Here is a 56,043-nt window from a genome sequence, read left to right as displayed (position 1 = left end):
CTCAGCCCCATCCTGGTCAACCCGGAAGGCTGGTACCAGATCCTCTTCAACGGGGCCGCGCTGCTCCTCCTCGGCACGTACGCCGAGCGGGTGTACGGCCGGGCCCGCTGGTTGCTGCTCTACCTGGGAGGCGCCCTGGCCGGGGAGGTCTACAGCTACGCCGTCGGCGACTACAGCGCCGGCTCGTCCGTCGCCATCGCCGGCCTGCTCGGCGGACTGGCCGTCTGGGTGGTGCGCGGCCACTCCGGGCTGCCCCGTAGGCCCAGGATCGCCGCCGCCGCACTCCTGGCCGGCGCGGTCGTGCTCGCCCTCATCGGAGACGAGCACGGTGCCCCCATCCTCACCGGCGCCCTGATCGCCCTGGTCCTCCCCGCCCGTGCGGTAGGGGAGAACACCGCCCACGCCCGATGAGCGTCCGGCTCGCCACGACCGCCGCGGAGGTCGCGATGCGCCTCGACCGGGGTGGGCTGGGGACCGTCGTGAACGCGGCCCGGAGCCGACGTGCTCGATCAGCCGATCGGCGGCGCGAGGTACTCCAGCGCGTAACCGTCTCCGGAGGCGGTCACGCGGGCGATGCCGGGAGAGTCGAGATGGGCGCCGGCCACGAAGTGGTTCGGCTGGGTCAGCCGTTCGAGAAGGGCCGCTCGCGCGGAGCGGGCCTGGGACTGGTCACCGTCGAGCTCCCAGGTCACGTTCGGCTGCTCGAACTGGAGCGTGGGAACGTGAACGGTGTCGCCCCAGACGAGAAGGTGGCCGGTGCCACTCCTGACGTCGTAGACGGTGTGACCGGGCGTGTGGCCCGGCGTCGGGATCGCGGTGACCCAGCCGTTGATCGCGACCTTCTCCGACACGGGTACGACCCGGTCGCGGATCGGCTCAAGCCGCCCGGTGAACACCGAGGTGTCACCCGCGCCGATCCACACCCGCTCAAGTTTGGCGAACGCCTCCGAACCGTCCGGCGCGATCAGGCCGCTCACGTGGTCCTCGTGATTGTGGGTGATGGCCACGTCGGTGACGTGCGCGCGGTCGATTCCCGCCTCGTCGAGCGCGTCGTGGATAAACCCCATTCCCGGGACGTGCCAGACGTTGGACGCGCCGGTGTCGACGAGAACCGACCGCGTGCCGTCGGTGACGAAGAAGGCGTTGACCGACAGCCGCAGGTTGTCGTCGATCAGCGGGACGGCGGCAGGAAGCTCGTCGAGAGCGCACCCGTCCTCGTCGCGGAGCCGTGTCGGCGGCATGTCGATGTACCCGTCTCGCAACGAGGTCACCTGCAGGTCGCCGAATTCAAACGTGGCATAACGCAGGCCACTTGAGATCAAACGCATGGAATCTCCATCGTGCTGAGCGCGCATCGCGCATCTTCAATAGAAGACAATATCTCCTTTAGAAGAAAGCATACACTGTGGGCGTCGAGATACCCCCATCGATCGAGGAGCACGGTGGTCGAGCAAGACGGAAACGGTGACGACCTGGCCGGAGCGTTCGGCGGTAACGTGCGGCGGCGCCGCGAGGAGGCGGGCCTGACGCTTGAGCAGCTGTCCGCGCAGTCATCGGTCAGCCGGGCGATGCTGTCCAAGGTCGAACGCGGCGAGAAGAGCCCGACGATCGGCGTCGCGTCCAGGATCGCCCACGCGCTCGACGCGTCACTCTCGGACCTGATCGGCGCGCCGGCCGCCGCCGCGCCCGGCGTGGCCATTGTCATGCGCAAGAACGATCGTCCCGTCTTCCGTGACCCGGAGACCGGCTTCGAGCGGCACATGGTGTCAGCGGCCCCGGGTGCGGGAGGAGCCGAGATGGTCGTCCACTATCTCCCCGCGCAGGTCTCCACCGGGCTGCTGCCCGCGTATCCGCCGGGTACGGAGAAACAACTCGTGGTGCTCAAGGGCACCCTCACCGTCGCGATCGGCGGGATCAGCGAGACCCTGAACACCGGCGACTCCCTGTTCCTCCAGGCCGACGCGGACCACGGCTTCGCCAACCGAACGAACGCTCCCTGCGAGTACATCATGGTCATCTCGCGCAGAACCTGACCGGCCGCAGCGTACGGGCCTGGGCAGACGGCGCCACACGCCACCTGCCGTAGCTGTACGAGAACCGCGCGTGTTCGGGTCAACGGCGGATGAGGCCGAGGTCGGTGGCCACGGCGACAGCGGCGGTACGGGAGTCGACGCCGAGTTTGGCGTAGATACGGGCCAGGTGGGATTTGACGGTGCCCTCGGTCAGGTGGAGGCGTGTGCCGACGGCCTGGTTGGACAGGCCGTCGGCGACCAGGGCGAGGACTTCGGTTTCGCGCCGGGTCAGGGTGGTGCCGGGGGCACGCAGGCGGTTCATCAACCGGTCGGCGACGGTGGGCGCGAGTGTGGTGCGTCCGGCGGCTGCGGTGTGCACGGCGGCGGCCAGATCTTCGGGCGGGGCGTCTTTGAGGAGGTAGCCGGTGGCGCCGGCTTCGATGGCGGGCAGGGTGTCGGCGTCGGAGTCGTAGGTGGTGACGATCAGCACGCGGGGGGCTCCCGGGCGGGCGGTGATCCGGGCGGTGGCTTCGGCGCCGCCCATGCCCTTGCCGAACTGCAGGTCCATCAGGACGACGTCGATGTCGCCTTCGGCGGCGCGGGTGACGGCGTCCTCGGCGGTGGCGGCTTCGGCGACGATGACGAGGCCGGGCTCGGTTTCCAGCACGGCGCGCAGCCCGGCCCGTACAACAGGGTGGTCGTCGGCCACGAGCAGGCGGATGGGAGTGTCGTCGGTCACGGGCGGGCCTCGGGCTCGGTGTCGGCTGGTGGGGTGAGAGGCAGTTGGGCGGCCAGGGCGGTGCCGTGGCCGGGGGCGGATTCGACGGTGAGAGTGCCGCCGAGGGCCTGGACGCGGGCGCGCATGGCGGCCAGTCCGAAGCCGCCGGTCTCGGGATCGGGGGCGGGCAGGCGGGCGGGGTCGAAGCCGCGTCCGTCGTCGGCGACGTCGAGGGCGACGTGGTCACCCAGATAGCCGAGGGTGACCTCGGCGGTGGTGGCCTCGGCGTGCTGCACGACGTTGGCCAGGGCGGACTGGGCGATTCGCAGCAGCGCGACCTCGTGCGCGGTGGTGAGCGGGGCGGGATCGCCGGTGAGGCGGAACCGCGCGGTGAGCCGATGCCGGGCGGACGCGGTGGCGCACAGGCGTTCCAGGGCACCGGCCAAGGTGGTGCCCTCCAGCGTGGGCGGAGTGAGGGCGGCCACGAAACGGCGGGCCTCGGCGAGGTTGTCGACGGCGGCCTGCCTGGCCTGGCCGACGTGGCGGGCCGCGTTCTGCGGTGCCTGGGGCAGTGCGCGCTCGGCGGCCCGTAGCAACAGCTGGATGCTGGACAGGCCCTGGGCGAGGGTGTCGTGGATCTCGCGGGCCAGACGTTCGCGTTCGGCGAGCACACCGGCGGTGTGCTGGACCCGGGCCAGGTCGGCGCGGGTGGCGGTGAGTTCCTCGATCAGCCTGCGGCGGCGCTCGCTCTCCCGGTACAGGGCCTGATAACCCCGTACTCCCGCGACGGTGACGGCGGCGCCGAGCGCGGGGCCGATGGCCATGGCAGGACTGAAGGAGTGCTGGTGGGCGGAGAATCCGGCGATGGCCGCCACCGCGGTGGCGGCCACCGTGACCGGTCCGGCGCGGCGAGGCAGGAGATGAAGCTGGAGGAAGTACAGCGGGAAGGCCACCCACACGGCGTCGGGAGACAAGGCCAGCAGCACCAGCCATACGGTGCCCACGACCGCGAGCCACCAGGCGGCACCCCGCCACGTGCGCCGGACGCGCGGCGCAAGCGCACCGGCGGCGTACACCAGGCCGCACGCCCCCGCCGTCGCGGCGATCCATCCGGCATGGGGATGGTCGCCGGCCAGTGCCCGGCCGGCGGTCAGGACGAGCAGGCCGATGATCAGCAGGTGCAGGCACCAGGCCAGGGTCCGGGTGGTGAGGGTCAGAGCGGAGGCGGTGGCGTTCACAGTGTCCTCCAGCCTATGGAGGCAGGCCCGTGGAGGCCTCCATCGAAAGTTAGAACCCGCGTGCCGTCCTTCGGCCCGTGAAGTTCCCCCCTGCGCCAGACGCGTGTGTGGGACGCCGGCGGCGACGGTTGAGGCGTACCCCGCTTCCACCACCGGAAAGGACAGGCCAAGGCCGTGTTCGTCGCCTGGAGAGACCTGAAGTTCGCCAAGGGGCGCTTCGCCCTGATGGGAACCGTCATCGTGTTGATCACCCTGCTGGTCGGGCTGTTGTCCGGGTTGACGGCCGGTCTGGGTCAGCAGAACATCTCCGCGATCACGGAACTGCCCGCAGACAAGATCGCGTTCCAGGCTCCCGGCGACGGCCAGAACCTGTCGTACTCCAACTCCACCGTCACCGAGCAGCAGTGGCTGCAGTGGTCCACAGCACCCGGCGTCGAAAACGCCGAACCGCTGGGGATCACCACGACCAAGGCCGCCGCCGGAGACAAGAGCACCGCCGTCTCCGCCTTCGGCGTCAAGCCCGGTTCCCGCCTCGCCCCGGTCGGTGACAAGATCAGCGACAGTGCGGTGGTACTGTCCGTCGCGGCCGCCGACGACCTCGGCGTGCAGACCGGCGGCTCCCTCACCCTGGCAGGTCAGCGGCTGACAGTGGCCGCCGTCGAGGGCGATGCCTCCTTCAGTCACACCCCGGTCGTCTGGACCAGCCTGGATGTCTGGCGCAAGACCGTGCCGCCCACCGGTGGTGGGCAGGGCCCGACCGCCACCGTCATCGCCCTGACCACCGCCTCCGAAGCCGACACGGCGACCACCGACCAGCGGATCGGTACCCGGACGGTCTCCATCCAGGACTCCCGGTCCGCGATCGGCTCCTACACCTCGGAGAACGGCTCCCTGCAGCTGATGCGCGGCTTCCTGTTCGTCATCTCCGCCCTCGTCATCGGCGCTTTCTTCACCGTGTGGACCATCCAGCGCAGCGGCGACGTCGCCGTCCTCAAGGCACTGGGCGCCTCCACCGCCAACCTGCTCAAGGACGCTCTCGGCCAGGCCGTCGTCCTGCTCACCGGAGGCACCCTGCTCGGCACCGGCATCGCCGTCGCACTCGGCGCCCTCGTGTCCGGCTCCGCTGTGCCGTTCCTCCTCACCCCCGCCACCGTCCTGATCCCGGCCGCCGTGATCATCCTCCTCGGCGCGCTCGGCGCCGCCCTGTCCATCCGCCGTATCACCTCCGTGGACCCGCTGACCGCCCTGGGGAGCGCCCGATGAGCCTGAACCTGACCGACATCACCCTCACCTACCCCGACGGCGAGACCCGCCTGACCGCTCTCGACCAGGTCAGCCTGGAGGTTCCCCAGGGCAGCCTGACCGCCGTGGTGGGCCCTTCCGGCTCCGGCAAGTCCAGCCTTCTCGCGGTCGCCGCCACCCTGATCACCCCCGACACCGGCACCGTCACCGTCGACGGCCAGAACACCACCGGCCTCACCCGCGGCGAGTTGACCGAACTGCGCCGCCACAAGATCGGCATCGTCTTCCAGCAGCCCAACCTGCTGCCCTCCCTGACCGCTGCCGAACAACTCCAGGTCATGGCCCAGATCGACGGCCGTAAACCCCGCACTGCACGCGACCGCGCAATGGAACTCCTCGACGCCGTCGGCCTCGCCGACCAGGCGGGCCGCCGCCCCCACCAGCTCTCCGGCGGCCAGCGCCAGCGCGTCAACATCGCCCGCGCCCTGATGAACGACCCCACCGTCCTCCTGGTCGACGAACCCACCAGCGCCCTCGACCACGAACGCGGCGCTGCGGTCCTCGACCTGATCGCCCGCCTCACCCGCCGGCAGGCCACCGCCACCGTCCTGGTCACCCACGACCGCACCCACCTCACCGACGCCGACCAGATCGCCGAAGTCCACGACGGACGTCTGCGCCTTCCGGCACCGACGCTCTGAAACCGGCAGCGGCGCGCCGGGCGAGCGGACGGGATGAGGAGGCGATCACGGTGTGGAAGGCGCAGGTGCGGCCGGCCGTGGGACCACCGCGGCGAACCTGGATCATCTGGTGCGTGCGATCAAGCGCGGGTTGAAGAAGATCCAGTACCGGCCGCATCTGATCGGCGGCTGCCTGGCCGGGACCGGTCCGGTTCTCAAGCCCTCGTAACTCCACGAACTAAAGAGCAACGGCCGGGCGCCTTCGCTGGTCGCCCTCGACGTGGGTGAGGAAGAAGTCCCGGATGTCCTGCGCCAGGAGCTCCGGCACCTCCATCGCGGCGAAGTGGCCGCCGCGCTCGAACTCCGACCAGTGCCTGATGTCGTACAACCTCTCGGCCAGCGGCCGTACCGACTGCGTGATGTCGTGGGCGAACACCGCCACACCGACCGGCACCGGGCACGGCTCGGTCCGCCGTGGAGTCTCGCGGTGCAGCCGCGCCGAGGAGGCCGCGGTGGCGGTCAGCCAGTACAGGGAGATGTCGGTGAGCATCCGCTCGTCACTGATCGTCGAGCGGGGGTCGGTCCACTGCGCGAAGCGTTCGGCGATCCAGGCCAGCTGGCCGACGGGCGAGTCGGTCAGCGCGTAACCGATGGTCTGCGGAGTGGCGGCCTGCAGTGCCTGGTACGGCGGGCGGCTGGCCATCAGCTGCCGGACCTTGTCCAGCCGGGCCTCGTCCGTCTTCGACAGTTCGACGTCGGCGTCCGGGTCCGGCCGGGTGGGCAGATAGTTGACGTGCACCCCGGCGACCCGATCGGGTGCCACCGCGCCGAGTGCCAGGGAGATGCCCGAACCGAAGTCGCCACCCTGCGCGCCGTAGCGCTCGTAGCCGAGACGGCGCATCAGTTCGGCCCAGGCCTGTGCGACGTGGACGATGTCCCAGCCGCGCCGGTGGGTCGGCCCGGAGAAGCCGTAGCCCGGGATGGACGGGATCACCAGGTGGAAGTCGCGCGACAGCGGCTCGATCACGTCGAGGAACTCCAGGAACGAGCCGGGCCAGCCATGGGTGAGGATCAGCGCGAGCGCGTCCGGATTCGCCGAGCGCACATGGACGAAGTGGATGTTCTGGCCGTCGATCTCGGTGGTGAAGTGCGGAAGCTCGTTGAGCCTGGCCTCATGCGCACGCCAGTCGTACCCGGTGCGCCAGTACTCGGCGAGTTCCTTCAGCCGAGTCAGCGGGAAGCCGTAGTCCCACCCGGCGTCGGCGACCTCGTTGGGCCAGCGGGTTCGGGAGAGACGGTCGGTCAGGTCGTCGAGGTCGGCCTGGGGGATGTCGATGCGGAACGGCTTGATCACGGTCCTCACTCCGGGAGGTTCAAACGTTAGTGACACTAACAAAGGTAGACTGTTAGTGCCACTAACGCAAGAAGCGGAGGAATCCCGTGGGCACGATCCCCGAACCGACCCCGGCCCGGCTGCGCGCCATCCCCAGCCGCCTGCTCGCCGGAACCGCGATCGTCGCCGACCGGCTCGTCGGTGAACGCCTGTCCGCGGAAGGTGCTCACAAATGGCACTTCGCCGTACTGGTCACGCTCGCCGAGGCCGGCTCCGCCAGCCAGGCCGAGCTCAGCCGCCGCACCGGCATCTACCGCAGTGACATGGTCGCCGTCCTCAACGAGCTGGCGGGCGCCGAATACGTCCGCCGCGAACCCGACCCCGTCGACCGCCGCCGCAACGTCATCACCCTCACCCCCGTCGGCCGCCGCCGCCTGGAGCACCTCGACGCGCTCATCGCCGACGCCCAGCGCGAACTCCTCGCCCCCCTCACCCCCGGCCAGCAGGAGGAGCTCACTCGACTGCTCACCGTCCTCGTCGAACACCACCGCCCCCCGCACCCCCGCCCGCACGACGCGCGATAGCCCATCGCCCGCCTCCGGAGTCTCCGCGAGGTGACCCGATCGGGGTCCGTCCCGGAGTTCCCCGACCACGGCGGGCCGATCCATCGCCCCGGGGTGACGTTGTCAACGGGAGTCATGTGTCTCGACAAGGTCAGTCAGATGACACGGATTCGAGGGGTGATCCGTCAACCGGATCTCTGTTATCAACGAACCATCAGATAGTTGGACAACGGTAGTAAAGGGGAACTATCCATGTCACAGCGCACGAAGTCCATCAAGCTGAGGCTTCTCGGCGCCGTCGGCGCCGCGGTCATGCTGGCGCCTGTGCTGGCGACCGGTTCGGCCCAGGCCTCCACCGATACCGCTCGCCAGGCGTTACTGGTCACCGGCATCCACGTCTACTCCTCCACGGGCTTCTCCGGCCCGGACGCCTGGCTCAACGGAGACCCCGGTCAGTGCTACTACGTCGGCGCCGGCTGGAACGACAACATCCGTTCCGCCCGTACCGAGAGCAGCCGCCTGGTGGAGCTGTGGGACAACTACGACTGCACCGGTGGAGCGATCGTCGTCGACAGCAGCGGCTACAACTCGATCGGCAGCTGGGTCAGCGCCTACCGCATCCGCTAGTTCGGTGACGCTGGACGCGAGCGGTGAAGGCGACTCTGTTCCGGCCGCGGGCGCGCGGAAGGAGCGGTACGGAAACCAGCGGTAGAGCCTGCCGCCCGTGAGAACACGGAGGCCGCACCCGACAGGACATCCGTCTCTGCCGGGTGCGGCCATGCCGTGGCGCGGTCACGGGCCGGAGAGACTTCTCCGCCCGTCCTCACACCGTCCCGCTCGAACGCGGTCCCGCGGCTCAGTCCTCCAGCTCGTCCAGCAAAGAGGCCAGCAGGTCCTCCTCCGGTCGCACGATCCGCTCCGCGATCTCGCGCAGGGTCAGTTTCTCCAGAAAGAGCGTGACAGGGACGTCGAGGTCGAAGTCGTCGCGCATGCGGCCGACGAGGAAGACGGCCGTGAGCGAGTCGCCGCCGGCGGCAAGATAGGTCCTGTCCAGGTCCTCGGTCCTGGTCAGCCCGAGCGTGGCCGACAGCAGTCCGATCACCGCGTCCTGCAGGTGACCGGTGTTCGCCAGGGCGGGCACCGAGACGGGCACCGAGGCTAGCGCGGACAGGGAGAAGGCTCCGTAGGAGACCCCGGAGAAGGCGCGGGTGCGAATGGCCGGCCGGCTCCCGGCCCACTCCTCGACCGCCACGTGCACGTTGGTTCCGCCGATGCCGACGGAGGTGATCCCGGCCCTCCGGGTCCCCCGCGAGGACGTCCAGGGAGAGGCGGCGGTGACCAGGTCGAAGGGGGAGGCCTGGAGGCGGAGGTCGGGGTGCGGGCGGGTGACGTTGGCCGAGGGCACCAGGGTCCGGTTCTCCAGCATGAGCACTGTCTTGATCAGGCCCGCGACTCCGGCGGCGGCGTCCAGGTGGCCGAGGTTGGACTTGACCGAGCCGATCAGACAGTGGTCGGCCTCGGCGAAGGCGGTGGAGGCGGCGGCGATCTCGATGCGGTCGCCCAGTTCGGTGGCGGTGCCATGGGTCTCCAGGTAGTGCGCCTGCGCGGGGTCGAGTCCCGCGGCCGCCCACGCCTCGACGATGGCGGCGGCCTGCCGGTCGACGCTGGGCGCGGTGAAGCCGACCTTGGCCGAGCCGTCGTTGGTGATCGCGGAGCCACGGATGACCGCGCGGATCGGGTCGCCGTCGGCCGCGGCGTCTTCTAGCCGCCTGAGCACCACCAGGCCGACGCCGTTGCCGGGGACCGTGCCGGCCGCCTTCTCGTCGAACGGGCGGCACCGGCCGTCGGGGGAGAAGACGCCACCGGGCCGGTAGAGGTAGCCGCGCCTGCGGACGGAGTCGATCGAGACGCCCCCGGCGAGCGCGGTGTCGCATTCACCCAGCAACAGTGCCTGCGCGGCCAGGTGGACCGCGGTCAGCGAGGTGGAGCAGGCCGTCTGCACGGTGAGGCTGGGGCCGTCCAGTCCCAGGCGGTAGGAGATCCATCCGGCCAGGAACTCGCGGTCGGTCAGGACACGCAGGTGCATGGCGCCGTACCGCGCGGCCAGACCGGGGTCGGCGTGGGCGGCGATCATGTGCTCACTCAGTCCGCCGCCCACATAGACGCCGGTACGCCGGGGTGGTCTGCGCGGGTCGTGACCGGCGTCCTCCAGCGCGTTCCACGCCGTCTGCAGCAGCTGGCGGTGCTGGGGGTCGAGAGCGACCGCCTCGGCGGGATTGAAGCCGAACAGTTCCGCTTCGAACCGGTCGGCGCCGACGAGGTAACCCTTCGACGGCACGTAGGCCGGGTCGCGCAGTTCCTCCTCGCCGACTCCGGCGTCGCGAAGCTCCTTCTCGCTGAAGTCGGTGATCAAACAGACCCCGTCGCGTAGGTTGGCCCAGAAGGCGGCGAGGTCGCAGGCACCTGGGAAACGGCCGCTCATTCCGATGACGGCCACGGCCGCATCAGTCACGATCTCCTCCTTGTTCTGGCCGCCAGGCGCGCCCGCCTGTCCGCGCCGTGTCGCCGGTCCTGGTCGTGGTGGGGTCGCGTGACGCCGTCGAGCCGGGCCGCGAGGGTGGCGACGGTGGGATGCCGGAACAGTTCGACCAGGGCCAGCTCGTCGTGGCCTTGGTCGTGCAGGGCCGCCAGGACGGTCAGCAGCCGGATCGAGGTGCCGCCCACGTCGAAGAAGTTGTCGTGTGTTCCGATGTGTTCCACGCCCAGTACCCGCCTCCAGATTCCGGCGATCAGTTCCTCGGTCGCGCCGGACGGGGTGTGATGGGGTTCGGTGGGACCGCGGTGTACGGCGAGCGGCTCCGGCAGCCTGGTCCGGTCCGCCTTGCCGGAGCGGTTGACCGGCAGCTCGTCCAGGAGTGTGACGGTGTCGGGCATCATGTAGCCGGGCAGGTGTTCGGCCAGCCAGGACCGTAGGGCGGCGGGGTCGGCTCCCGGGGCGACGGCGTAGGCGGCCAGCCGTCGCCCGTCGTCCTCGCCGACGACGCGGGCGGCGGCGACGGAGACCAGCGGGTGTGTCGCGAGCAGGCTCTCGATCTCGCCCAGTTCGATGCGGAATCCTCGGATCTTGACCTGGGTGTCGGTCCGGCCCAGATACGACAGCACCCCGTCGGCGTCGTAACGGCCCAGATCCCCGGTCCGGTACATGCGTGAGCCGGGTGGGCCGTACGGGGCTGCGACGAATCGCTCGGCCGTCAGTCCCGGCCGTTCGGCGTAGCCTCGGGCGAGCCCGGCTCCGGCCACGTAGATCTCCCCGGTCACTCCTACCGGGACCGGGCGTAGCCGTTCGTCCAGCACGTAGACGCGAACCCCGGCGACCGGACGGCCGAGCACCACCGGTTCGCCGGGTTCCAGATCGGCGAGGGTCGAATAGACGGTGGTCTCGCTCGGTCCGTAGGCGTTCACGATCCGCCGGTGCGGTGCCCACCAGCGTCTGACCAGTTCCGGCGGGACCGTCTCGCCACCGACGGCCAGGGTTCGCAGGTCCGGCAGTTCGTGCGGGGACATGGACATCGCGGCCGCGGGGGGCAGGAACGCGTAGGTGATGCGCGAGTCCTGGAGGCGTGCGAGCAGGTCTTCACCGAGACGTTCGTATTCGTGGGGGATGTGCAGTTCGGCGCCCGCCGTCCAGGTGAAGAGGAGGTCGGAGACCGCCACGTCGAAGCCGAAGTTGACGTACTGCAGGACCCTGTCGTCACGGGTGACGGGGAACTGCCCACGTACGGCCGTCACCAGGTTGAGCAGAGCGCCGTGCTCCACGGCCACTCCTTTGGGGGCGCCGGTGGAGCCGGAGGTGAACAGGACATATGCGAGGTTGCCCGGCTTCGGCGGGCCCGGGGGCGGCTCCAGCGGGCCGAGTTCGTCGAGTACCGGCACGTCCAGTTGACGGGCGAGCGCACGGGTGCCGTCGCCGGTGACGAGCAGGTGGACACGGGTACCGGAGACCATGGCGGCCAGGCGGGCGGGTGGGTGACCGGGGTCGAGCGGGACGTAGGCGCCGCCGGCTCTCAGTACGGCCAGCGCGGAGACGGCCATCTCCAGGGATCTCGGCAGGAGCAGGCCCACGGGGACCTCCGGTCCCACCCCCGCCCCGCGCAGCCGGGCGGCCAGGTCGTCCGCCCGTCGCAGGAGCTCGCGATAGGTCAGGGTGGCCTCGCCGTACGTCACCGCGACGGAATCGGGCCGCTCCGCGGCTGTCGCGGCGATGAGATCCGGCACGAGCGGGGACGAGGGGGCCGGGGGGCCGGCCGGAAAGCGGGTCGCCAGCGCGAACTGCTCGGCGTTGAGCATGCCGATCCGGCTGATCGGCAGGTCGGGGCGCTCCAGCAGTCCTTCGAGCATCACCCGCAGACTCCGGGCCCAGTGTCCGACGGTCGCCGCGTCGAACAGGTCGCTTCGGTAGACGACATGCCCGAGAAGTTCCCCGTCCCACCGTTCGACGTAGAGCAGCAGGTCGAACTTGGCTTCGTCCAGTATCAGTTCGATGCGTTCCACCCGTGTGCCGGGCAGCCGCAGGGTCAGTGAGGTGTCGCCGTAGTAGGAGAACATCACCTGGACCAGCGGGTCGTGGCTGAGCTGTCGTTCGGGCACCACCGCTTCGACGACGGCTTCCAGGGGCGCGTCGTGGTGCAGGCGGCCGTCGAGCAGGCGGTCGTGCAGCCGATCGACCAGCTCCCCGAAGGTGGGGTCGCCGGTGAGGTCGGCCCGGACGGCCAGGGTGTTGGTCAGCAGGCCCACCACGCCCTGGACCGAAGGGTGGTCGCGGCCGGAGACAGGTACGCCGATCACCAGGTCCCGCTGGCCGGTGACGCGGCCGAGGAAGGCGGCGAAGGCGGCGAAGAGCACGGTGAAGGAGGTGGTTCCCCGGTCGCGGGCAAGCTTGGCGAGGCGGTGCGGTGTGTCGGGAGGCAGGGGGAGTCGTTCGACGCCACCGGCGGTGCCCTGTACCGGCGGGCGGGGCCGGTCGGTCGGCAGGGCCAGGGTGTGCGGTGCGCCGGACAGGCTGTCGGCCCAGTAGGCGACCGCCTCCTCGGCGGGGTGTTCACGGCGCCAGGCGGCGTAGCCGGGGTACTGCAGCTCCAGGGGTTCCAGTTCGGCTCCGCCGTAGGCCGTGGCCAGCTCGTCCAGGAGGATCTGCAGGGACCAGCCGTCGCAGATCAGGTGGTGAGCGACAAACAGAACGCGGTGCAGGTCCGCCGAGACGGTGTGGACCGCGCACCGCAGCAGCGGTCCTCGCTCCACGTCGAAGGGCCGGGCGGCCTCCGCTCTCAGGTCGAGCCGCGCCACGCCGGTGAAGGCGAGTTCGGCGGAGTCGCAGACCACCTGGACGTACTCGCCGTCGCGGACGCGGAAGACCGTCCGCAACGACTCGTGTCTGGCGACCAGCGTCTCCAGCGCCCGGCGGAAGGCTTCGACGTCGAAGGGGCCGTGGACGGCGAAGGCGACCGGCACGTTGTACTGGGCCGTGCCCGGGTGCATGCGATCCAGCACCAGCAGCCTGGCCTGGGTGGGGGAGACGGGGAATTCGTAACGCATCGCGACTCCCGTGGGTTGGGGGCGAGGGCTGTGGTGACCGTCGCCACAGCCCGCGGCGCCCGCATGCTCTGCTCGGCGAACCGTGGGGTGACGGCGTTGTTCCACTCCGCCGGGAGGAGGCGAGTTCACCTACTCGGCCCCGTCCGCCAGCTGTTCGAAGGCATGCACGAGGCGTCCCATGATCAGCGCGGCCTCGGTGCGGGTGCGGCAGTCGGGCCGGTAGGCCAGCCGTATGTACAGCCGGTCAGCCGGATCGATCATGACGGCCAGCGGGTAGTGCGAGGAGTCCCAGACCTCGGCCAGCCGCAGGCGCCCGGGACGGTCCAGGCCGTCGCGGGGATAGTTCTCGAAGCCCAGCGCGGTGTCGAACAGGTCGCGATGCCCGGCCAGCCGTTGCAGGTCGGCCAGGCGCACGTACTGGTGGGCGGCCAGCCGGGCGTGCTCGTCCTGCAGGCGGGCCAGGAGGTTGTCGCCGAGCCTGACCCGTACCGGCAGCGCGTTGATGAACAGGCCGATCATCGACTCGATTCCGGGGATCTCGGGCGGGCGGCCGGAGACGATGGTGCCGAAGACGACGTCGTCCTGACCGGTCATCTGGGCGAGGACCATGGCCCAGGCGGCCTGGGCGAGGATGTAGAGCGTGACGTCGACCGCGCGGGCCCGCTCGCGCAGCCTCCTGCTCAGCTCTTCGGTGAGTTCGAGGTCGAGCGTGTGCGGGATCACGCTGTCGAGGGCGTCCGGATGCAGGCGGGTGGGACCGGGCAGCCCCGCCAGGACCGGTTCCCAGGCGGCCGTGGCCTTGTCCGGCTCCTGGGCGCGGAGCCAGGCCAGGTAGTCGCGGAACTGGGGGGCGGGCGGCAGCGTCTCGCCCTCGTACAGCGCGATGAGCTCGCGGGCCAGAAGGGGCTTCGACCAGCCGTCGATCAGGAGGTGGTGGACCGTCAGCAGCAGTTCCGAGCCGACCAGCGCGGCGCGGAGCAGCGGTGGCCTGGTGACGTCGAAGGGCCTGATCCGGTCGGCCGCCATCACCTCCTCCATCGTCTGTCCGTCCACCTCGACGAAGGGGACGGACACGTGTTCCGGCACCAGTTGCACCGGCCTGCGCAGCCCCGCCTTGTACCGGAAACAGGCGCGCAGGCCGGCGTGCCGTTCCACCAGGGTGTCGACCGCCCGCCGCAGTGCCGCCACGTCCACCGGCCCGTCGATCCGGAACCGGCCCTGCATCATGTAGACGTCCGGCCCGGACTCGACCAGGAGCGCACGGTAGAGCATGCCCTCCTGGGTGGGGGAGAGGGGCAGGATGTCCGACAGCCTGGACCCCACCACCGCCTCCAGAGCGTCGACCTGTTCCTGCGAGAGCTCGACCAGCGGGAAGTCCGAGCTGGTCGAGCCGCCCCCCTGTTCCCGGGCGAGCACGCCGAGCGCTTCGAACCACAGGTCGGCCAGGGTCTCGGCCTCCTCTGCCGACATGCCGGCGTAGGACCAGACGGCCACCAGGTGGGGTCCGTCGGCGATCACGTCGAGTTCCACGGCGTAGGTCGTCGGCACGTCGGTCGTGCCGACCGGTTCCAGGTCGCCGCCGGAGAAGCGCCCGAGGTAGTTGAAGCGCAGGTCGGGCCCGGGCGAGGCGGCCAGCCGCGGTGCGGTGTCCGGGTTGAGATAACGCAACATGCCGTAGCCGAGCCCGCCGCCGGGAACCGCCCGCAGCTGCTCCTTGACCTGCTTCAGCGTGACGCCGGCCGCGCCGTCCCAGAACCCTTCCGCGGCCTCCAGCCGGACCGGGTACTGCGCGGTGAACCAGCCGACGGTCGCCGAGAGGTCCACGTCGCCGGTCGGCTCCTCGCGTCCGTGGCCCTCCAGTTCGACCAGCAGGGCGTTGCCGTGGCCGCGCCACCTGGCCGCCGCGGCGGTCAGCGCGGCCAGCAGCACGTGGTCCGGCCCGCAGCGGTAGGCGGTGGGCAGCCGGGTGAGCACCGCCTCAGTGATCTCGGGCGCGAGGGTCCTGGTCAGGGTGGTACGGCTGCCGCCGCTCGTCCTGCCGGGCACCAGCCTGGCCTCCTCGCCCGTGTCCATCCCGGTCCAGAAGGACAGCTCGGCCAGGCGCGCCGGGCTTACCGCCTGCTCGTGCAGCAGCGTGGACCAGCGTTGCACGGAGGTCCCGCGCGGAGGAGGCATATCGGCGCCCGACAGCAACACCGCCATCTCGGCGGCCAGGATGCGCAAGGACACGCCGTCGGCGGCCAGGCGGTGCACGGTGAGGAGAAGCTTGCCCGCCTCCTTCTGCCAGACGGCCTGGAGCATCCTGCCCTTCTCGGGATCCAGGGCGGCCCCGCCGAGCCCCACCGGCTCGGCGGTCGCCGGGACCTCAAGCTCCCAGTGCTCGCCGGAGTGACGGACGAGCCGCGTCCGCAGGCTCGCGTGCCGTTCGGTCAAGATCTGGAGCGCTCGACCGATGCGCTCGGCGTCGGCGTCGTCGGGCACCGGCAGCAGGGCTGACAGCGCGAAGGCGTGCAGCAGGCCGTGGTGCTCACGCCACCGGTGCATGATCGGGGTGAGGGGGAAGCGCCCGACCGGCGAGTCGGTCGCCACCTCGCTCGTGGCTCCGGCGAGCGCGGCGAGCCTGGCCGGGGTCCGTGCGACGAAGACGTCCTTCGGGGTGAGGACGATCGCCTCCTCCCTGGCCCGGGAGACGAGCTGGAGGGCCGCGATGCTGTCGCCGCCCAGGGCGAAGAAGCTGTCCTGCGCTCCGACGTCGTCGACCTTGAGGAACTCGGCGAACAGCTCGCAGAGCCGGGTCTCCACGGCGCCGGCGGGGGCACGGGTCCCGGCCCGGCGCGGCGGCGCGGGCAGGGCGGCCCGGTGGAGCTTGCCGCTGCGGGTCAGGGGCAGGCTCGCCAGCTCGACGAAGGCGCCGGGCACCATCTGGACCGGCAGCCGGGCCGCCGCGTGGGCGATGAGCGCGTCCTGGTCGAGCTCGCCGTGCGGCACCACGTAGGCGATCAGGCGTCCGTCCCGCAGGGCCACGGCGGCGCCGCTCACCGAGGGGTGGGCGGACAGGACCGCCTCGATCTCGCCCGGCTCGACGCGTACACCGGACACCTTCATCTGGTCGTCGGTGCGGCTGAGGAAGTCCAGTTGCCCGTCGGGCCGCCGACGTGCGAGGTCCCCGGTCCGGTACATGCGCGCGCCGGGCTCGAACGGGCAGGCCACGAAACGCTCGGCGGTCAGCCCGGGCCGGTTGAGATAGCCGCGCGCCAGGAGGTCCCCGGTCAGGTAGAGCTCGCCGGGCACGCCCACGGGTACCGGGCGCAGCCGGGCGTCCAGCACGTAGGCCCCGACGTTGTCCATGGGCAGGCCGATCGGCGGGAGCCCCTGGGGCTGCTCCGTGCTCAGGGTCGCCAGGACCGTGCCCTCGGTCGGCCCGTAGGTGTTGTGGAAGCGGCGCCTGCTGTTCGCCCAGGCCCGCACCAGTTCGGCGGAGCAGACCTCGCCGATGGTGGCGATCACGCGCAGCGCCGGATACTCGCCCGGCGGCACACTGGCCAGGATCGTCGGTGAGATGAAGGTGCCGGTGATCTCGCGCTCCACGAGCACCTCCGCCAGCTCCCTGCCCGTCAGGGGACCGGGCCTGGTGACGACGAGTGTGCCGCCGGAGCCGAAGGCCATGCACAGCTCGCCGACCAGGACGTCGAAGGTCGGGGCGCTCAGCTGCAGTATCCGGCTGGAGGCGTCGATCCGGAGCTGCTCGACCAGGGAGACGGTCAGCGTCGCGTGCCCGGTGTGCGAGGCCACGACGCCCTTGGGGGTGCCGGTGGATCCGGAGGTGTAGTAGACGTGCGCGGCCTGCAGCGGTTCGAAGGCCCGCGGGAGCGGGGCCCGGCCGGAGTCGCCGGGCGACAACCGCGAGACACCCGTCTCCGGTAAGGGCGTCGCCGGGTCGGCCACGACGGCCACCGGCGCGGCGTCCCGCAGGATGAACACGATCCGGTCCTGCGGGTATTCGGGGTCGACGGGCAGGAAGGCGGCTCCGGCGCGCTGGACCGCGAGGATGCCCACCACCAGCTCCACCGACCGGCCGAGGACGAGTGCGACGATCCGCTCCGGACCGGCGCCGCACTCGCGCAGCGCCCCGGCCAGGCGGTCGGCCCGCGCGATCAGCTCGGCGTAGGTCACCGCCTCCTGCTCCGACTCGACCGCCACGGCGTCCGGTGAGAGGGCCGCCTGCCGTACCGCCAGATCCGCCGGCGAGGTGGCGGGCAGCTCCCGGGGGACGGCGGCGCCGGGCGTCTCTCCGGACAGCAGCGCCGCGTGGGAGATCGGCGTGTCGGGGGAGCGCACCAGGTCGGCCAGCAGGACGGTGAAACCGTCGGCCCAGGCGCGGACCGCCTCGGGGTCGTAGAGGTCGGTGCGGACCTCCAGCGCCCCCGCGAGGCCGTCCTCGGTGTCGCGCACGATCCCCATCACGTCGTGCTCGCCGCCGGTCTGCACGCGCTCCGGCTCGGCGATCTCCTGCAACATCCGCACGCTCTCCTGGCGGGTCAGGTGCATGAAGACCCATTGGAACAGCGGCGAGCGCCCGACAACCCGCTCGGGGCGGATCGCGCTGACGATCCGCCCCACGGGTACGTCGGCGTTGTCGAGCAGGCGCGGGAAGTCGGCGGTGAAGCGGCTCAGCAGGTCGGCGAAGGTCGTCTCCGGCTCGAAGTGCCAGCGGGTGGGAACCTCGTTCATGACGTAGCCGATGACGCGTTCCAGGCCCTTGGCCGCCCGATTGGCGACGGGCGTGCCGATCGTCATGTCGTCCTGGCCGCTCAGCCGGTGGGCGAGCACCGCGAAGGCGGTCATCAGGACTCCGTAGACGGTCGCGCCCCGCTCCCTGGCCAGCGCGCGGATCGCCGCCTCCCCCTCCAGGTCGATGTGGAAGGGAAGCCGCGTGATGCCGAACGGGCCGCGCGGCGCGCCGAGCGGCCCCACGGTCAGCGGGGGCGGAGGGGCGCCCAGATAGTCGCGCCAGAAGCCCAGCTGGGCCTGGAGCACCCCGGCCTCCTCCAGTTCGCGCTGCCACGAGGCGAAGTCGGGGTACTGGATCTCCGGGCGGCCGAGTACCGGCGGGGTGCCGTCGCGCACGGTCTTGTAGGCGGCGGTGAACTCCCTGTGCAGGATGTCGAAGGAGAACCAGTCGGTCACGATGTGATGCAGTGCCAGGACCAGGGTCGAGCGCTTTTCGTCAACCCTGATGAAGCGTCCCCGGATCAGCCGGTCCCTGCTGAGGTCGAAGCGCCGTCGGCTGTAGGCGGTCAGCTCGTCGTGGAGGGGGCCACGTAGTTCGGCCCGCTCCAGGACGAAGGGCCCCGCGGCGGGGAAGTCGGCGCGCAGTTCGTCGACCGATCCGGTGATGCGCATGCGCAGGATGTCGTGCTGCTCCTGGACGATCGTCAGGGCGGCTTCGAGGTCGCCGGGGTCCACGGGGCCGTCGAAGTGGTAGGCGCAGCAGAGGTTGAGGGCGGACAACTCCGAATAAAGCGCCTCGTAGACCCACAGGTCCTCCTGGCCTGGGCTGAGCCGTACCGGCCGGGAGGGGTCGCGTTGCGGGACGATGTCGGGGATCGCCCCGATCTGCCCTGCCTCGACGAGGCGGCGCAGGAGTGTGACGCGCTGCTCACGCGGGAGCGCGGCGAAACGGGTCGTGGTACTCATGGGGCCTCCGTCATCAGCGTGGACAGTCGCTCCAGCCCGGCGAGCACCTGCTCGGCCGGGAGCCCGAAGTCGACGAAGCAGGCCACTTCGTCGACGCCCAGGTCGCTCAGGTCGGTGAGGAACTCGCGGCAGCGCTCGGCCGGGCCGAGCAGTCCGCCCCAGTTCAGGTAGCGGCGGAGGGCGAACTCGGCCAGTGCGTCGCTCTCCCGTTCGGTGAGCCGGGCGGCCCGGCCGTCGTCCAGCCGGTTGGTGGCGGTCTGCGCCACGTAGGACTTCAGGTAGGCCTTGAGCGGCTCGCCTACCGTCCGGGCCGCGTCGTCGGCGACGTGGGTGTGGGCCATCAGGGTCACCGTGCCCTTTGGGTGCAGCTCCCGGTAGAGGGCGATCCTGCCGGCCAGTTCCTCGCGGGTCTGGCCGATCGTCGCGGCCAGTACGTTGGTGCGCAGCCGCCCGGCGGTCCTCCAGGTCTGCGGGCTGCCCGAGGTCGTCAGCCACAGGGGGAGCTCGGGCGAGTAGGGCGTGGGCTGGGGCCGTACCGCGACCGGCCTGCCGCTGCCGTCGGTGAACTCCACCTCCTCGCCCGACCACAGGCGGCGCAGCAGTTCGATGCCGTCCAGGGCGTGCTCGCGCCGCCCGGCGAACCGCTCGGGGGCGAGCACGAAGTCCTTGGAGTGCCAGCCGGTGGCCACCGACAGGCCGATCCGGCCGCGCGACAGGTTGTCGACGACGGCCCAGTCCTCCACGACCCGCAGCGGGTGGTGCAGTGGCAGCACCAGGCTGCCCGCCCGGATCGCGATGCGCTCGGTGGCCACCGCCAGGGCCGCGCTCAGCACCGACGGGTTGGGGAAGACCTGGCCCACCTGCTGGAAGTGCCGTTCGGGGGTCCAGACTGCGGTGAAGCCCAGTCGGTCGGCCGCTCTGGCGATGTCCAGGATCTCGGTGTACTTCGTGGCATGGCCGACGCCGCCGACGTTGTCGGCCCCGAAGAACATGACGCTGATATCCATCGGGACGTCAGTCCTTTCGCGAGCTCTGGGCGGCCGGGTGATGGGAACGCCGTGGAGGTGAACCTCGGTGCCGGCGCGGCGAGAGGCCGTGCACCGTGTCAGGCACGGGTGACGCTCACGGGCCGGATGCCGCGCCCGTTGGCCTCGATGTGGTCAAGGCACTCGGCTCTCGGGGAGGTTCCCAGCGCGACCCGCCGGCCCGCGGGGACCTTCGGACCGAAGGGCCACAGCGCGTGCCGGTTCCCGTCGTTGACCAGGACCAGGTAGGTGCCTTCGGCTTCCTCGAACGGGTCGGTCATGTCGCGGTCTCCGTTCCGGTCGGGCGGGTGGACGTCGATCTCACGTACGGTGGTGCCGGCCAGGCCCGCGGCGAGGAGCCGGGAAGCGTCTTTTCCACGCTGGCTATTTCGGGATGGCGCGGTTTTGCTCCGGAGGTGAACGCGGGATATATCCCGGGCCCTCACGATCCAATGCGTGCGCGAAGAACCTCTGCCGCAGCTCCGCCTCCCGAAAGACTCGCGCCTGGTTCAGGCGGATGCGTGAATCCATGTTTCGGTTGTCCGTGAGGGGATGAGCCTTCGAATGTGCTCTAACGTTCACGGCGTGCTGCTAAAGAACTCTTGCGGAAAGTATGTTGCCCACCAGGTCCTGTCAAGGGGAGGTCCCGGCGAGGCGGGGGTTTCGGTTGGTCGAGCTGAGTCCTGATGGTGGGCCGGGTAACGCCGACCGGCGTCCCGAAGCTCGCGGCGAGCCTTCCCGCCGTGTGTGCAGGGGATTTCACAAAGGTGATTGTTCATATCTTTTGAAGCCGTGTCGCAGAACAGCGTTCGGTTCCGCCGATGAGCGACGGGGCCGGTCACGGACGGTGGCAGGGGAGGCGGGAAAGGCCCATACCTCGACGCACCTGCGCCGGCCTCCGCTCGGATCTGTGCCACCGGCCGCAGAGCGGATCGGCTCGGTGCATTTTCGGAATCACCTCCCGGAATCCGTGCTCGCAGGAGGAGTTTCGCGAACATTAATTGAGCGAACGGTCCGCGGAGCGTCCGTGGCGTCGGCTTCGCGCAATCGGCCATTTCTGAGAGCGCAAAAAGCCGCGAACGCTGCGGAAAGTCACATCGCGTCCGGCCGTGGCGAGCCCGCGTGAGAAGTCCTTACAGGCCGAATCCGGTCGTTCCACCTGTCGGACCGGCGGAAGCACGGAGCCGAAAACCTCGCGTCGCCGATAAATGCGTGGCCCCGCGGCCGCCGCTCACCGGGGACGCGCCGACCGGCCGGTTCAGTCGCGGACGGCTCGTTGCAGGACGGCCTGGATGTGATCAGGGTCGGCGGGGGCGTTGTCGAGGAGGATCGCGGTGCACAGCCCGTCAGAGGCCGCGACGAGGGCGGCGATGGCCGCGGGGTCGTCGGTCAGCGTGGCGGCGAGTTCGGCGATGTTCTCCCGCCAGCGGCGTGCCACGGGCCGCAGTGGGGGGCGGCGGGCGGCCAGGGTCGCCAGCTCGCGTTCGGCCAGGGCGCGTTCACGTCCGGAACCGGCGGACTCGGCGATGAGGCGGGCCAGGCCGGCGAGCTTGTCGCCGGGGGTGTCGATGATGTCGCGAATGCGGGCGGTGTAGGCGTCGGCGACGCTCGTGAGGGCGGCGACGAGCAGGTCGTCGAGGGTCGCGAAGTAGTAGGTGCTCAGAGACGTCGTGGTGCCGGCCTGCTTGGCGACCGTGCGATGGGTGACGCCTGCCGCGCCGTCGCGAGTGACCACGGCAAGGGTGGCCTCGATGATCTCCGCGCGTCGTCTCTCACCACGCGCGCGGCGTCCGTCGATGTGCTCGCCGTCGTCGGTGGCGTCGTCCATGCTGCTCCTCGGCACGACCCCAGGGTAGTGGGACCGTCGTTCAACCGTCCGTGTCGCGGCTCCGCGCCTCCCCGAGCACGGGCACGTGACGCAGCATCTTGAGGCACAGCACCGTGGCGGCGGCGATGACGACCCCCGCGACCAGGGAAGCGATGTTGAGTCCGCTGGTGAAGGCCTGCCGGGCCGCCTCGACGGTCCCAGGCGGAAGGTTCTCGGTGATCGCCACGGTCGCGTTCAGACTGTCGGTGAGGGGACCGGAGGTCTCCGACGCCAGACCTTCGGGCACCGTCACCTGAGTACGGTAGACGGCGGTGGTGAGGCTGCCGAGCAGTGCGACGCCGACGGCGATGCCGAGCTCCTGGACCGTCTCGGACATCGACGCCGCCGACCCGGATCGCGTCGCCGGCACCGCGCCCACCACGATGTCGGTGCCCAGGGCGGCGAGGGCGCCCAGCCCGAGATAGACGAACGCGAAGCCGGCCGTCACAGGGATCTCGTCGTCGAGCCCCGCGGTGGCGAGCAGCGCGTACCCGGCGAGGGACACCCCGAGGGCGGCACCCATGACCGAGCCGGGACGCAAGCGCCGGGCGACCAGGGGAGCACCGATGGCGGCGGCGAACATCGCCAGCGCCGGTGGACCCATCCAGAGTCCCGCGTCGAAGGGCGTGAGCCCCACGACGAGCTGGAGGTACTGCGTGACCAGGTACATCGAGCCCCCGACTCCGGCCAGGCCGATGAGCAGCACGCTCAAGGCCGCGGTGAAGGCCCGGTTGCCGAACAGCGTCACGTCCAGCAGGGGGTCGGTGAGGCGACGTTGGCGCCGTACGAACACGACTCCGGCCAGAACGCCCGCCACGGCACAGACGAGGGCCGGGCCGCCGGGGCCGTCGGAGGCGATGCGCTTGACGGAGTAGACGACCGGAAGGATCGTCGCCAGGGACAGGCCCACGCTGATCAGGTCCGGCCGGCCGGTGGCCGGGGCCGCGTACTCGGGGAGCAGTGCGCGTGCTCCGGCCAGGACGACGAGGGCGACGGGCACCGCCGTCAGGAACGGCGCTCCCCACCAGAAGGAGTCCACCAGCGATCCGCCCACGATCGGCCCGGCGGCCATCCCGAGCGCGAACATCGTGGCCCAGACCCCGATCGCGACCGCGCGCTGACGCGGGTCGGGGAACATGTTCGAGATCAGCGACAGCGTGGAGGGCATGAGCGTCGCCCCGGCCACCCCCAGCAGGGCGCGCGCGAGGATCAGCAGTTCGGCCGTGGGGGCGAACGCGGCGAACACCGAGGCCGCCGCGAAGGCGATCATCCCGATCTTCAGCAACCGGCGTCGCCCGATCCGATCGCCCAGCGTGCCCATGGTGACGAGGAACCCGGCGACGAGGAACCCGTAGGCATCCATGATCCATAGCAGCTGGGTGGCCGACGGGGACAGATCGGCCGCCATGCTCGGCGCCACCAGGTACAGCACGGTCACGTCCAGCCCCAGCAGCACCGTCGGCATGGCCAGCAGGCCCAGGCCCGCCCACTGGCGCGCCCCTGCCCGCGTGAACCGTTGCCCCGCCATCACGCCCCCTTCGCTCTCATAAAATTGAACATTAGTACAACTAGTACAAACGTTCAATTTAATGAGAGCGGGCGTCACCGGCCGGGGCCGGGACGTACGTCTCGTTCTTGATCGGGTAGACCATCAGCCGGTCGAGGCCACCCGGGCCGGACGGCGACACGAGCTCACGTTCCGGTGCCGGTCCGCGGTTCGTCGCTCACGGAGGCGGTGCGGCCTCGCCTCCCAGGAGGCGTCGTGCGAGGTGAAGGGCGTCGGTCACCGGAGTGGGGCCGGCCGCGGGCACGATCGAGGCGACGCCGGCCAAGTCGGACCTGGAGCTGGGCGTGGAGACCTCCGCCCACATCACTGCCGAGCACGACCCCGCGGCCCGGCGACGCAGGCGCCGAGAACTGGTTCTGCGTCGTCCGGCGCGTTGCCGCCTGTACCGGATGTGCTCGTCGTGCGTAGCGCCAAAATCCGGTCGTCCGATCCTCCCGGAGGCCGGTGTGCGCCTACGACCTGTCGCACATGTTCGCCCGGTCGGGGGTGACGGTGTGAGTGTGGTCAGTCCGGCAGCAGGTGTGACACCAGGGTGCGTGCCCATTCGGGAGTAGGGGCCTGGTCGGTGAAGACGGCGCGGTAGTAGAGGGGGGCGAGCAGGGCGTCCGTGGCGCGTTCGATGGGTGGGGTCTCGTTACCCCGGGCCTGTTCCCGTTCGAGCATGGCTTCGAGCTGCCGCTGGCGTTCCGCGCGGCACACGCCGGCGTTCTCACCGCCCGTGCCGACGATGGCTCGTACCAAGCTGAGCGTGTCCGGGTCGCTGAGGTCCCTGGCGAGGTCGGAGGCGAAGCGTTCGAGGTCCTCGCGCAGGCTTCCGGTGTCCGGCACCACGATGTCTCCGGAGAAGCGGCTGGTCGCGACGTCGGTGAGCAGGTCTCCGACGGAGCCCCAGCGGCGGTAGACCGTGGTGGCGTGCACGCCTGCGCGGGCGGCTATCACCGGGATCGTGAGTTCGTCGGCTTCGTCGCTGAGCAGTTCGCGAACGGCCTGATGGACGGCGGCGCGGACCCGGGCAGAGCGGCCGCCGGGTCGGCTCTCGGCGCGAGGCGAGGAAGGCGCAGGACGCATGCAATCAGTATCGCATTGATCACTGCTTTATAATCGCAACGATCACTGCTTTTGTAGTACGTTGAAGCCGCTAACGCAATGATCACTGCGAGATGCTCATGTCTGTTGAGTCCTCCGCCCTCCCCACACCGCCCGTCGGCGGTGCGCACTGCCGCGTGCCGTGGAAGGGGGCCTTCCCCTCCGTGGCCGCCGTCCTCGTCCTCTTTCTGGCCGCGTCCAGCGCCCCGTCCCCGATCTATGTCATTTACCAGCAGCAGTGGCAGTTCACGGCGTGGGTGCTGACGGTCGTCTTCGCCCTGTACGTGTTCGGCCTGCTCGGCTCGTTGCTCGTCGTCGGAGCGCTGTCGGACCATCTCGGCCGCCAGCCGGTGCTCGCCGCGGCGATCGCACTGGAGGTGATCGCACTCGTCCTGTTCCTGGTCGCAGGGAACGTACTCGTCCTGTCAGCCGCTCGGGTGCTGCAGGGCATCGCGACCGGGGCGGCGACGACAACGCTGAGCGCCACGCTGGTCGATCTAGAGCCGTCTCGGGGGCGGGCGGGCGTCGTCACCTCGGTGGCTCCCCTGACCGGGCTCGCCGCCGGTGCTCTCGGCAGTGGCGCGCTGGTGGAGTTCGGCCCCTCCCCGACCCGGCTGATCTATGTGCTGCTGCTCGGCGGGATGCTGCTGGCGGCGGTGGGCGTCGCCTTCGTCCCGGAGACGTCGCCGCGCCGGCCGGGAGCCGTCGCCTCCCTGCGACCCCGGGTCGCGATGCCCGCGCACCTGCACGCCGAAATCGTCCCGGTGGTGCCGGCGATGATCGCCACCTGGGCCCTGGCCGGGATGTACCTCTCGCTCGGCCCGTCCGTCGCGGCCGAGTTGCTGGGGCTGCACAACCACCTGATCGGCGGCGTCGTCGTGACGCTCCTGGCCGGAACCGGAGCACTCGCGGTCTTCCTGCTCCGCTCCCGATCCGCCTCCTGGCTGCTGGCTCCCTCGTCCGCGATGCTCGGGCTGGGCACCCTGATCTCGCTCGCCGGGGTGGCGCAGAACCTTGCCTGGCTCGCCGCCGCCGGCACCATCGTCGCGGGTCTCGGCTTCGGCGCGTCAGTGCTGGCGACGTTCGGCACCTTCGCCCGGATCGCCAGGCCGCACGAGCGCAGCGCGGTCTTCGCCCTGGCGAACACCATCAACTATCTGGGCAACAGCGTGCCCGCCGTACTCGGCGGGATCGCCGTCACTGCCCTGGGACTGAGGACCGCCACCGTGATCTACGCGCTGGCGATCGCGGTGATCACGTTCTCCGCCTTCGCCCTGCGCCTGAACCAGCTACGGGCCAACCGCCGCACCGTCATGGCCGCGTGCGGCTGAGAACCCGCGCCCGCCCTGCTCCACTCAGCAAATGCGTAACAAGTAATAAGGAGACATCGTGACGGAGACAAGCAGGAACAAGAAGCACTTGGGGGTCCAGCGAGGGGACCACACGACCATCCGGTACACGGCCAGCGGCCCGGCCGGAGGGCCGACCCTGGCCCTCGTCCACGGCTGGGCGTGCGACCGCGGCGACTTCGACGCGGTGACCAACCATCTGCCCAAGAACTACCGTGTCCTCGCGATCGACCTTGCCGAGCACGGCGAGTCGCGCTCGACGCGGGCGCTGTGGACGATGGAGGAGTTCGCCCGCGACGTGGCGGCCGTACTGGAGACCGAGTCGGTGAACAAGGCGGTCGTGGCCGGGCACTCCCTCGGTGGGGCCGTCGCTGTCGAGGTTGGCAAGCTGCTTCCCGATACGGTCTCGCGCGTGGTGGCGCTCGACGCGCTGCACTACCTGTCCCTGTTCCCGGCGATGAGCGACGAGCAGGTCGAAGCGATGCTGCGCCTGTTCCGGGAGGACTTCGCCGCCGGGGTGCGGGGCCTCGTCGAGGGAGGCTCGCCGGCGGGGACCGATCCGGCTCTCAAGGAAACGTATTTCGAGAAGATGGTCGCCGTACGGCAGCCCGCGGGGCTGCGTTCCATCGAAGGGCTCATGCGCTGGGACATGGACGCGGCACTGCGCGAGACGAAGCAGCCGATCACCGTGTTCGCGATTCGTGACCTGGTGACGCAGGAAGCGATCGACCGCTACGGGGACCGGCTCGACATCGTTCTCATCGAGCTGGGCAGCCACCACTTCCCAGTGGAGGCGCCCGAGGGCACGGCGAAGCTTCTGGCCGATGTGGGAACCGACTAGGAACTGCTTGGGAAGCCGGGGACTCTACTCGTCAGTATTAGCGCTAAGTGCCGAACCGGCAGGTCAGCGTACCGACATGTGGTCATGAGTCGTGTTCGTTGATCTCGATTCGGGAGTACTGAGCGGTAGTAGCCGCAAGCACTCGTTGGTTTTGTCGGTGAGAGGCTGCAACGTTTGTCGATGAGAATCGACAACGCCCGCCCCGGCGACATGTTCTTGTCGATGAGTTCTGACAACAGCCGGTGCGGGGGCGGCGGCCTGGACACACGTCAGCTCGCAGCGTCAGGCGTTCTCGGTTCTCATCGACATTCGGCCGTCGCGAAGATCGCAGAGTGCTGCTGAAACTCGTGAACATCCGTTGCTGCTTCTCACCGACACAGTCAACTCGTAACGTCACCGACTCCTCCGCCCGGCCGGCGGCCGCCCCCTCACCCGGCCGGACACGATGATCGGCGACAAGGGCTCACTCCACCCGCAAGATCCGGCTCGACCTACGCCGGCGCGGCATCAAAGCGGTCATCCCCGAACGCCGCGATCAGATCGCCAACCACAAGCGCCGGGGCAACCTGGGAGGCCGCCCGCACGCCTTCGACGCCCTGGCCCACAAGCAGCGCAACCTGGTCGAACGCTGCATCGGCGAACTCAAGCAATGGCGCGCGATCGCCACCCGCTTCGACAAACCGGCCAGCCGCTATCTGGCAGGCGTCACCATCGCCTCGCTCGTGCTCTGGCTCCGAAACGCCGAATTATCAGACACCCTCTGGTCCGGACCGCCCGCCTCCGGAGCCGGCACCCCGAGTGGCGACGAAGCCCTCGATCGCGTCCATGTGGTCGGGCCGCAGACCCTCGCGGGGCGACGGCGCGATCAACAGGGCCCGGCCGTCTTTGGTCAACTCGTCATGCACCGGACCGCCGGTGGGCACCTCGACGTCGTCGGTCCAGACGAGCCGCCACCCTCGCGCCAGGACCTGGCGTGCCGCGGCGAGTTTGGCCTCCGCCGCGGCGGTACTGGAAAGGCGCTCCGACCAGGCACGGGGCAACCGGGGCAGGGCGAACAACCGTTCCACCTCATCGGCGTCGGCGCACCAGGTGCTGCACCAGCGGATCTCGACCGTGCCCGTCCGGTGCAACGCGCGGACACGGTCGATCAGAGCGGGCGCCCAGCGCATGCGATAGGCGTGGCCACCGGAGTGGGCGACCCCTCTGCGCGGGATACCTCCCCAACCGGGCCGGGCGACGTTGATCACACCGTCGACGTCGAGCAGCCACACCGGCCGGCTCATCGGCCGGCGCGTCCTTCGGGAGTGCCCGTGCTCATACCCAGCCTCCTGGGGGTTCCGGGGGGGGGGGGGGGGGGGGCGCCCCCCCCCCCCCCGCCGGGAGGGCCTTCAGTCGTCGAGATAGGCGCGCAGTTCGCGGCGTGCCCGGCGGCGGTCACGCCGGCGCTCCTGGCGCAGGAAGTAGTGCCACTCCCGGTATCCGCCTCTGCCGGTGTGGCCGAACCAGAGACCGGCGGGGGCACCCCAGTAACAGCCGGTCGTGCGGACGCTCTGGGAGACGCCGTCGGCGGTGATCTCATCCGGCAGCGTGCACGGCCCGAACCGGTGGTCGTGCACGGGCAGGCAGGTCACCATCGGTGTCTCGGCCATCCGCACCCACCAGGGCCGGGTCTTGTCAGTCTTGCTCATACGGTCACCTTTCGGCTCCGCGACGCCCCGGGATGGGGCCGTCACAAGACCGGATGCACCGCGATCACCTCCAGACGTGTAACCCGATCACGACGATACAGCGGGCCCTCAGGTGCCGACGAGACCCTCGTCACCCCCGGGTCAGGACGAATGCGCCCCACCGAAGGCGTCGCGGGCCCAGGCGGCGAAGCCGGTCATGGTCAGCCCGAACGCGTGCGCGTGCTCCGGGTGGGCCGCCTGGCCGAGGACGTTCATCTGTTGCTGCATGTTGACCATCATGGGCGGAAGCCCCCGCGCGACGGCCTGTTCGGCGGACAGGACGGGAGCCTCGACCGTACGGCCCAGCACCCCGGACAGGATCTCGGCGATCTCGGTCATCGTCAGGAGGTCGCCGGCGAGCTCGACGTCGGCGCCGGTGAACCTCGCCGGGTCGGCGAAGGCGGCGGCGGCCGCCGCGCCGATGTCCGGAACCGCCACCAGTGACAGTCTCGTGTCCTTCGCGAACGCCGTCACGAATCCCTGTTCCGCCCAGTCGCCGAACATGTAGGACCGGCCGAGCAGGTTCTCCATGAAGGTCGCGGGCTTCAGGATCGTCCAGTGGGGGAATCCCGCGGTGCGTACGAGGTCGTCCACGTGGGCCTTGCTCGCCCAGTAGTGGCGGCTCCACTCGTCGGGCGTCCAGCCGGGCACGGCCCGGACCTCGTCTCCGGCTCCGGAGACCGAGGTGTGCACGAACTGCGCCACACCGGCCGCTCTGGCGGCCTCGACCAGGTTGCGGCCGCGGACGGCCTCGCCGTCGGACATGAGATTGGTGAGGTCCGGGAGCTGCACCGAGAACACTCCGCGGACACCGGTCACCGCGGCCGTCAGGGACGCGGGATCGTCGAGGTCTCCGAGCACCGGTTCGGCGCCGAGCGCCAGGACGGCCCTGGCCGGCTCGGACTCCGGATCTCTGAGAAGGACCCGCACGGGTGTTCCCGCGGCGAGGAGGGCTCGCGCGACCGCGCCGCCCTGCTTGCCGGTCGCACCGGTGACGAGCACTGGATCAGGCATGACAGGCCTCCACCAATAAGTGGGGTGACACCCCGTTTTCACTTCTCAGGGTAAGATATGGGGGACCACCCCACTTGGCAAGCGGCAGGAGACACGGTGCGGGAGACCAGGGAAGAACGGCCGAAGCGCGCAGACGCGCGGCGCAACCGCGACCGGATCCTGGCCGCGGCCCAGATCGCCATCGCCAGGGACGGCGTCGACGCCTCGCTGGAGGAGATCGCCAGGCAGGCCGGGGTCGGTTCGGCGACGCTGCACCGGCACTTCCCCTCCCGCCTGGCGCTGCTGGAGACGGTGTTCCTCGACCGCGTCGAGACGCTGTGCTCCCAGGCTCGCGAGCTGGCTGCGGAGCCGGACCCCGGGGCCGCGCTCGTCACCTGGCTCAGGGCCATCGGCACCTACGCCGCCAACGTGCGCGGGCTCGCCCCGTCACTGCTGCTGAGCGCCCACGAGCTCGAACACCGGGAACGGAACGTGACCTGCCACAGAAAGATCAGCGGCGCCGGTGAGGAGTTGCTGACCCGGGCCCGGCTGGCGGGGGCCGTACGCCCTGAGGTGTCCATCGACGACCTGCTCACCCTCGTCAACGCCATCTCGGCGGCGACCGAGCGGCACGCCGACGCGTCCGCCGCGACCGACCGCCTGCTCCTGCTCGCCCTCGACGGAATCCGCTCCCCGGCGCCGCCGGGGCCGTAGCCCGGTCCCGTGAACCGGCGCGCCGTCCACGGTGGGACGCGGCGGCACGGGTGCGGGTCAGGCGGGCTCTTCGCCCGTCTCCTTGGCGAAGGGAACGCCGCGAAGGCTGAGCAGTACCAGCGCGGCACCCCCGCAGGTGAGCGCGATGTCGGCGACGTTGCCCACGAACGGGCCGTAGTCGATGAAGTCCACGACGTGCCCGCGGGCGAAGCCGGGCTCACGGAGGAGCCGGTCGCCCAGGTGGGACACCGCGCCGCCGAGCAGCGCGCCCAGCACGAGCGCCCAGCCTGGGGAGGCCACGCGGCGGGCGGTGTAGAGGATGCCACCCACCGCGGCCGCCGCGACCAGGGCGAACACCCACGTGGCGTTCTCTCCCAGGGAGAAGGCGGCGCCGGGGTTGTACAGCAGCCGGAAGTGGATCAGCGGGGGGAACACGGGGACACGCTCGGTCTCGGACAGTGCGGAGACCGCCCAGAACTTGGTGAGCTGGTCCAGGAGCGCGACCACCGCGGCCAGCGCGAGCATGATGCCGTACAGCCGCCTCGAACCCCGCTCCGATCGCATCATTCAAGGCCTCCGTACCACCGTGTCCGAACCAGGATTCCTCCGAGCCTACCGAGGCGTTTTCCGAGGTGCCGCCACGCCTTCGAGCAGGGCGTCGCGTTGCGCCGGGCTCAGGCGGTCCGGCCTGGGGGCGGCGGCGAACGCGCCGCTCCCGGCCCGTTCCACGACGAACGGGTCGGCGAGGACCGGACGGCGGCCGATCGCGTCCAGGGCGCCGGCCGCCCGCCGTACGGGCCAGCCCAGTGCCGTGGCGAGTTCGTCCACGGTGAGCGGCCGGGCGGCGTACACCAGCGCGGAGACCACCGTCAGCGCGTCACGGACGACGGCGTTGGTGAGATCACTGCCGTTCATCTGCTCGCTGATCCAGGTGAAGAACTGAGCCATCCGGCCCAGCCGGGCGCCGGTGGGCGTGTCGGCGCCGAAGATCTCGATCCCGCGCCGAGCCTCCGTCGCGACCTCGGCGTGCGCCCCGGTGTCGGCCCTGAACGCCCGGAGCCAGACGTCGTCGTCGACGACGTACCGTTCACGGCGCCCCGAGTCCCGGGTGCGCCCGACCAGCTCGATCGCCTCAAGGTAACCGACGGCCTTGGACACCGAGGCGGGGCTGACCCGCAGCCCGCGCACGAGTTCGGCGGACGTCAGGTCTCCTGAGCCGGAGGTGAGCAGGCAGGCGAACACGCGGGCGGCCATCCGGGGAAGGCCGACCCCGACCAGCGGGGCCGCGAGCCGCTCCACGAAACCGTGCACGGACTCGGCCGACCGCTCGCCGGCCGGTGGACACGTGGCCTGGACCGGTCTGCGACGGCGGGCCCGCTGTCCGGTGGCCTGCTGCGCACGGTCGGCCAGATAGCCACCGGGCGCGCTGTTGCGTGCCACCTCGCGGCTGATCGTGGAGGTGGGCCTGCCCAGCCGTCTGGCGATCTCGGCGTATCCCAGCCCCTCGGCCAGCCAGGTCGCGATCCGCCGGCGGTCCTCGTGGGTCAGCCTGTCTCCGGGCATCGGCTCGCCCCTGTCGGTTCGGGTTCACGGGTGCGTTCACCAACAATACATTGCAACGAACGATCGGCATGGATTGCATTTATCAACAATGTCATTGCAACGATTTTCACAAAATCCCAGCGAAGACGCGCATCGTTAAGGTTTATTCGTTGACGAGTTTTGAAACGCAACGTAGCCTTTCCGCATCTGGAAAAGATTGGAGCCCCTTGTGACGAGAGCGTTGGACGTGCCCCGGATACGGGCTCACGTCGCCGGACTGCTCGCGGAGTACCGGATCCCGAGCGCCGTGATCGGCGTCCTCAGCGACGGGGAGATCACCGACTTCGCGGTCGGCGTCAAGGACGTCTCCACGGGAGAGCCCGCGACGACCGACACCGTCTACCGGTGCGGCTCGGTGTCCAAGACATGGACCGCCCTCGCCTTCATGCGGTTCGTCGACGAGGGAAGGGTCTCCCTGGACGAGCCGGTGCGGACCTACCTCCCGGGTTTCCGGGTCGCCGACCCCGAGGTCGGTGCCAGGGTCACCCCCCGTCACCTCCTCAACCACACCAACGGCATCGAGGAGAGCTACGGAGATCCGGGGGAGGGGGACGACGTGTACGAGCGCATGGTGGAGAACATCGCCGGCGCGTCACAGGTCCACCCCCTGGGTCACACCCACGGCTACAGCGCGGCCCTCGGCTACGCGATCCTCGCCCGCGTCATGGAGGTGGCCGACGGCAGGCGGTGGGACGACATCATGAGGGACCGCCTGTTCGGTCCCCTGGGGCTGACCTCGACGAGCAGCAGGCATGAGCACGTCGACCGGAACCGGGCCGCGACCGGATATCTGATCCGGTCCCTCGACGAGGGCCCCGTCCTCTCACCGCTGGGCCACCTGCCGCGCTCCTTCGGCCCCGGAGGCAACATCAGCACGACGGCCAGGGAAACGCTCATGATGGCCTCCGTCTTCCTCAACGAGGGAAAGGCACCGGACGGGACCAGGATCGTCTCGCCCGAGATCATCCGTGAGATAACGGAATCCCGGGTCGCCGTACCCGACCCGTACATGTTCGGGCCGGAATGGGCGCTCGGTCTCATTGTGTGCGACTGGCACGGCCAGACCGTCTACGCCCACGACGGCAGCGCGGTCAGCCAGAGCGCCCGCCTGCGGATCCTGCCGGAGTCGAACATCGCCATCACGATGCTGACGAACGCCGGGCCGCGCGACAGCTTCTACCGGAGGGTGTTCAACGAGATCCTCGCCGACCTCGGCACGGTCACGATCCCCGACCTGCCGAAGCCCGCCCCGGTCCCGGCCCTCGACCTGTCCAGGTACGAAGGCTCCTACGGGCGGCCCGGCACCCGCTACGAGGTGGTGGCCGAAGACGGGAGACTCCACCTCGGGCTCACCCTGAACCCCATGGAGGCGAAACTCCTCAACAGGCCGGAACGGCTCGAATACGAGCTTCTCCCGATCAGCGAGACACATTTCCTGATGCCTTCCGGCGACCCGCTGGAGGACCCGCAGACCGTCGCGATCTACGACTTCGAAGACGGGGCCGCGCGGTACCTCCACATCAACTGCCGGGTGCATCCGAGAACGAACAAGGAGAGTGCCACAGTGCACGTCATGACCGTTTCCACGATCTCCGACAGCGAGGGCTTCTGGAACTCCCTGAAGAAGGCGTACGGCCTGCTGCCCAGGGGGGCGGGATGGACGCTGGCGGTGGCGAGCGCCGACGGCGACAGGGCGGTGAACGTCATCGTCCACGACTCGGTCGACGGTGTCAGGAGCTTCCTCGAAGAGCACGTCGGCCCCTTCGCCACCACCGAGTACTTCGAGGCCGACGCCTCAAACGCGGTCGGGCTCCCGGCGGTGTGACCGCCCTCGGCGGAACGGTGGTATCACTACCGGCATGGGGATGCATCGCGACGATCTCGCCGATTTCCTGCGCCGGTCCCGGGGACGGCTGACCCCGGGGGAGGTCGGGCTGGTCGAGGGGCCGAGGCGGCGCACGCCGGGGCTGCGCCGTGAGGAGGTCGCGGCGCTCGCCGGGATGTCGGCCGACTACTACATGCGGCTTGAGCAGGCCAGGAGCACGCAGCCCTCGGTCCAGATGCTGGCCGCGCTGACGCGCGCGCTGCGGCTGACCATCGACGAGCGGGACCATCTGTACCTGCTCGCCGGGCACCGGCCGCCGGAGGGGGCACGGGCGGGGGAGTACCTGCGGCCAAGCCTGCTGTACCTGCTCGACCGGCTGGACAGCGTTCCGGTCCAGGTCCTGAGCGACCTGGGTGACCTGCTGGCGCAGAACGACATGGCGCAGGCGTTGTTCGGATGCGTGTGCACGGTGGCCCCGGAGAACCGCAACATCGTGCTGCGCTGGTTCACCGAGCCGGACGTGCGCGGTTACTTCGCGCCCGAGGAGCACGAGGAGCAGGCCAGGCAACTGGTCGCCGACCTGCGCGCCACGGTGACCCGCCGCGGGGACGACGTGGCGTCCCGCGAGCTCGTCACACGGCTCCGTACGGCCAGCACCGAGTTCACGGCCCTCTGGGACCGGCACGAGGTCGCGGTGCGCAGGTCGCACCCGTACCGGATCATGCATCCCGAACTCGGCGTGATCGAGCTCGACTGCGAGGTGCTGGCGACGCCCGCGGCGGACCAGCGGCTGCGGGTGTTCACCCCGACGCCCGGCGGCTCCGAGGCGCTGGACATGCTGCGTCTTCTCGGCCCGCGGCACCGGCACGGCGCCGCCGCGACGGCGCCCGCCGAACGCCCGGCGGGCACGCCGCAGGCATGACGTCCGTCAGGTCCAGGTCGCCGAATCCGGGTCGATGCCTCGATCGCGGGCGTTGGCGTCGATGATGTCACGGAGCCAGAAGGTCAGGCCCGGCTCGATCGCGTCGTAGTAGGCCCTGAAGCCAGGGTCGGCGGCGTGGCTCCTGCCCAGGCAGACGTGCATCGGAAGGGTGCAGTCGAAGTACGCGCCGATGGACGCCCTGTGCCGTTCGGCCAGGGCGTTGGCTTCGGCGCTGCCGGGTCTGACGCCGACGCGCTTGGCCGCCGCCAGGTCGTTTTCGAGCGTCGCGACGCTGTCGGCGATCCGCCGCCAGTCCTCGGGGGTCATGCCCGCGGCGCGCTCGGCGTACTGCGCCCATTGAGGTGTTTCGCCCCACCGGTCACGCGCGCCCTCGGCCCACGCCGGATCCCAGCGCTGCCCGAAGATCGCGACCTGTTCCTCCGCGGAGAGCAGGATGCCGGCATTCGCGGCTTCGATCATGCGATCGACCGCGTCGACCATCGACTGCAGACGGGAGATGCGATCGAGGAGCTGGGCGCGCTGTTGTCTCAGCGGCACGGTCATGTCGACCGCCGGAGCGTCGAGAAGCTCACCGATGTCGTCGAGGGGCAGGCCGAGCTCGCGGTAGATGAGCACCCGGTGCACACGTGCGACGTCGGCCGCCGAGTAGAGCCGGTAACCGCCTGTGGTCCGTCCGGACGGGCGGACCAGCCCGATCGCGTCCCAGTGATGGAGGGTGCGGACGGTGACTCCCGCGTGCGATGCCGCGGCCCCGACGGTCAGCCCGCCGGACTCCGCGGCATCGCCCATCGCTCTGTCGGTCACACCGACGAGTCTGTCATGCGCGTCTGACCTGCGCGATTTCCCTCCTTCGGGAGGGGGATGCCCATCGCCTCAAGGTTGCGCGCCTCGTCGCTGCCGAGTTCGAGGAGACGGGCCGCGGTCAGGATCACCCGGGCGTTCTCCGGCGTGACGACCTCCAGATCCACGGTGTTCCACGGTGTCTGTCGTGGTCCGGTCGTGCATCCGGGCACCAGCGTGGTGCACGCCTGCGCGATCCCGTCGAGCTGGTTCAGCACACAGGAGAAGCTGACGCTCACCGTCGAAGGGGTCTGCGGGGCGTCGGTCGGGACAAGCAGGACATCCTGGAACGCCCACCGCCGAAGGTGCGTGACCTGGCCGGGAATCGTGAACAGGTCGATGAAGCCGAGCCCGCGGGTCCAGAAGTCCACGGACGCGGCCAGATCCGACGTCGGCACGGTGACGAACATCGGCATGCCGTAGATGCCCCGGTAGATCTCAGGTGGCGTCGCGTCGGGCCCGGGCGGAGGGACAGGGCTGATCTCGAATGCGTCGTAGTAGTCGGCCATGCGTTCATCGTGGAGCCTGACGCGGCGTCAGGGTCAAATCCGAATCGTTCGACGACCACGGCCCCGGCCGCCCGTATCAACCGATCGGTTGATGCCGTGATCCACCACCCCGCTCCCCGTACGGACGATCCGCCGCTCCCGCCCCCGCGCGATTCTCAAGGCATGCCAACGAACCGGGATGCCGCCCTCCGCACCACCGGACTCCGCAAAGCCTTCGGTGGCCACCTGGCCGTCGACGACATCCACCTCACCGTCCCCGCCGGATCCTTCTACGGCCTGGTCGGCCCCAACGGAGCGGGCAAGACCACCACCCTGGCCATGGCCGTCGGCCTGCTCCGCCCCGACTCCGGCAGCGCCGAGATCTTCGGCGTCGACGTCTGGCGTGACACCGTCCGGGCCAAGGGACTGATCGGCGTGCTGCCCGACGGCAACGCCATGCCGGAACGGCTCACCGGCCGCGAAGTCCTCACCTACCTCGGCCTGCTGCGCGGCCTGCCGCCCGCCGTCGTCGCCGAGCGCACCGACGAACTCCTCCAGGTCCTCGAACTCGACTCCGCCGAGCGGACCCTGGTCATCGAGTACTCCACCGGCATGCGCAAGAAGATCGGCCTGGCCGTCTCCCTCCTGCACGCGCCCCGCCTGCTCGTCCTGGACGAGCCCTTCGAGGCCGTCGACCCCGTCTCCGCGGCCACGATCAGGGCCATCCTGCGCAGGTTCGCGGACAGCGGCGGCTCGGTGATCATCTCCAGCCACGTCATGGCCCTCGTCGAGCAGCTCTGCGACCACGTGGGAGTCATCTCCGACGGCCGCGTCGTAGCCGCCGGGCCGCTGGCCGACGTCCGCGGCGCCGGAACCCTGGAGGACGCCTTCGTCGATCTCGTGGGCGCCCGCACCGGAGGGACGGAGGGGCTGACGTGGCTCACCTCCTGACCCCCGGCCCGGCCGCGTCGGCACGGCACATGATCCGCATGCGGCTGGCGATCATGCGCAACTCCCTCCGCGGCGACAACGCCTCCAACCTCTACACCGGCGTCTCGCTCGGGCTGATCCTGGCCTTCGGGACGATCGCCGTCGCCGTCCTGTGGCCCGTCCACCTGCCGGTCGTGCTGGCGGTCTGGCTGTCCGGCTGGATCTTCGGCCCCATCTTCATCGGGGGTGGCAGTGAGGCCCTGCGCCCCGAGTACTTCTCCATGCTCCCGGCCCCGCCGGACCGGATCGCGACGGCGCTGCTCGCCGGAGCCTTCGCCGGCCCCGCACCGGCGGTCAACCTCGTCGCCCTGATGTCGCTGCCGGTGTACGGCTGGCGCTTCGGCCCGGCAGGTGTGCTCATCGGCCTCGCGGCGGCGGTCGTCACGCTCGTCACGATGGTGATGATCTCCCGTGTGATCGTGGCCCTGATCGGCCTGTTCGTCAGATCCCGCGTCACCGCGGCAGCGGTCGGCGTGGTGACCGGAACCGCCGTCGCCCTGTGCAGCAACGGCTGGGCCCTGGTGGCGGCACTGGGCGGCGCCGACACCGCCGCGTGGTCGCGGCTCTTCGTCCGCGCCCTGCCGTCGGGATGGGGCGTGGCCGCCGTCGAGGCCCCCTGGCCTCTCGCCCTGGCCATCCTCGCGACCGACGCCGCCGTGATCGCCCTCCTCCTGACCGCCTGGTCCGACCTGCTCGCGCGCCGCGTCGTCTCGGCCGCGCGGGGCGGAGTGCCACCCCGCCGGGGCACCCCGCGTCCGCTTCCCATGGCGACCGGCGCCCGGATCGCGGCCGCGAAGGAGCTGCGCGCCTGGTGGCGTGACCTGGTCCGCATCCAGCTCCTGGCCACCGCCCTGTCCTACGCCGTCGTCACGCCCCTGCTGCTCGTGACCATCGGCGCCTGGGTCATGGTCCCGTTCACGGGTCTCGTCGCGATCGTGATGGGAGCCGCCACCTCGGCCAACCTGTACGGCTCCGACGGCACCGCCCTGTGGCTCACCCTCATGACCCCCGGAGCCGAACGCGCCGACGTCCGCGGCCGCCAGCTGGCCTGGTTGGTCATCGTCGGCCCGGCCGCGCTCGTTCTCTCCCTGGCAGGCACCCTCGTCAGCGGCCTGACCTGGGCCTGGCCGTGGGTCCTGGGACTGCTGCCCGCCCTGCTCGGCGGCGGCGCCGGGGTCATCGTCCTGCTCGCCGTCACCTCGCTCGTCCCCGGCACCGACCCGCACAAGCGCGGCGGCAACCCGCTCAGCACCGGCGCCGACGAGACCGCCGAGACCAGCCTCGCCTGGCTCGTGCTCCTCGCGGTCCCCGCCACCGCCCTGCCCACGGCCGGTGTCATCCTCCTCAACCCCTGGGCCGGCGTCGCCACCGGCGTGCTGACAGGAGTCCTCAGCGCCTGGGGTCTGGGCAGGATCGCCTACCGCAGACTGGAGAGCCACGGGATCGAACTGCTCAACCTCATGAAGTACGGCCCGCCCCCCGAACCCGCCAAGCCCACCACCGCCGACCTTCCCATCCACCACCGCATCGGCGTCACGATCAGCTACCTCATCGCCTGGCTTCCCCTGTTCCCGCAGGGCCTGGCCCCCCTGGTCATGAAGATCCTGGGTGTCGAGGAGCGCGTCTGGTTCCTGGCCCTGTACCTCCCGCCGATCTGGCAGTGGCCGACCATCATCTTCATGATCGCGATTGGGCTGCTGCTGTACGGTTACGCCATCCTCATCCCGATGCGTCTAAGCTCGTCCACGTCGACTACCAGGCGGAAGGGGAGGGTAGGCCCCGGATGAACGATCCCTTCCCGCCTTCCGTCTGGGAACGGCGCTTCGAGCGCATCGTCGAGATCGTCCCTTACCTCACCCTCGCCACCTCCCTGGTCATCAGCCTGGCCTCCCCTGCACAGCCCCCGGGCGGGGTCCTGCGCACCCTCGCGCTCACCGCCCTGGCCCTGGCCTGGATCCTCGGCTCCCGCACCCTCCTGCCCGCCGCCGTGCGCGGGCGACGGGTGGCGGTCACCGCGCACTTCCTCGGTGTCCTGGCCACCGCGGCACTGCTGGCCTTCCACGACCCCATCTTCATCATCTACTGCACATCCGGCTTCTTCCTGGCCGCCCACCTCGCCCCCTCCAAGTGGACCTTCGCCGCCGTCGCGGCCACCTCCTTCGTCCTGTACGGCTCGACGCTCGACTGGTCGCAGGCCACCATCCAGCTCGTCGCCTTCTACCTGGCGATCATCGTCGTGCAGACCGTCGCCATCGGCGGCGGCTCCATCGCCGGAATCAAGATCGAGGACCGCCAGCGCGCATACCGGAAGGCGGTCAGCGACCTGCAGACCGCCCTGGAGGAGAACGCCGACCTGCACGCCCAACTCCTCGCCCAGGCCCATGAGGCGGGCATCCTCGACGAACGCCAGCGCATGGCCCGCGAGATCCACGACACCCTCGCCCAGGGCCTGACCGGCATCATCACCCAGCTGCGCGCCGCCCAGCGCGTCGAGGACGCGGAACCCCACGTCGCGCTCGCCCTCGACCTGGCCCGCGAGAGCCTCACCGAGGCCCGCCGTTCCGTCGCCGCCCTCCAGCCCCACCAACTCGACGACGCCCACCTGCCCGAGGCGATGACCACCCTGGCGCGTAACTGGGCGCGGTCCACCGGCGTCGACCTGCACGTCGAGGTCACAGGCGACCGTATCCCGCTCAGCCCCGCCATCGAGGTCACCCTCTTCCGCGTCGCCCAGGAGGCCCTCGCCAACGTCGCCAAGCACGCGGGCGCCACCCGCGCCGGCCTGACCCTCTCCTACGCCGGCGCCGTCGTCCTGCTCGACATCCGCGATGACGGCACCGGCATCCGCGACTCCGGCGGCAGAGGATTCGGCCTCAGCAGCATGCGGCAACGTCTGCGCGGCGTCGGCGGCTCCCTCGAAATCGAGAGCACGCCCGGCGAGGGCACCGCCGTCAGCGCCACCGTCCCCGCACTCCAAGGAACCCCCCGGTGATCCGCCTCCTCATCGTCGACGACCACCCCATCGTCCGTGACGGCCTGCGGGCCGCCTTCGAAGCCGAGCCCGACATCCACGTCGCCGGTGAAGCCGCAAACGGCCGCGAAGGTGTGGAGCGTGCCGCCGCGCTTGAGGTCGACATCGTCCTCATGGACCTGCGCATGCCCGAAATGGACGGCGTCACCGCCATCGCCGCCCTGCGCCGCTCCCATCCCCACATCAAGACCCTCGTCCTGACCACCTTCGACGCCGACTCCGACGTCCTGCCCGCCATCGCAGCCGGCGCCACCGGCTACCTTCTCAAGGACGCCCCCACCGACGAACTCCTGCGCGCCGTCCGCGCCGCGGCCGCCGGTGAGCCGGTCCTGTCTCCCTCCGTCACCGGACGCCTGATGGGCCAGGTACGCAAACCGGTCAAGGCCGCTCTCACCGACCGCGAGCTCCAGGTCCTCGCCCTCGTCGCCGACGGCGCCTCCAACCGCCAGGCGGCTGCCAGGCTCTTCATCAGCGAAGCCAGCATCAAGACGCACCTGCTGCACATCTACGACAAACTCGGCGTCCGCGACCGCGCCGCCGCCGTCGGTGAGGGCTACCGGCGGGGTCTGCTCAGCTAGCCGGCCAGCGGCTGGCGGAGCAGTCCTTGCCAACGGGCCTGTTCCGGGCCCACGGCGAAGGCTTCAAGACGGCTGGACCTCGTCGAAGAGGGCAAGTGCCTGGGTGGGGTCCTGGCTCACGAGACGTTCCAGCCCGGCCGTCGTGATCTCCGCCCACCTGCCGGCCCGCTCCCACATCTGCTCCTCGAAGGCACGGACGACCTCGTCCAGATCTCCGGAGGCGGCGGCCACGGACTCGGCGAGCTCGGCGCCTTCCAGCATCGCGAGGTTCGCACCCGCCCCCAAGGGGGGCATCAGGTGGGCGGCATCGCCCAGAAGCGTCACCCCGGGGACGTGGTCCCAGGTGTGGGACACGGGCAGGACGTGGAGGGGGCGGGGGATGAAGGCGGTGCCGTGGCGAAGGAGGTCGAGAACGGGGGCGGTCCAGCCGTCGAACAGGGCCAGCAGGGTTGATCGCACCGCTTCGACGTCGGCCGGATCCAGGTTCGTGTGCCAGTCCAGCGGTGCGCGGGTCTGGACGTAGACCTTGACGTGGCCGCCGCCGTTGCGCTGGGCGACGAGGGAGCGGTTCACGCCGTACACGGCCACGGAACCGTCTCCGACCAGCCGGGCGAGGTCGGGGTGGCGGGTGTCGACGTCGTCCAGGGAGGTCTCGATCGCGGTGACGCCGGTGTAGTGCGGCGTGGCGGGGGAGACCGCGGGGCGGACCCGGGACCAGGCACCGTCCGCGCCGACCACGAGGTCGAACGTCTCCTGCCGCCCGTCCGCGAAACGGACCAGTGTCCCGCCCGGGGTCCCCGGCACCACCTCTGTCACGCCTCGCCCCCACCGAACGTCGAGGGGGCCGAGCAGCAGGTCACGGAGCTGCCCGCGGTCGATCTCGGGATTGGCCCGGTCGTCCGGGCCTGGCCGCCAGCCGCGCAGGACGGTCCCGTCCGTGTCCAGGATGCGCATGGCCTGCCCCTCGGGACGGGACAGCGCCTGGAACTCCGCCAGCAGCCCCGCCTTGCTCAGGGCGAGCTGGCCCAGCCCCTTGTGCAGGTCCAGTGTGCCGCCCGGAGGACGGGCGCCGGGGGAGGGATCGCGTTCGAGGACGGTGACGGGGTGACCGTGGCGGTACAGGACGCGGGCGAAGGTGAGCCCGGCGGGCCCGGCCCCGACAACGGCGATACGATGTCTCATGTCGATACACTGTATTTCACCCTTACATCGTATCGCGACAGTACGATGTAGCCATGACTGTGTGGGACCGTCCGGAGCCGTCGGCTCGCCCTGTGCCGCTCGACCGGGCGCGGATCGTCGCCGCCGCCATCGCGCTGGCCGACGAGGGCGGACTGGAGGCGATGTCGCTGCGCAAGGTCGCCGCCCGGCTGGACGTCGGCCCGATGCGGCTGTACGGCTACATCTCCACCAAGGAGGAGTTGTTCGACCTCATGGTGGACGAGGTCTACGCCGAGATCCTCCCCGACGGGCGGCCCGGTGACTGGCGGGAGGCGCTGCGCGGCCACGCCCACCGCACCAGGCAGGCCGCCCTCCGCCACGAATGGCTGGCCGACCTGCTCGGCGGCCGTCCGACCCTGGGCCCCAACGGCTTCGCCGTGGGTGAGGCCGCCCTGTCCGCTCTCGACGGCCTCGCCGACCTCGGCACCGTCATGCGCGCCGCGGAGACCGTCAACGCCTACGTCACCGGTGCGATCAGACGCGAGATCGCGAACCTGCGGGCCGAACGCGCCACGGGCCTGTCCGACCAGGACTGGCAGCGCGCCTACGGCCCGCATGTGCGCAGGATGCTGGACACGGGCCGCTTCCCGATGCTGACCAAGATCGTGTACGACGGCACGGAGGTGGACGCCGAGACGTCCTTCTCCACCGGCCTTGACTGGGTTCTCGACGCCGTGGCCGCCAAACTCGCCCAGCCGCCGATGTGACCCCCGGGGCCTCTCCAGGGCAGGAGCCGGCGGTCCTGGGGAAAGCGGTCCGCTCCTCGGTCCCGCCGGTCACCGGCAGGGCCTGCGGCATGACGATCCATCGGCCAGAGGGAGGCGGCCCCGGTCCCGTCCACGGAACCGGGGCCGCCTCCCTCTGTCTCCTGGAACCGTACGGCGAAGCGCTTCACCGGTACGTCCGGCAGATCACCGCGTGGCGGCCACCCGCCGCCCGAGGGGAGCCGGAGGGCGGAACGCCTGCGCGAGGGCCTGGCCGGTGAACGAGCCGGGATCGGCCGCCAGATCGGCCGGAGTCCCCTGGAAGACCACACGACCACCCGCGTCACCGGCGCCAGGACCGATGTCGATGACGTGGTCCGCGTGGGCGACGACCCGCAGGTCGTGCTCGACGACGACGAGTGTGGCGCCGTCGTCGACCAGTTCGTCGAAGAGGACGAGCAGCCGGTCCACATCGGTGCCGTGCAGCCCGGTCGTCGGCTCGTCCAGGACGATGCGCTGGCCGCGTCCCCGGCCGACGTCTCCAAGGTGCTTGGCGAGCAGCAGCCGCTGTTTCTCCCCGCCGGACATGGTGTCCATGGGCTGCCCGACGGTGAGGTAGCCCAGGCCGACACGGTCCATCCACCCGAGCCTGGCGACGATGTCGGCGTGTCCGGCGAACAGTTCGATGAGCGTGGCGGGAGGCGAGGCGAGGACGTCGGCGATGGTCGCCCCGTTGACACGTGTGGCCAGGGCACGGGGATTGAACCGCGACCCCTCACAGACGTCGCAGGGGGTGAAGACGTCGTCGAGGAAGGCCAGCTCGGTGGTGATGAACCCACGGCCCCGGCACACCGGGCAGGCGCCCTTGGAGTTGAAGCTGTACCACGCGGGAGCGAGCCCGGACTCGGCGGCGAAGATCCTGCGGACCCGTTCGGCCAGGCCGAGCTGGCTCAGCGGCGTTGACCGCCCGCCACCCTGCAGAGGCTCCTGCCCGACCACGACGAAGTCCTGGTGCTGTCTGGGCAGTTCACCCGTGACCAGGGAACTCTTTCCCGATCCGGCCACGCCGGTGACGGTGGTGAGCAGCCGCAGCGGAATACCGACGTCGAAGCCCTGGAGGTTGTGGGCGCGCGCGTCCCGGATCATGACGTGCCCGTGGGCGGGGCGGGTCGTGGCGCGCGGCGTCAGCGGTTCGCGCAGGGCCCGCGCGGTCGGTGTGTCGGCGCGCAGCAGATCGGTGGCCGTCCCCTCGAACAGGATCCGGCCGCCCTGGCGCCCTGCTCCCGGCCCGAGGTCGACGACGTGGTCGGCGAGCGCGATGACCTGCGGATGGTGTTCGACCACCAGTACCGTGTTCGCAGCGTCACGAAGCCGGAGAAGAAGCTCGGTCAGCCGCCGGACGTCGTGCGGGTGCAGACCACTGCTCGGCTCGTCGAAGACGTAGGTCACCGAGCTCAGCGGACTGCCGAGATAACGGATGATCTTGACCCGCTGCGCCTCCCCGCCCGACAGCGTCGAGGAGACCCTGTCCAGGGTGAGGTAGCCGAGCCCGACCGACCGCAGCGCCTCCAGCCGCCTGCGGGCCTCCGACAGGGCGGGGGCGACCCGGTGGTCGCTCAGGTCGGCGAGGAGGTCGTGGAGCCGGTCCACCGGCAGTGCCGTCCAGTCCGCGATGGAACGCCCGTCGACCAGGCTCGCCAGGGCGGCCTGGTTCAGGCGCGCGCCCCCGCACAGGGGACACGTCCGGGTGGTGATCACCCGGTGTATCGCCTCCTCGGTCTCCTTCGACTTCGACCGGGGCGGGTTGCGGATGTAGACGTCGCGCATCCGCGTCACGACGCCGTCGAACCTCGCCGTCTTGGGGAAACGCGGATCAGGGGCGGGCAGCTTCATCTGGTCGGCGAACAGGAAGTCCCGCATCTCCTGTTCCGTGTAGTCCCGCAGCGGCTTGGACCTGTCGAAGAGGCCGCTGTAGGCGAAACGCTTCCACCGGTAGGTGCCCGGCCGGAAGGCGGGGAACCGTACCGGCCCCTGGTCGATGGAGCTGTCCAGGTCGAGCAGCGCGTCGAGGTCGACGTCCTGGACCACGCCGAGCCCCTCGCAGTCCGGGCACATCCCGCTCGGGTCGTTGAAGGAGTAGGCGGGCGAGTATCCCGCAGACGGCTCGCCGACCCGCGAGAAGATCAACCGCAGCAGCGGGGCGATGTCGGTCGCCGTCGCCACCGTGGAACGCGCGTTCCCGGTGAAGCGGCGCTGGTCGATCAGGACGGTGAAGGTCAGGCCGTCGATCCGCTGCACGTCCGGCTGGGCGGTGTGCGGCAGCCGGTTGCGCACGAAAGACGGGTAGGAGTCGTTGACCAGCCGCTGCGCCTCGGCCGCGACCGTGTCCAGGGCCAGCGACGACTTTCCGGAGCCCGACACGCCCGTGAAGACCGTCAGCGCCTCCTTGGGGATCTCCACGCACACCTCACGCAGGTTGTGCGTCGCGGCCTTCTCGACGACGATCCACCGGCCGCGACCGCCGTTTCCCCTGCCAGAGCCGTTTCGCATGCGTCCTTCCGTCCTCCCGGTACCGAACCCTTCGAATGGGCATGCCCAGCAGGAGGCCCGTCATCCTCCTTCCCGAAGATCCCGGCCGGTTACTCGCCGGGCACGCGCTGGTGTTGCGTCTGACGGCGCGGCAGCGCCTTCCGCGGATGAATCCCGGTTGCGGCGGGACCGATGGGCTTGGTGGGGTAGCCGCATGGACGGTGTCACCGAGCAGGCACGATGGGCGAGAGCGGGAAAAGGCGGGACCGCCACGCGACAACCGGCTCCATGGCGCAGGCTTGCGGTGCTCGGGGCTCTGATGCTGGCCGCCCTCACTTTCAACACCGCGGAGAACCTGCCGGTCGGTCTCCTGGAGCTCATCTCCGACGATCTACGGGTGTCCCTGTCCGCGGTCGGCCTCCTGGTCACCGGTTACGGCGCGATGGTGGCCATCGCGTCGGTGCCGATCGCCCACGTCGTGCGGGCAGTGCCCCGACGCCACGTGCTCACGGGGTTGCTGGCCGCGCTCGTGGTGTCCAGCCTCGTCGCGGCGCTGGCCACCTCCTATTGGCAGCTCCTCGTGGCACGGCTGCTGACCGCGCTCGCCCAGGCGCTGTTCTGGGCCGTGATGGGGCCGGTCGCGGTTGGCCTGTTCGCGCCCGGGGTCCGGGGGCGTGTGGTCGGGGCACTGTCCGTCGCCGGTTCGCTCGCCCTCGTGCTCGGTGTTCCCGCTGGGACCCGTCTGGGCCAGCAGAGCGGTTGGCAGGTGCCCATCGCCCTGCTGGCGGCGCTGGGGCTTGTCTCCCTGGTCACGATCGCCGTGCTGCTACCGACCTCGCGCCCGGAAGAGGAACCCGCCGCCTACGGCACCGGTCCCGACGCACGGCGGTTCGGGACGGTGCTGACGGCCGGGGCCTTGTCCGCCACCGGCGCGTTCACGGGATACACCTACATCGTGACCTTCCTGGGAGACGTGAGCGGGTTCTCCCCGAGCACGGTCAGCGTCCTGCTCGTAGGTTTCGGTGTCGCGTGTCTGGCCGGGGTGAGCATCACCGGGACGTTTCTGGACCGTTTTCCGCAGTCCGCGCTGGCCGCCGCCGTGGCCACGCAGGCGGTGGGCATGCTCGGCCTGTACGTCTTCGGTGCCCATCAGGTGGCGGCGGTGGTGTTCCTGGTGCTGATGGGCGGTGCGCTCGGGCCGGTTTTCATGACCACGCAGAACGCGATGCTGTACTGCGCGCCGGGCCGTACGGACATCGCTCTCGCGGCGAACTCCGGTGCCTACAACGCCGGCATCGCGGCGGGAGCCGCGATAGGGGCGCTGGTCCTGCCGCTCGCCGAGGTACGGGGCACCTTCCTCGCCGGCGGGCTGCTGACCGTCGGGTCCTGCGCGATCCTGCTCGGTGACCGACTGCTACGCGGGCGTCGCCGTACAGGAAGTCCTTCATCGGGTCACCGCTGAGGCCCGGACGTACTCGTGGCCCGTCGAGACCGGTCCGTCGAGCTTCTCGACCCCGCGGTAGGGCCAAGAGAAGACCGGCTACCTGCGGCGTAAGCTCGAAACCACCGGCTCTCTCGGATCGGATCCCGAATATGGCGACCTCATCTACTTCGTGCCCTGGGGCGGCATCGGCCGCTCCGGCACCTACCGGGCCACACTCGGCCGGCTGACCAAGCCCGAAGGCGGCGACGTCACCGTGGCCCTGGCCGGCTGACCATCCGGCCACGTGAGTCCCGCCTCCCTGTCGTCCCACCCGGCTCCCGACGCAGATTCGACGGACATGCTCATGACCACGAGAACGTTGCTCCTACGGCTCGCCGCTCCCGCACTCGCTTTGATCACGTCGGCCACGCTGACCGCGTGCGCGCCGGACCAGGGTGCCGCACGCGCCGCCCTCTCCTCCGCGCGGGCCGCGTCCGCCACCCCGCTCGCCCCGGTCACCACGATCGCCGATGGCCTGGACGCCCCCTGGTCCATCGCCTTCCACGGCCGGACGGCCCTGGTCAGCGAGCGGGACACCGCCCGCGTCGTCGAGATCGGCGAGCGGGGAGCCGTCCGTCAGGTCGGCGTCATCGAGGCGGTCACCCCGATGGGCGAAGGCGGTCTCCTCGGCATCGCTGTCCGCAACGGTTTCCTGTACGCCTACTACACCGCGAACGACGGGAACCGGATCGAGCGGTTCGAGCTCACCGGCACCCCCGGCAGGCTCGGCCTCGGACGCTCCTCCACCGTGCTCGACAGGTTGCCGTCGGCGAGCTATCACAACGGCGGCCGGATCGCGTTCGGACCCGACGGGATGCTGTACGTCACCGTCGGGGACGCCGGCGACCGCCCCGCAGCCCAGGACAAGAACACGCTCGCGGGCAAGATCCTGCGGATGACGCCGGAGGGGAAGGTTCCCCCGGACAACCCGTTCGCGGGCTCCCTGGTCTACAGCTTCGGCCACCGCAACCCCCAGGGCATCGCCTGGGACAGCGGCGGCGCCCTGTACGCCAGCGAGTTCGGACAGGACACCTGGGACGAGCTCAACGTCATCCGGCCAGGCGGCAACTACGGTTGGCCCGAAGTCGAAGGCATCGCCGGCCGGGACGGCTTCACCGACCCGGTCCAGCAGTGGCCACCGGCCGAGGCGAGCCCCAGCGGCATGGCCGTCACGAACGGGACGATCTACCTGGCCAACCTGCGCGGCAGGCTCCTCCGGCAGATCCCGCTCGACCGGCTCTCCACCTCCACCCAGCACCTCGTCGGCCGGTACGGGCGCCTCCGTGACGCCGTCGTCGCCCCCGACGGGTCGCTGTGGGTGCTGACCAACAACACCGACGGCCGCGGCACCCCCGGCCCGGGAGACGATCGCATCCTCCGCGTCGCGATCGGCAGCTGACACACCCGCCGCTGGTTCACCACCCGCCCTCCACCCGCCGTCCAGCGGATGGGGCAGGAGCCGGACGCCCACCCATGTGGCGTGCCGTCCGTTTCGCCCGCCGTGGTGCTCATCGGCGAGCGACCCCACGACGGCTCACGTCCGGCCGGACGGTTCGGCAAGGATCTCCCGGCCGCGGCGTCGTGCGACGGCTCCGTCAGCGTGTCGCGGCGGGGATGACGGTCTCGGCGTACGGCACGGCCCACACGGTCGGGTGGGAGATCGAGTGGCCGGTCCAGCCGTCCTCGCCGTAGGCCTCCCCATGATCGGCGCAGATGAGACCGAGCCAGGGGCCGAGAGACGGCAGCGCGTCGAACAGGCGCCCGAGTTCGGCGTCGGCGTAGGCCAGCGCGGCGCACTGGCTTTCCCACGAGTCCTGTGACTGCCCCGGCAGGTAGAAGTGCGTGGGCATGTGCGTGGCGGAGACGTTGAGGAACAGCAACAGGCGCCGGTCCTTGGGGTGGCCGTCCAGGATCCGCAGGGCGACATCCACCTGGTGGCGGGTGGAGTCCGGCTCATCGGCGCTCATCCGGCGATGCCAGTGACTCTCATGGAAGAGCGCGGGAAGCACACTTCCCAGTGGTGTCAGATGGGAGAAGAACTCCACGCCTCCGATGCACACGGTGCGATAACCGAGGCCGGCCAGGCCGGAGACGATGTCGGGCGCGTCGAAGACGTAGGTGCGTTCACCGATGGTGGCGCCGTTCGGGGAACGGCAGGCCAGAAGCCGCGGAGGCCGGCCAGGGCGTGCGGGAGTGGGGAGCCAGCCCGCGAAGAACGACATGTGCGCCGGGAAGGTGTAGGTCCCGAGGGTCCGGCGCTCTTCCCAGTTACCGCCCGGCAGGATCCGCGCCAGGTTCGGGCTCCGACCGGCATGAAGAACGGAACGCGCCGTGTCGAAGCGAAGCGAATCGAGCGTGATGAACAAGATGTTGTGACTGGGGATCACGTCATGGCCACTGATCACGATGTCTCCTTACCCGTCCGCCTCCCGGTCCTCCAGCGTGGACGCGCGACCCCAATCGGGTGATTCCGTCTCGAACGTCGGTGCCACCACGTTCACCGCGTGTCATACCCCGGCGGTTCGCGACTCATCGAGTGCTTCGGAAGCTCTGGGCCCAGCGGTGCAGCTCGGCGGTGGCCTCGTCGCGGGTGAGGGAACCACGTTCCAGGTGGACCTCCTGGAGATGCCGGATCGCGGCCCCCACCATCGGGGAAGGCGGGATGCCGAGCGTCCGCATCACCGTTCTGCCGTCGAGGACGACGGGGGCGTCGTCACGCCTGGTGTACCTGTCCCGTTCGGCGGCGGTGCGGGCGTCGGCCTCTTCCTTGGCACGGCACGCGGCCTCCCACACGTCGTAGTCGGCGGCCTCCAGGGCGTCCAGGCCCGCCCGGCACCACCCTTCCATGTCGCGTTCCCACCCAAAGCCGACCGTGTCGAACAGGTCCAGCGCACCTGCTCCGATCGCTCCGAGGCAGGCGAGCACGGCGTTGATCGGCCAGTCCTCATGTGGCGGTCCGACCCGGATCGACGCGTACCCGGGGCCCCAGCTCTGCCGGCCGTTCTCCCACAGGGCAGCGGCCTGGCTGCCGTTACCGCCCCAGAAATCCGCTTCCACATAAGCGATACGGCCGCCGTGTGACCAGCCCCTGAGCCTTTCGGTGAACCCCGGGGACATGAGCATGAACGGCCCGCTCTCCCGTCGCGCGTCGGTCAGCTCGTTGAAAATCTCGTCAGTCACCGGTAGCAGCCCCAGGCGTTGCCGGAGAGGCGCCACCACAGCCCGCGGCACATCGCCCGACAAAGAGCGGAGATGGTCGAAATCACCGACAACACCGTGGAGCACATAGGACATGCCCGCACCCTAGGCCGGGCAGCGGCACACAACCACCGCATTTCATGGCCGGGCGTCGCGGTGTCGACCACCGGGTGGGCAACCCGCGCTGAGACACCGCGTTTCAAGCTGCGAGGGTGTGTTTCCCCTGGTGAAGGCGGTGTTGGCCGCGGTCGAGGTGACAGGTCACCGTTCGCCGTAGCCTCAGGAGCCCTGAGCCGTATCAGCTCGGCTCTCGAACTTCGGCGATTTCCACGACAGCAGATCCCTCAACCCAGGGTCTTCGGTCCGCCACGCGCGATACGCCCTGTGCACGAGGTCCAGCCCGGCGAAGCCGTACAGGCCGGTAACCCTGGCACGGTAATGCTCATCCGGACCGCCCTCCCGGAATTCGACGTCATAGTCGACGTCAGCCTCCTCGTCGGCATCCGGGTTCTGGTCACCCGCGTAATCAAGGTGAACCTGGAAGTAGAACTGGCCCGCCGGCTCGCGATCCAGCCTTTCCACGATCGCGAACATCCAGCGTGCGTTCAGGTCCGCGAAAAGGTCGTGCACCTCGGTGTCGGTTGGATCGTCCAGCACACGCCCGCTCGCATCGGATGCTCGAAGTCTCGGTGCGGCCATGCGGGGATCATAGACCGCGATCACCGGCTCGGTGCCTTGCGCTCGGTCACCGCCGGCCGGGCCGTGGAACCGTCCCTGCGGCACCGTCGCGTCCTCCTTGTCGGGGTGCCGGTCCATGGCTTCGGCCGTGAGACCAACGAGGCCGGGTCTGACCCGCGCTGTCCCGGCGGCACGTCTCCAACCGGGACGCCACCACGGTGCAGGAGTCGCGGGACGCCGCGGTGGCCGGTGGTTGTCCGACCGCATTTGTGCCGCTCAAAGGCGTGCCTGGCCCTCAGAGTGGGGTTTCATCCGTGCTGTAACGGTGGCGTGGGAGTAATCGCAATCTAACTTAACGTTCGGTAATGGGTCGATTACAAATGGCAACCGTAGGGTGCGGTCGGCCCTTCGGCCGTACCGCGACAACCGGCAGGAAAGGATCCCCATGGCCTTGCCACAGAACCCCCCTCCCGGCGGATGCCCTAAACGCGTCGTGCTGACCAACGGCGGTTTCGAGCAGCCTCAGGTACCGAACCGGGACAACGTCACCTTCCTCGACGCCGGCCAGGTACCCGGCTGGCAGACCAACGACAGCAGGAACCAGATCGAGTTCTGGCCCTCCAACTCCTCCACCTACGGTGTCCCGTCGGCGGAGGGAACCCAGTTCGTCGAGCTGAACGCCAACTCGGCGTCCATGCTGTACCAGGACCTGCCCACCACACCCGGCCAGAAGTTGTACTGGAGGCTGCGCCACCGCGGCCGCAGCGGCAACGACGTCATGCAGGTCCACATCGGCCCGGTCCCGGCGCAGGGCGCCCGGCTCGTCCCCAACAACAACCCCCAGAACCTGGAGGACGGCACCGGCGCGTGGGGCACGCACAGCGGCGTCTACACCGTCCCCGCGGGTCAGGACCACACCCGGTTCGGGTTCGTCGCCATCCGCTCCGCCGGAGGCAGCCCCAGCGTCGGCAACTTCCTGGACGACATCGTCTTCGGCACCGCACCGTGTGTGGTGCTGACCAAGAAGGCCGCACCCGACGGCGAGCTGAAGATCGGCGACACCGTCACCTACGAGGTCACCGCCGTCAACGAGGGCGGCTCGCCCGCCGACAACCTCGTCCTGACCGACGCCGTCCCGCCGGGCACCAGCCTGGTGCCCGGCTCACCGCGCATCGTGAACGGCCCCGGCGCCGGCAGCGACGAGCGCGCCTCCTACGATCCGGTCTCGCGCACGGTGGCCTTCCGCCTCGGCGAGGGCGCCACCGCCGACGCGGGCGGCCGGCTGGACCCCTCCACCGACGGCAGGCCGGTCTCCACCACCGTCCGGTTCCAGGTGAGGATCGAGCGGACGGCCGGCGGCCACCTGATCGAGAACCAGGCCAAGGCGACCTACGACAACACCCTGGAGAACCCCGTCGAGCACAGGGACGCCGTCTCCAACGCGGTCGCCACCCCCGTGCGGCGGCCTGTCGACCTCGGCCTGACCAAGGCGGCCGACCGCACCCAGGTCGGTGTGGGGGAGATCGTGACCTTCCACCTGTTCGTCACCAACCACGGCCCCGGCCAGGCCACCGGCGTGAAGGTCACCGACAGACTGCCCAGACACCTGACCTACCTGTCCGCGCACGCCACCGGAGGCACCGGCACCGGCGGCTACGACCCGGCGAGCGGTGTCTGGAACGTCGGCACACTGGATGAGAACGCCAGCGCGCGCCTGGAGCTCAAGGCCGTGGTGACCAGGCCCGGCGCGATCCGCAACACCGCCGCGGCCACCGCCAACGAGACCCCGCCCGACCACCCGGTCACCACCAGCACGCTCGTCGTCTGCGCGCTGCCGCCGCAGCCCTGCCCGCCCCGTCACGGCGGTGGTCACGGCGGCGGTTGCGGAGGAGGCTGCGCCCCGTTCCCGCCTTCCTGCCCCGAGACGTGCGGTCACACCGTCTCCGGCCGCACCGAGCCCGGCCAGGGCTGGCAGGTCTACACCGACACGACCATCACCCTGCAGGTGGACACCGGCGACGCCGAGTTCGCCGCCACCCCGGTCTACGTGGCCTCGATCAGCAGCACCGGCGGATCGCAGTGGCTGCTCAGCGGTGCCACCGGCATCTACGACGCCACTCCCACCGGCTTTCGCGTCTACGTGCGCTGGACCGACGGCGGGCCGCTGAGCCCGGCCGACGCCGAACGCTACGGCTGGTACGTCACCTGGATCGGCAACGAGGGCCCCACCTCCCCGCAGGCGTCCTGACTCCCCGCCTCCCGAAGTGCCCCTGGGCTGCGCGGCGCCGTCCGAGCCGGTGATGGCCGTGATGAGCTTGTCCGGGCAGGCACGGTTCTGCAGCTCGTGGAGGAACTTCGGCAGGAACATCTCCTGTGCGCACACGTCCTGGAGAAGGGAGTTGCCCCGCGTGTAGAAGTAGAACTGCTTACGCTGGTTCTTGTCGCCGAGAAGGTCGGCGAACTGCTTGAGGAAGGCCGCAGACTGTCGACCTCCTTGAGCCTTTCAGCTGCTGCCCGAACTGCTCGGGTGTGGTGACGTCCTTCACCTCCTCCACCAGTGACCGGACCGGGACATCGTCCGCCCCGGGCATCACGACCACCCGCGTCCGGCTGTTCCGCCGGCCAGCCACGCGCTGATCTGGGCGGCCGCACCGCCCGTCGCGAGCACCAGCAGGAGGCTCTCGGGCAGCGGCTGGCCGCTCACCCGCAGTACCGCCGTGACGAGGACGACCACGATCAGGACGACGATCCGGTGGCCGGAGGGCATGGTCACCGGGGTGGGGCGCGTAGCGGGCGCCGGCGACTTCCGGCGCGGGGTACGGACGGACATGTGAGCCTCTTTCCTGGGCGCGGCGTGGAATCCGCTGCGGTGTTCGTCGGGCGGTTACCGGCCGCCCTTGATCTGTGGTCGTAAGAGTTACGCATTTCCCGGTCACCGGTCTAGATTTCCTGACCTTTCCGTCCTTCGGAATTCTCCGGAAGCGTTCGGTCGTATGCGACTTATAGCCGCGACCCATTCCGTACGAGCGTTCCGAAACCGCGATTCGCGGCCGAAACCTTCCCGCATCGGAGAACCGGACAAAAGAGGGGAAATAAATAAAGGGGCTCCTGCCGGTACAGGGGCCCTGCACATCCCTCGAACGGTCCACGCCGCGCCCAGGAAGACAAGACGGGCATCCGAGGCGGCGGGGGCCTGAACGCCACGCCGACCCCGGTCTCACTTCTCGCACCCCACCGGACAAGATCCAGCAGCTTTCCGAAATATTCGGAAAGCCCCCTGAACTGCCAGAACACCACCCCGGGCACCCACCGGAACCCGCGCCATCCCCACCCCGCCACCCTCGGCGACCGGACCCCGGCCACCCCTTCCCGAATCCGCCCATGTCGGCCGTCAAGCACGTCCAACGCCGCCAGAGCCGGTCCCGACGACCTCGGCCAAGACCCACACCCGGCAGCGATAGGCATCGCGGGAGAGGCCGTTTTTCGAACCCTTCGGCCCCTTCATCAAGCAGAACTCCCACCATCCCGTCTTTCCGCCGAGTTCCGGCTCGCTTTCCCCCTGGCGGACAAAGGCATTATCCGGCGAGAACACCACAACACCCAACGAAGAATACGAGTTGTCCGCCGGGATGAGACGGGTGCCGACGTTGAGATCGTGTCACTCGTCACCGTCGTCCAAGGCAGGCGGACCCCGCCGCCCCGGCGATGGATCGCCGACTCGACCGTCGCCACTTTCGAACGCCACTTTCGAAGGACCGGCCTGGGGGAGTAGGGCGAAAGGTCAATGTCACCGTGCTTGGTAGTGCGCCCCTGATCACAAACAACTACTCTTCGCATCTGATATGTCGCTTTATGTAGTTCTGGATCCTGGTTGGAGTTCCATGCCTTCGCGGCACACGTCGCCGCCCATCGCCACAGCGTCGACCTTCGCCCCGACCGGTACCCCCACCCCAGCCCCCTACCCGACCGCTCCCGCCCAAGGAGGCCACCATGGTCCACGACAGCACCGAGCAGAAGTTCACCTCCCTGTTCACCTGGTTCGACCGCACCGGCGACGGCCATCTCACCCGCGATGACTTCCAGCGGATCGGTGAGGTGTTCGCCGCGGTGGCCCCGGACGAGAACAACAAGAGCGCGCTGCGCGCGGCGTTCATGATCTGGTGGGACGTCCTGGGCGAGGCCGGTGCCCCGGACGCTCAGGGCCGCATCGGTCCCCAGCGGTTCGTCTCCGCCATGCGCTCCCACGTCGCCTCCGACGCCGCGACCCTCGAACGCCTGGTGATGCCCATCGTCGACGCCCTCATGCGCGCCCTGGACACCGACGGAAGCGGCGTGCTCACCGCCGATGAGTACGTCCGCCTGTACGACGCCCTCGGTATCACCCCGGCCGTCTCCGGCGCGGCCTTCCAGCGCCTCGACCGCAACGGCAGCGGCACCCTCGCCCATGAGGAGTTCCGCGCCGCCATCGAGGAGTTCTACCTCAGCACCGACACCGAGGCGCCCGGCAACTGGATGCTCGGCTCACCTCTCCCGTCCGGCTGACCGGCCACAGGAGGGCATGCTCAAGCCATCCTGCCTTCGCGGCCTGGAAATCCTGCGCCGTCACCAACGGGACTCCCGCGACGGCGCGGAGTCACCACCTCCAGCCCTTGCCCAAGGTATCGAAAATCGATAGATTTCCATCGCAATTCGATGGAAGGACGGGTCATGGGAAAACTGACAGTGCGTGCGCTTCGCGTCGTGCTCGCGGTGGTGTTCGTCGGCACCGTGTTCGTACAGGCATCGATGGTGTGGACATTGGCCACCGATCCGGAGGACGGGTCGCTCCCGCTGACCCCGCTGCGCTTGATCACGATCCTGGGCATGGTGTCGGGCCAGGTCACCCTGGTCAGCGTATGGCGGCTGGTGACGATGGTGCGACGCGGAACCGTGTTCTCCCACGCCGCCTTCCGGTACGTGGACGCCGTGATCGGCGCGATCGTTGTGGCCGCCCTCCTGTGGTTCGCGGTCACGGCCCTCAACGCGCCGGGTCAGCGGGACGACCCGGGCGTCACCGTCATCATGGGCGGGATCGGCCTGGGCATCCTGGGGGTCGCGCTCATCGTGCTCGTACTGCGGATGCTGCTCGCCCAGGCCGTCGCGCGCGACGTCGAAGCGACGCGGATGCGGGCCGAGCTGGACGAGGTGATCTGATGCCGATCATCGTCGACATCGACGTGATGCTGGCCAGGCGGAAGATGTCCGTGGGCGATCTCGCGGACCGCGTCGGGATCACGCCCGCCAACCTGGCGGTGCTCAAGAACGGCCGCGCCAAGGCGGTGCGCTTCTCGACGCTCGCCGCTCTCTGCGAGGTCCTCAAGTGCCAGCCGGGTGACCTGCTGCGCTGGGAGGCCGAGGACGCCGCGGGCGGATGACGCCCACGCAGAGTGGCCCCTATACCCCCGAGGCCGGATCGGCCACGCTCACGGCCGTCCTCGCGTCCAGCTCCCAGCCCTTCGCGTACGCCGCGGCGAACTTCTCCCCGCCGAGCGCGGCCTGGCCGCCAAGGCCCGAACGCGCATCGACCCGCCTGGTCCACACATCGCGGATGCCCTTAAGGCCTGTCTGACAATTCGGAGTGGCGGAGCCAGAGCATGACGGATGCCAGGGTGACGCCTGCGAGGTAGCGGCTGGCGAGCTTGTCGAAGCG

At 70.2% G+C, this 56,043-nt stretch carries 50 protein-coding genes and 1 pseudogene (1 of these 51 only partly in view); 23 read left to right on the top strand and 28 right to left on the bottom strand.

The features are described from left to right. Nucleotides 1-411: the 3' portion of a rhomboid family intramembrane serine protease gene (locus tag ACIBVQ_RS38000; RefSeq protein ID WP_399183648.1), read on the top strand. 135 nt of this gene lie to the left of the window's left edge; the window shows 411 of its 546 coding nt (coding positions 136-546); its start codon lies beyond the left edge, outside the window; its stop codon occupies nucleotides 409-411. Nucleotides 412-509: 98 nt separating this feature from the next. Here the strand turns inward: ACIBVQ_RS38000 and ACIBVQ_RS37995 are convergent, their stop codons facing one another. Continuing rightward, entirely contained in the window at nucleotides 510-1,328 is an 819-nt protein-coding gene (locus ACIBVQ_RS37995) for an MBL fold metallo-hydrolase (protein ID WP_399183646.1), read from the bottom strand. A 114-nt stretch (nucleotides 1,329-1,442) separates the two neighbouring features. Here ACIBVQ_RS37995 and ACIBVQ_RS37990 point away from each other — a divergent pair, with 114 nt between their 5' ends. Further along, a complete protein-coding gene (locus ACIBVQ_RS37990) occupies nucleotides 1,443-2,033 on the top strand; it encodes a helix-turn-helix domain-containing protein (RefSeq protein ID WP_399183644.1) in 591 nt (196 codons plus the stop codon). Nucleotides 2,034-2,112: 79 nt separating this feature from the next. Here ACIBVQ_RS37990 and ACIBVQ_RS37985 read toward each other — a convergent pair whose 3' ends face one another. Then, nucleotides 2,113-2,751: a response regulator transcription factor gene (locus ACIBVQ_RS37985; RefSeq protein ID WP_352012261.1), complete on the bottom strand. Its 639-nt coding sequence runs from the start codon at nucleotides 2,749-2,751 to the stop codon at nucleotides 2,113-2,115. Then, nucleotides 2,748-3,968, bottom strand: coding sequence for a sensor histidine kinase (locus tag ACIBVQ_RS37980; protein WP_399183642.1), 1,221 nt, complete (start codon nucleotides 3,966-3,968; stop codon nucleotides 2,748-2,750). The genes ACIBVQ_RS37985 and ACIBVQ_RS37980 overlap by 4 nt, the downstream gene beginning before the upstream one ends. A gap of 174 nt (nucleotides 3,969-4,142) precedes the next feature. Here ACIBVQ_RS37980 and ACIBVQ_RS37975 point away from each other — a divergent pair, with 174 nt between their 5' ends. Then, the gene (locus ACIBVQ_RS37975; protein ID WP_399183640.1) at nucleotides 4,143-5,231 is read left to right on the top strand and encodes an ABC transporter permease; all 1,089 of its coding nucleotides are present in this window, start codon (nucleotides 4,143-4,145) and stop codon (nucleotides 5,229-5,231) included. Continuing rightward, nucleotides 5,228-5,911: an ABC transporter ATP-binding protein gene (locus tag ACIBVQ_RS37970; RefSeq protein ID WP_399183637.1), complete on the top strand. Its 684-nt coding sequence runs from the start codon at nucleotides 5,228-5,230 to the stop codon at nucleotides 5,909-5,911. Before ACIBVQ_RS37975 ends, ACIBVQ_RS37970 begins: the two co-directional genes overlap by 4 nt. A 217-nt stretch (nucleotides 5,912-6,128) precedes the next feature. Here ACIBVQ_RS37970 and ACIBVQ_RS37965 read toward each other — a convergent pair whose 3' ends face one another. Then, nucleotides 6,129-7,244, bottom strand: a complete 1,116-nt coding sequence (locus ACIBVQ_RS37965) for an epoxide hydrolase family protein (RefSeq protein ID WP_399183685.1) — start codon at nucleotides 7,242-7,244, stop codon at nucleotides 6,129-6,131. Nucleotides 7,245-7,330: 86 nt separating this feature from the next. On the opposite strand from ACIBVQ_RS37965, the gene ACIBVQ_RS37960 reads away from it, so the two are divergent. Beyond that, entirely contained in the window at nucleotides 7,331-7,807 is a 477-nt protein-coding gene (locus ACIBVQ_RS37960; protein ID WP_399183634.1) for a MarR family winged helix-turn-helix transcriptional regulator, read from the top strand. Nucleotides 7,808-8,038: 231 nt separating this feature from the next. Next, nucleotides 8,039-8,413, top strand: a complete 375-nt coding sequence (locus tag ACIBVQ_RS37955) for a peptidase inhibitor family I36 protein (protein ID WP_352012267.1) — start codon at nucleotides 8,039-8,041, stop codon at nucleotides 8,411-8,413. Nucleotides 8,414-8,642: 229 nt separating this feature from the next. On the opposite strand, the gene ACIBVQ_RS37950 is transcribed toward ACIBVQ_RS37955, so the two are convergent. From ACIBVQ_RS37950 to ACIBVQ_RS37915, 8 genes are all read right to left on the bottom strand, one after another. Continuing rightward, nucleotides 8,643-10,298 carry a beta-ketoacyl synthase N-terminal-like domain-containing protein gene (locus ACIBVQ_RS37950; protein ID WP_399183632.1) on the bottom strand — a complete coding sequence of 552 codons (1,656 nt, stop codon included), beginning with the start codon at nucleotides 10,296-10,298 and terminating at the stop codon, nucleotides 8,643-8,645. Further along, complete coding sequence (locus ACIBVQ_RS37945) at nucleotides 10,295-13,378, bottom strand: amino acid adenylation domain-containing protein (protein WP_399183630.1); 3,084 nt, start codon at nucleotides 13,376-13,378, stop codon at nucleotides 10,295-10,297. Before ACIBVQ_RS37945 ends, ACIBVQ_RS37950 begins: the two co-directional genes overlap by 4 nt. 129 nt (nucleotides 13,379-13,507) lie before the next feature. Then, nucleotides 13,508-19,075, bottom strand: coding sequence for an amino acid adenylation domain-containing protein (locus tag ACIBVQ_RS37940; RefSeq protein WP_399183628.1), 5,568 nt, complete (start codon nucleotides 19,073-19,075; stop codon nucleotides 13,508-13,510). Next, nucleotides 19,072-20,082 carry a MupA/Atu3671 family FMN-dependent luciferase-like monooxygenase gene (locus ACIBVQ_RS37935; protein ID WP_362913045.1) on the bottom strand — a complete coding sequence of 337 codons (1,011 nt, stop codon included), beginning with the start codon at nucleotides 20,080-20,082 and terminating at the stop codon, nucleotides 19,072-19,074. The genes ACIBVQ_RS37940 and ACIBVQ_RS37935 overlap by 4 nt, the downstream gene beginning before the upstream one ends. A gap of 98 nt (nucleotides 20,083-20,180) precedes the next feature. Then, nucleotides 20,181-20,381 carry an MbtH family protein gene (locus ACIBVQ_RS37930; RefSeq protein WP_399183626.1) on the bottom strand — a complete coding sequence of 67 codons (201 nt, stop codon included), beginning with the start codon at nucleotides 20,379-20,381 and terminating at the stop codon, nucleotides 20,181-20,183. A 977-nt stretch (nucleotides 20,382-21,358) separates the two neighbouring features. Then, on the bottom strand, nucleotides 21,359-21,928 hold the full coding sequence (locus ACIBVQ_RS37925) for a TetR family transcriptional regulator (RefSeq protein ID WP_352012426.1): 570 nt from the start codon (nucleotides 21,926-21,928) through the stop codon (nucleotides 21,359-21,361). A gap of 40 nt (nucleotides 21,929-21,968) precedes the next feature. Next, on the bottom strand, nucleotides 21,969-23,495 hold the full coding sequence (locus tag ACIBVQ_RS37920; protein WP_399183624.1) for an MFS transporter: 1,527 nt from the start codon (nucleotides 23,493-23,495) through the stop codon (nucleotides 21,969-21,971). Between the two features lie 543 nt (nucleotides 23,496-24,038). Next, complete coding sequence (locus tag ACIBVQ_RS37915) at nucleotides 24,039-24,602, bottom strand: TetR-like C-terminal domain-containing protein (protein ID WP_399183622.1); 564 nt, start codon at nucleotides 24,600-24,602, stop codon at nucleotides 24,039-24,041. A gap of 98 nt (nucleotides 24,603-24,700) precedes the next feature. On the opposite strand from ACIBVQ_RS37915, the gene ACIBVQ_RS37910 reads away from it, so the two are divergent. Further along, on the top strand, nucleotides 24,701-25,951 hold the full coding sequence (locus tag ACIBVQ_RS37910) for an MFS transporter (protein WP_399183620.1): 1,251 nt from the start codon (nucleotides 24,701-24,703) through the stop codon (nucleotides 25,949-25,951). 58 nt (nucleotides 25,952-26,009) lie between these two features. Then, a complete protein-coding gene (locus ACIBVQ_RS37905) occupies nucleotides 26,010-26,810 on the top strand; it encodes an alpha/beta fold hydrolase (protein WP_399183618.1) in 801 nt (266 codons plus the stop codon). A gap of 491 nt (nucleotides 26,811-27,301) precedes the next feature. Here the strand turns inward: ACIBVQ_RS37905 and ACIBVQ_RS37900 are convergent, their stop codons facing one another. From ACIBVQ_RS37900 to ACIBVQ_RS37885, 4 genes are all read right to left on the bottom strand, one after another. After that, nucleotides 27,302-27,460: a hypothetical protein gene (locus ACIBVQ_RS37900; RefSeq protein WP_386197079.1), complete on the bottom strand. Its 159-nt coding sequence runs from the start codon at nucleotides 27,458-27,460 to the stop codon at nucleotides 27,302-27,304. Between the two features lie 99 nt (nucleotides 27,461-27,559). Continuing rightward, nucleotides 27,560-28,093, bottom strand: coding sequence for a hypothetical protein (locus tag ACIBVQ_RS37895; protein ID WP_399183616.1), 534 nt, complete (start codon nucleotides 28,091-28,093; stop codon nucleotides 27,560-27,562). A 105-nt stretch (nucleotides 28,094-28,198) separates the two neighbouring features. Then, nucleotides 28,199-28,498, bottom strand: a complete 300-nt coding sequence (locus ACIBVQ_RS37890; protein WP_352012278.1) for a hypothetical protein — start codon at nucleotides 28,496-28,498, stop codon at nucleotides 28,199-28,201. Nucleotides 28,499-28,639: 141 nt separating this feature from the next. Further along, entirely contained in the window at nucleotides 28,640-29,551 is a 912-nt protein-coding gene (locus tag ACIBVQ_RS37885) for an NmrA/HSCARG family protein (RefSeq protein ID WP_399183614.1), read from the bottom strand. A 96-nt stretch (nucleotides 29,552-29,647) separates the two neighbouring features. On the opposite strand from ACIBVQ_RS37885, the gene ACIBVQ_RS37880 reads away from it, so the two are divergent. Then, nucleotides 29,648-30,244, top strand: coding sequence for a TetR/AcrR family transcriptional regulator (locus ACIBVQ_RS37880; RefSeq protein WP_399183612.1), 597 nt, complete (start codon nucleotides 29,648-29,650; stop codon nucleotides 30,242-30,244). A gap of 57 nt (nucleotides 30,245-30,301) precedes the next feature. Here ACIBVQ_RS37880 and ACIBVQ_RS37875 read toward each other — a convergent pair whose 3' ends face one another. Together ACIBVQ_RS37875 and ACIBVQ_RS37870 are read right to left on the bottom strand one after the other, a co-directional pair. Beyond that, entirely contained in the window at nucleotides 30,302-30,811 is a 510-nt protein-coding gene (locus ACIBVQ_RS37875; protein ID WP_399183610.1) for a signal peptidase II, read from the bottom strand. 45 nt (nucleotides 30,812-30,856) lie between these two features. After that, nucleotides 30,857-31,807 carry a helix-turn-helix domain-containing protein gene (locus tag ACIBVQ_RS37870; RefSeq protein ID WP_399183607.1) on the bottom strand — a complete coding sequence of 317 codons (951 nt, stop codon included), beginning with the start codon at nucleotides 31,805-31,807 and terminating at the stop codon, nucleotides 30,857-30,859. A 208-nt stretch (nucleotides 31,808-32,015) separates the two neighbouring features. Between ACIBVQ_RS37870 and ACIBVQ_RS37865 the strand changes: the two genes are divergently transcribed. Both ACIBVQ_RS37865 and ACIBVQ_RS37860 read left to right on the top strand, forming a co-directional pair. Next, the gene (locus ACIBVQ_RS37865) at nucleotides 32,016-33,671 is read left to right on the top strand and encodes a serine hydrolase (RefSeq protein WP_399183605.1); all 1,656 of its coding nucleotides are present in this window, start codon (nucleotides 32,016-32,018) and stop codon (nucleotides 33,669-33,671) included. A 34-nt stretch (nucleotides 33,672-33,705) separates the two neighbouring features. Further along, on the top strand, nucleotides 33,706-34,593 hold the full coding sequence (locus ACIBVQ_RS37860; RefSeq protein WP_399183603.1) for a helix-turn-helix transcriptional regulator: 888 nt from the start codon (nucleotides 33,706-33,708) through the stop codon (nucleotides 34,591-34,593). Between the two features lie 6 nt (nucleotides 34,594-34,599). On the opposite strand, the gene ACIBVQ_RS37855 is transcribed toward ACIBVQ_RS37860, so the two are convergent. Both ACIBVQ_RS37855 and ACIBVQ_RS37850 read right to left on the bottom strand, forming a co-directional pair. Beyond that, complete coding sequence (locus tag ACIBVQ_RS37855) at nucleotides 34,600-35,418, bottom strand: MerR family transcriptional regulator (RefSeq protein ID WP_399183601.1); 819 nt, start codon at nucleotides 35,416-35,418, stop codon at nucleotides 34,600-34,602. After that, nucleotides 35,415-35,963 carry a VOC family protein gene (locus ACIBVQ_RS37850; protein WP_399183599.1) on the bottom strand — a complete coding sequence of 183 codons (549 nt, stop codon included), beginning with the start codon at nucleotides 35,961-35,963 and terminating at the stop codon, nucleotides 35,415-35,417. The genes ACIBVQ_RS37855 and ACIBVQ_RS37850 overlap by 4 nt, the downstream gene beginning before the upstream one ends. 162 nt (nucleotides 35,964-36,125) lie before the next feature. Between ACIBVQ_RS37850 and ACIBVQ_RS37845 the strand changes: the two genes are divergently transcribed. The 4 genes from ACIBVQ_RS37845 to ACIBVQ_RS37830 are packed head-to-tail and all read left to right on the top strand — an operon-like array spanning nucleotide 36,126 to nucleotide 40,541. Further along, the gene (locus ACIBVQ_RS37845; RefSeq protein WP_399183597.1) at nucleotides 36,126-36,893 is read left to right on the top strand and encodes an ABC transporter ATP-binding protein; all 768 of its coding nucleotides are present in this window, start codon (nucleotides 36,126-36,128) and stop codon (nucleotides 36,891-36,893) included. Further along, a complete protein-coding gene (locus ACIBVQ_RS37840) occupies nucleotides 36,878-38,719 on the top strand; it encodes a hypothetical protein (protein ID WP_399183595.1) in 1,842 nt (613 codons plus the stop codon). Before ACIBVQ_RS37845 ends, ACIBVQ_RS37840 begins: the two co-directional genes overlap by 16 nt. Beyond that, nucleotides 38,716-39,924, top strand: coding sequence for a sensor histidine kinase (locus tag ACIBVQ_RS37835; protein WP_399183593.1), 1,209 nt, complete (start codon nucleotides 38,716-38,718; stop codon nucleotides 39,922-39,924). Before ACIBVQ_RS37840 ends, ACIBVQ_RS37835 begins: the two co-directional genes overlap by 4 nt. Beyond that, complete coding sequence (locus tag ACIBVQ_RS37830; protein WP_352012290.1) at nucleotides 39,921-40,541, top strand: response regulator transcription factor; 621 nt, start codon at nucleotides 39,921-39,923, stop codon at nucleotides 40,539-40,541. Before ACIBVQ_RS37835 ends, ACIBVQ_RS37830 begins: the two co-directional genes overlap by 4 nt. Before the next feature lie 63 nt (nucleotides 40,542-40,604). On the opposite strand, the gene ACIBVQ_RS37825 is transcribed toward ACIBVQ_RS37830, so the two are convergent. Beyond that, nucleotides 40,605-41,723 (bottom strand): FAD-dependent oxidoreductase, encoded by a 1,119-nt coding sequence (locus tag ACIBVQ_RS37825; RefSeq protein WP_399183591.1) that lies wholly within the window; start codon nucleotides 41,721-41,723, stop codon nucleotides 40,605-40,607. Between the two features lie 53 nt (nucleotides 41,724-41,776). Here ACIBVQ_RS37825 and ACIBVQ_RS37820 point away from each other — a divergent pair, with 53 nt between their 5' ends. Continuing rightward, the gene (locus tag ACIBVQ_RS37820) at nucleotides 41,777-42,469 is read left to right on the top strand and encodes a TetR/AcrR family transcriptional regulator (protein WP_399183589.1); all 693 of its coding nucleotides are present in this window, start codon (nucleotides 41,777-41,779) and stop codon (nucleotides 42,467-42,469) included. A 204-nt stretch (nucleotides 42,470-42,673) separates the two neighbouring features. Here ACIBVQ_RS37820 and ACIBVQ_RS37815 read toward each other — a convergent pair whose 3' ends face one another. Next, nucleotides 42,674-45,016, bottom strand: a complete 2,343-nt coding sequence (locus ACIBVQ_RS37815) for an excinuclease ABC subunit UvrA (protein ID WP_399183587.1) — start codon at nucleotides 45,014-45,016, stop codon at nucleotides 42,674-42,676. Nucleotides 45,017-45,209: 193 nt separating this feature from the next. Here ACIBVQ_RS37815 and ACIBVQ_RS37810 point away from each other — a divergent pair, with 193 nt between their 5' ends. The 3 genes and pseudogenes from ACIBVQ_RS37810 (at nucleotide 45,210) to ACIBVQ_RS37800 (ending at nucleotide 47,877) form a co-directional block, all read left to right on the top strand. After that, nucleotides 45,210-46,457 carry an MFS transporter gene (locus tag ACIBVQ_RS37810; protein ID WP_399183585.1) on the top strand — a complete coding sequence of 416 codons (1,248 nt, stop codon included), beginning with the start codon at nucleotides 45,210-45,212 and terminating at the stop codon, nucleotides 46,455-46,457. 73 nt (nucleotides 46,458-46,530) lie between these two features. Continuing rightward, nucleotides 46,531-46,710: pseudogene (locus tag ACIBVQ_RS37805) on the top strand (hypothetical protein); the annotation flags it as partial. A 72-nt stretch (nucleotides 46,711-46,782) separates the two neighbouring features. Further along, nucleotides 46,783-47,877, top strand: coding sequence for a PQQ-dependent sugar dehydrogenase (locus ACIBVQ_RS37800; protein WP_399183583.1), 1,095 nt, complete (start codon nucleotides 46,783-46,785; stop codon nucleotides 47,875-47,877). A 196-nt stretch (nucleotides 47,878-48,073) separates the two neighbouring features. Here ACIBVQ_RS37800 and ACIBVQ_RS37795 read toward each other — a convergent pair whose 3' ends face one another. From ACIBVQ_RS37795 to ACIBVQ_RS37785, 3 genes are all read right to left on the bottom strand, one after another. Beyond that, nucleotides 48,074-48,883, bottom strand: a complete 810-nt coding sequence (locus ACIBVQ_RS37795; RefSeq protein ID WP_399183581.1) for an STM4013/SEN3800 family hydrolase — start codon at nucleotides 48,881-48,883, stop codon at nucleotides 48,074-48,076. 124 nt (nucleotides 48,884-49,007) lie between these two features. Further along, nucleotides 49,008-49,658, bottom strand: coding sequence for a hypothetical protein (locus ACIBVQ_RS37790; RefSeq protein ID WP_399183579.1), 651 nt, complete (start codon nucleotides 49,656-49,658; stop codon nucleotides 49,008-49,010). 297 nt (nucleotides 49,659-49,955) lie between these two features. After that, a complete protein-coding gene (locus ACIBVQ_RS37785) occupies nucleotides 49,956-50,492 on the bottom strand; it encodes a hypothetical protein (protein ID WP_399183577.1) in 537 nt (178 codons plus the stop codon). A 307-nt stretch (nucleotides 50,493-50,799) separates the two neighbouring features. On the opposite strand from ACIBVQ_RS37785, the gene ACIBVQ_RS37780 reads away from it, so the two are divergent. Beyond that, nucleotides 50,800-52,602 carry a hypothetical protein gene (locus tag ACIBVQ_RS37780; RefSeq protein WP_399183576.1) on the top strand — a complete coding sequence of 601 codons (1,803 nt, stop codon included), beginning with the start codon at nucleotides 50,800-50,802 and terminating at the stop codon, nucleotides 52,600-52,602. A 342-nt stretch (nucleotides 52,603-52,944) separates the two neighbouring features. Here ACIBVQ_RS37780 and ACIBVQ_RS37775 read toward each other — a convergent pair whose 3' ends face one another. Then, entirely contained in the window at nucleotides 52,945-53,184 is a 240-nt protein-coding gene (locus ACIBVQ_RS37775; protein WP_399183574.1) for a hypothetical protein, read from the bottom strand. A gap of 561 nt (nucleotides 53,185-53,745) precedes the next feature. Beyond that, the gene (locus ACIBVQ_RS37770) at nucleotides 53,746-53,958 is read right to left on the bottom strand and encodes a hypothetical protein (protein WP_399183572.1); all 213 of its coding nucleotides are present in this window, start codon (nucleotides 53,956-53,958) and stop codon (nucleotides 53,746-53,748) included. A gap of 386 nt (nucleotides 53,959-54,344) precedes the next feature. On the opposite strand from ACIBVQ_RS37770, the gene ACIBVQ_RS37765 reads away from it, so the two are divergent. From ACIBVQ_RS37765 to ACIBVQ_RS37755, 3 genes are all read left to right on the top strand, one after another. Next, nucleotides 54,345-54,896 carry an EF-hand domain-containing protein gene (locus ACIBVQ_RS37765; RefSeq protein ID WP_399183570.1) on the top strand — a complete coding sequence of 184 codons (552 nt, stop codon included), beginning with the start codon at nucleotides 54,345-54,347 and terminating at the stop codon, nucleotides 54,894-54,896. A 165-nt stretch (nucleotides 54,897-55,061) separates the two neighbouring features. Beyond that, a complete protein-coding gene (locus ACIBVQ_RS37760) occupies nucleotides 55,062-55,547 on the top strand; it encodes a DUF2975 domain-containing protein (protein WP_399183566.1) in 486 nt (161 codons plus the stop codon). Next, nucleotides 55,547-55,768 (top strand): helix-turn-helix transcriptional regulator, encoded by a 222-nt coding sequence (locus tag ACIBVQ_RS37755; RefSeq protein ID WP_352012309.1) that lies wholly within the window; start codon nucleotides 55,547-55,549, stop codon nucleotides 55,766-55,768. The genes ACIBVQ_RS37760 and ACIBVQ_RS37755 overlap by 1 nt, the downstream gene beginning before the upstream one ends. Before the next feature lie 19 nt (nucleotides 55,769-55,787). Here ACIBVQ_RS37755 and ACIBVQ_RS37750 read toward each other — a convergent pair whose 3' ends face one another. Beyond that, entirely contained in the window at nucleotides 55,788-55,934 is a 147-nt protein-coding gene (locus ACIBVQ_RS37750) for a hypothetical protein (RefSeq protein ID WP_399183564.1), read from the bottom strand. Nucleotides 55,935-56,043 lie beyond the last annotated feature (109 nt).

Origin of the sequence: Streptosporangium sp. NPDC049376 (assembly GCF_044466505.1) — a bacterium.
GTDB lineage: Bacteria > Actinomycetota > Actinomycetes > Streptosporangiales > Streptosporangiaceae > Streptosporangium.
This window is presented reverse-complemented; position numbering and strand designations above follow the sequence as displayed.

What these genes read in the sequence shown, in the direction of transcription:
- ACIBVQ_RS37870 (WP_399183607.1), bottom strand. Translation starts at nt 31,807, where the DNA reads ATGCCCGGAGACAGGCTGACCCACGAGGACCGCCGGCGGATCGCGACC.
- ACIBVQ_RS37860 (WP_399183603.1), top strand. Translation starts at nt 33,706, where the DNA reads ATGGGGATGCATCGCGACGATCTCGCCGATTTCCTGCGCCGGTCCCGG.
- ACIBVQ_RS37925 (WP_352012426.1), bottom strand. Translation starts at nt 21,928, where the DNA reads ATGGACGACGCCACCGACGACGGCGAGCACATCGACGGACGCCGCGCG.
- ACIBVQ_RS37780 (WP_399183576.1), top strand. Translation starts at nt 50,800, where the DNA reads ATGGCCTTGCCACAGAACCCCCCTCCCGGCGGATGCCCTAAACGCGTC.
- ACIBVQ_RS37930 (WP_399183626.1), bottom strand. Translation starts at nt 20,381, where the DNA reads ATGACCGACCCGTTCGAGGAAGCCGAAGGCACCTACCTGGTCCTGGTC.
- ACIBVQ_RS37935 (WP_362913045.1), bottom strand. Translation starts at nt 20,082, where the DNA reads ATGGATATCAGCGTCATGTTCTTCGGGGCCGACAACGTCGGCGGCGTC.
- ACIBVQ_RS37765 (WP_399183570.1), top strand. Translation starts at nt 54,345, where the DNA reads ATGGTCCACGACAGCACCGAGCAGAAGTTCACCTCCCTGTTCACCTGG.
- ACIBVQ_RS37785 (WP_399183577.1), bottom strand. Translation starts at nt 50,492, where the DNA reads ATGGACCGGCACCCCGACAAGGAGGACGCGACGGTGCCGCAGGGACGG.
- ACIBVQ_RS37825 (WP_399183591.1), bottom strand. Translation starts at nt 41,723, where the DNA reads ATGAGACATCGTATCGCCGTTGTCGGGGCCGGGCCCGCCGGGCTCACC.
- ACIBVQ_RS37755 (WP_352012309.1), top strand. Translation starts at nt 55,547, where the DNA reads ATGCCGATCATCGTCGACATCGACGTGATGCTGGCCAGGCGGAAGATG.
- ACIBVQ_RS37915 (WP_399183622.1), bottom strand. Translation starts at nt 24,602, where the DNA reads ATGCGTCCTGCGCCTTCCTCGCCTCGCGCCGAGAGCCGACCCGGCGGC.
- ACIBVQ_RS37955 (WP_352012267.1), top strand. Translation starts at nt 8,039, where the DNA reads ATGTCACAGCGCACGAAGTCCATCAAGCTGAGGCTTCTCGGCGCCGTC.
- ACIBVQ_RS37845 (WP_399183597.1), top strand. Translation starts at nt 36,126, where the DNA reads ATGCCAACGAACCGGGATGCCGCCCTCCGCACCACCGGACTCCGCAAA.
- ACIBVQ_RS37895 (WP_399183616.1), bottom strand. Translation starts at nt 28,093, where the DNA reads ATGAGCCGGCCGGTGTGGCTGCTCGACGTCGACGGTGTGATCAACGTC.
- ACIBVQ_RS37835 (WP_399183593.1), top strand. Translation starts at nt 38,716, where the DNA reads ATGAACGATCCCTTCCCGCCTTCCGTCTGGGAACGGCGCTTCGAGCGC.
- ACIBVQ_RS37940 (WP_399183628.1), bottom strand. Translation starts at nt 19,075, where the DNA reads ATGAGTACCACGACCCGTTTCGCCGCGCTCCCGCGTGAGCAGCGCGTC.
- ACIBVQ_RS37945 (WP_399183630.1), bottom strand. Translation starts at nt 13,378, where the DNA reads ATGCGTTACGAATTCCCCGTCTCCCCCACCCAGGCCAGGCTGCTGGTG.
- ACIBVQ_RS37885 (WP_399183614.1), bottom strand. Translation starts at nt 29,551, where the DNA reads ATGCCTGATCCAGTGCTCGTCACCGGTGCGACCGGCAAGCAGGGCGGC.
- ACIBVQ_RS37875 (WP_399183610.1), bottom strand. Translation starts at nt 30,811, where the DNA reads ATGATGCGATCGGAGCGGGGTTCGAGGCGGCTGTACGGCATCATGCTC.
- ACIBVQ_RS37850 (WP_399183599.1), bottom strand. Translation starts at nt 35,963, where the DNA reads ATGGCCGACTACTACGACGCATTCGAGATCAGCCCTGTCCCTCCGCCC.
- ACIBVQ_RS37775 (WP_399183574.1), bottom strand. Translation starts at nt 53,184, where the DNA reads ATGTCCGTCCGTACCCCGCGCCGGAAGTCGCCGGCGCCCGCTACGCGC.
- ACIBVQ_RS37760 (WP_399183566.1), top strand. Translation starts at nt 55,062, where the DNA reads ATGGGAAAACTGACAGTGCGTGCGCTTCGCGTCGTGCTCGCGGTGGTG.
- ACIBVQ_RS37815 (WP_399183587.1), bottom strand. Translation starts at nt 45,016, where the DNA reads ATGCGAAACGGCTCTGGCAGGGGAAACGGCGGTCGCGGCCGGTGGATC.
- ACIBVQ_RS37920 (WP_399183624.1), bottom strand. Translation starts at nt 23,495, where the DNA reads ATGGCGGGGCAACGGTTCACGCGGGCAGGGGCGCGCCAGTGGGCGGGC.
- ACIBVQ_RS37820 (WP_399183589.1), top strand. Translation starts at nt 41,777, where the DNA reads ATGACTGTGTGGGACCGTCCGGAGCCGTCGGCTCGCCCTGTGCCGCTC.
- ACIBVQ_RS37970 (WP_399183637.1), top strand. Translation starts at nt 5,228, where the DNA reads ATGAGCCTGAACCTGACCGACATCACCCTCACCTACCCCGACGGCGAG.
- ACIBVQ_RS37910 (WP_399183620.1), top strand. Translation starts at nt 24,701, where the DNA reads ATGTCTGTTGAGTCCTCCGCCCTCCCCACACCGCCCGTCGGCGGTGCG.
- ACIBVQ_RS37800 (WP_399183583.1), top strand. Translation starts at nt 46,783, where the DNA reads ATGACCACGAGAACGTTGCTCCTACGGCTCGCCGCTCCCGCACTCGCT.
- ACIBVQ_RS37995 (WP_399183646.1), bottom strand. Translation starts at nt 1,328, where the DNA reads ATGCGTTTGATCTCAAGTGGCCTGCGTTATGCCACGTTTGAATTCGGC.
- ACIBVQ_RS37810 (WP_399183585.1), top strand. Translation starts at nt 45,210, where the DNA reads ATGGACGGTGTCACCGAGCAGGCACGATGGGCGAGAGCGGGAAAAGGC.
- ACIBVQ_RS37890 (WP_352012278.1), bottom strand. Translation starts at nt 28,498, where the DNA reads ATGAGCAAGACTGACAAGACCCGGCCCTGGTGGGTGCGGATGGCCGAG.